Below are 57,192 nucleotides of genomic sequence, written 5' to 3'. Positions count from 1 at the left end.
GTCGATGTAGTGCCGGCCGTTGTCGGCCGAGACCCGGTAGTAGCTGGAGTTGTCGAGTCCCTTGTGGCAGAACGTCGGGCCGAGCTGGTTGCCTTCGCACGTGTGGTTGTAGACGACGTCGAGGATCACCTCGATGCCCTCGGCGTGCATCGCTTTCACGAGATGCTTGAACTCCTGGACCTGCTCACCGGCCGTTCCCCAGGCGGCATAGCCGTTGTGCGGCGCCAGGTACCCGATGCTCGCATAGCCCCAGTAGTTGGTGAGGCCGCGGTCGTGGAGGAACGATTCCGACAGGTGCTGGTGGACCGGAAGGAGCTCGATGGCCGTGACACCCAGGTCGAGCAGGTAGTCGATCACCGCCGGGTGAGCGAGCCCGGCGTAGGTGCCGCGCAACGCCTCGGGAATGAGGGGATGCAGCGCCGTCATGCCCTTCACGTGCATCTCGTAGAGGATCGACTCGCGACGGGGCCGGTTGGGTCGCTGATCGGTACCCCAGTCGAAGTAGGGCGATACCACCACCGATCGGGGTACGAAGGGGGCCGAGTCGGTCGAGTCGGGATGATCAGGCGCATCGGCCCGGTGATCGAAGAGCGCTCGATCGTGGACGACGTCGCCTTCGATGGCGTGGGCGTAGGGGTCGAGCAGCAGCTTGGCCGGATTGAATCGCTGGCCCTCGACGGGTGCCCAACGCCCGTGGGCTCGGAAGCCGTACCGCTGACCGGGGCCGACCCCCGGCACGTAGCCGTGGTGGCAGTAGGCGGTGATCTCGGGCAGCTCCAGCCGGGTCTCGACGCCGTTCTCGTCGAACAGGCACAGCTCGATCAGGTCGGCGTTCTCGGAGAACACCGAGAAGTTGGTTCCCGACCCGTCCCACGTTGCCCCCAACGGGTTGGCGGCTCCGGGCCAGATTTCGAAGCGGACCGAGTTCGTCATCAGTGTGCGCTCTGCGAGGTGATGATCGGTCGGTACAACTGGTCGCGATAGTCGGCGACCATCCGACCGGCCGTGACCTTCGGGCCGAGGATGGTCCAACCCGCCCGGATCCGGTCGAGCCACTCGGCGCTCGGTCGACGCTCACCGTCGGCGTAGAACGATGGCACGACCTCGGTGGCGAGGAGGTCGTGCAATGCCGTGGCCTCGGCATCGTCACGCGCCTCGGGATCGTCGAGGTCACTGGTCGGAATCGCCCAGCCGTTGGCGGCGTCGTACCACTCGGCCCACCAACCATCGAGGATCGAGCAGTTGAGCCCGCCGTTGAGCGCGGACTTCTCACCGCTGGTGCCACAGGCTTCCTGGGGTCGAACCGGGTTGTTGAGCCAGACGTCGCAGCCGCCGTAGAGAAGTCCGGCGAGCGCCATGTCGTAGCCCGGGGCGAAGGCGAATCGGCCGTTGGCTTCTGGCGTGTTGCCGTAGTCGAGCACCGACCGCAGTACGGCTTGACCGGGAAGGTCGGCCGGGTGCGCCTTTCCGGCGAACACGAACTGCACGGGATGCTCGTCGTCGCCGAGCAGGGCAGCGAGGCGCTCGGGGTGGCGCAGCAGCAGCGCAGCCCGCTTGTAGGTGGCAAAGCGCCGGGCAAAACCGATCGTGAGGATGTTCGGATCGAGCGTCAGCCCATAGTTGGCGTTGAGATGCTCGATGAGCTGTCGGCGGAGCGCAGCTCGCAGCGAGATGATCTCGTCGTCGCCGATGGTGGTCGCCGCACGCCAGGCATCGGCATGCCCGAGATCCCAGCCGCTGTCGTGGCCAAGCGCGTCGTCGAGGAACGCTTGTGTTGCGGGCGTGGTCCAGGTGCGGGCGTGGACGCCGTTGGTCACCGAGGTGATCGCCGCACCTTCGGGACGGGAGCCGAACAGTTCCTGGCTCACCTCGCCGTGCAGGGCCGAGACTCCGTTCGTGCGAGCGGCATGGCCGAGGCAGAATGCCGCCATGTTGAACTCGTCGGGTGCGTGATCGCTGGGGAGGTCGCCTTCGGCCCAGATCGTGTCGAGCGCAACACCCGTGCGTCGGCACCACGTCTCGAGATACGGGGCGAGCAGGGAGCGAGGGAACCGGTCGATACCAGCGGGCACGGGCGTGTGGGTGGTGAAGAGCGTGCGGGCCCGGACCGCTGCTTGGGCGTCGGGAAACGTGCGGCCGGCTGCCATCTCATCGGCCAGCAATTCGAGCAGACCGAATCCGGCGTGGCCCTCGTTGAGGTGCACCATCTGCGGCACGAGTCCGACCGCCGCCAGGGCTCGCAGTCCCCCGATGCCGAGCAGCATCTCCTGGTCGATGCGCTTCTGCTGGTCGCCGCCGTACAGACGATCGGTGACCGCTGTCGCCCAGTCGGCGTTGCCGGCCACCCTGGTATCGAGAAGGTAGAGCCGAATGTTGCCGATACGGGCCAACCAGACCGATGCGTTGATCGGTCCACGCGGGGTGTCGACGGACACGCGGGCACCGGTGTCGGTGAGGCCGAGATCCTGGGGCTGGTAGGTCTGGTAGGCGACCACCTGCCCGGAGGCGTCGACCGACTGGTCGAAATAGCCGTTGGCGTAGAAGAGTCCGACGGCGACGAGGCCGACGCCCAGATCGCTGGCCGCCTTGAGGTGGTCGCCAGCGAGGATGCCCAGCCCACCCGAGTACTGGGGCAGGGTCTCGGACACGCCGAACTCGGCCGAGATGTAGGCCACCTCGACCGGCGTCGGCGCCGTGGCCGTTCCCGTCGACACGCTGGCGGCTTCCAGCCCCGCCACCACTGCGGCTGCGTCGGAGGCTCGCTCGACGAAGGCGGCATCGGCGGCCAGCGACGACAAGGCAGCGTCGTTGATGGCGTCGATGGCCTGCAGCGGATGGCCGTGTCCTGTCCAGTCGGCTCCGAGGGCGTCGTGGAGCACGCCCGCCAGCTGGACGTTCCACGTCCATGCGTAGTTCGACGCGACGGCGCGCAGCGACGCTCGAAGTGCCGAAGAATCTGTCGTGTTCATGAAGTTGCCTCAGCAAGGGGGTTGGGCATGCGGGCCATCAGCTCCAAGAATCGGCTGATGAACCGAGAACTGTAGGACCGCCGGGGGCGCGATCGGCGGGTGCGTCGACCCTCGATCGACGGCCGGCGCCGTCATGGGGCAGACTGCCGGGCATGGGAACCACCGGAGCCGACCACCTCATCGCCAACGCCGTCCACAATGGAGTCGAGGTGTGTTTCGCCAACCCCGGCACCACCGAGCTCCACATCGTCGAAGCGCTCGACAAACAGCCGGGGATGCGATCGGTGCTCAGCGCGTTCGAAGGCGTGTGCTCCGGTGCAGCCGACGGCTATGCCCGCATGGCCGGCAAGCCTGCGCTCGGCCTGTTCCACCTCGGTCCGGGGTTCGCCAACAGCCTCGCGAACCAGCACAACGCTCGCCGCCACCACACGCCGATGATCAACCTGATCGGCGATCAAACCACCAGCCACCTCCGCTTCGACGCTCCGCTCACGTCCGACATCGACGCCCTGGCTGGCTGGGCCGGTCATACCGTCCACACCGCCTCGGCGCAGGCGTGTGGTCAGCAAATGGCCGATGCCGTTGCGTTCACGCTCAGCGGCGACGAGCGCATCGTGAGCCTCGTGATGCCCGCCGATCACGCGTGGGGCGCGGCCGACGTCGTGCTGCACGACGCCGATGTCGCCCCCCGAGCACATCCGAGCGCCGATGCCATCGCCGAGGCGGCCGAAGCGCTTCGCACGCCGGGCGCCGTCATGATCGTCGGCGGGGCAGAGATCAGCGACCGTGCGGTCGTGCTGCTCGGCCGGATCCGTGTCGCGACCGGTGCCACCATCCACCTCACCCGCACGGCCAAGCTCGCCGTTGGTCGGCATCTGCCCGCCCTTCGGGAACTCCCCTACTTCCCCGCCCCGCTGTTCGCGGCGCTCGCCGACGTCACCACCGCGGTCATGGTCGGTCGGAGCGAGCCGGTCACGTTCTTTGGGTATCCCGATCATCCGTCGCAAGCCCTGCCCGCTTCGGCCCAAAAGATCGAACTCGCCGGCGTCGACGTCGACCTCGAGCGTCTGCTCACCGAGATCGCCGACCACCTCGGCGCCGACACCGACGACACCGTCGACCACGCTCCCCTGCCCGAGGCCGATCCCGGTCCCCTCGACACTCGCAACCTCGGCGCAGCGTTCGCAGCGGCGGTACCCGAGGGTGCCATCGTGTTGGGCGAGAGCATCTCGTCCGGCGGCACCTACCGATACCTCACGGCGCAAGCAGCGCCCCACACGCTCCTCGGCGTGCTGGGTGGCGCCATCGGTGGTGGACTGCCGAGCGCCATCGGCGCCGCTATCGCCTGTCCGGACCGGCCGGTGCTGGCGCTCCAAGCCGACGGTAGCTCGCTCTACACCGTGCAGTCGTTGTGGACCATGGCACGCGAAGCCCTCGATGTCACCACGGTCATCTGCGCCAATCGTCGCTATCAGATCCTCGACGTCGAGCTGGCAAACGCCGCCCTCGATGTCGGCGCTGCCGGTCGACGTCTCACCGATCTCGGGAGTCCCGACATCGACTTCGTGAAGCTCGGCGAGGGCTTCGGTGTGCCGGGTCGGCGAGCCACCACCGGTGCCGAGCTGATCGATGCACTTGACTGGGCAGCCCGGGAGCCGGGACCACACCTGATCGAGGCCGAGCTCTGAGCAGGTTTCCCTCGCTCCGAGGGGCGCAAGCTCAGAGCCGGCGGAGCTTGACCTGCGTCACGCGATGATCGTGGCCCTTGTGAAGGATGAGGTCGGCCCGTTCTCGTGTCGGCAGGATGTTCTCGATGAGGTTCTTCTCGTTGATCGCGGCCCAGATGCTGCTGGCCGTGGCCGTCGCCTGCTCGTCGGTCAGCTCCGCAAAGCGTCGGAAGAACGAGCGCTTGTCCTGGAAGGCCGTTTCGCGCAACGTGAAGAACCGTTCGACGTACCACTGCTCGATGTCGTCGGTGTCGGCATCGACGTAGATCGAGAAGTCGAAGAAGTCGGACACGAACAGCGGTGATTCGGCGGTGGCCGCCGAAGTCTGCAAGACATTCAGCCCTTCCACGATGACGATGTCGGGCTGACACACCGTGAGGTGGACGTCGTCGAGGATGTCGTAGGTGAGATGTGAGTACACCGGCGCCTCGACCTTGGGTTCGCCCGATTTGATGTCGGACATGAACTGCAGCAGGCGTCGCCGGTCGTAGCTCTCGGGGAACCCCTTGCGCTCCATCAGGCCCCGCTCGTTGAGCACGGCGTTGGGGTAGAGGAACCCATCGGTGGTGATGAGGTCGACCTTGGGGTGATCGGGCCAGCGGCCGAGCAGCGCCTGCAGGACGCGGGCGGTGGTCGACTTGCCGACAGCAACCGAACCGGCGATGCCGATCACGAACGGCACCTTCGCCGGCAGCTGGCCGAGGAACGTGTCGGACGCCCGGTAGAGCTCCTGTGACGCTCCGACGTAGAGGTTGAGCAGGCGAGAGAGCGGCAACATGATGCTCGCCACCTCATCGAGGCTGAGCTCGACGTTGATGCCTCGCAACCGCTCGAGATCGGTCTCGTCGAGACTGAGCGGCGTGGCGGCACGCAGATCGGCCCACTGCTCGGCCGTGAAGGTCATGTACGGGGAGGGGGCGCTGCCACCAGCGGGCGCGTTCACGATTGTTCCTCGGTCTCGTTGCCGGTCGATGACCGGTGCGCTGCGGCATGCTCGTCGAGCAGCAGGATCCCGGCCGCTTCGAGCTCGGCGATGCGTTCGGGCGATGCGCCGATCCATTCGCCCAGTACCTCGGCATGATGTTCGCCGCGGTGGGGCGCCGGACCGGCGACCCGCGAGCTGGCGTTGCTGAAGTGATATGGCGACTCGGTCACGCGACGGCGGCCGCCGGCTCGGTCGTCGACGGTGGTCGACAAACGTCGCTCGAGCGCGATGTCGGTGTCGAAGACCTCTCCAGGAGCGAGCACGTCGCCATACGCAACGTTGAGGGCGTCGAGCTCGGCGATGAGCGCCGACCGTTCGGTGAACGACTTGAACCAGTCGGTCATCAGTTGCTGCCGCTTCGCCGCTTTCACTTCGACCGCGGCATCAGGGCGGAGTCCGTCATCGAGTCGGTCGCCCTTGCGAAGCATGAACCACATGACCTTCGAGTTGGCAGCGATCAGCATGTGGCCGAAGCCGGTCTCCCAGACCTCGCCGCCGAGTCGGAACGGCTTGGCGGCATCGAGCGCGTTGTGGGCGTAGTCGTCGGTGACGGTCATGGCGTTCAACATGGCCATGTCGATGTGCTGACCGGTGCCGGTGGTCGAGCGCAGGTGCAGCGCTGCCAGGACGCCGACGAGGCCGTGCAGCGCCGCATTGGTGTCGGCGATCGACAGCACCGGGTCGACCGGCGGGACCTCGTCGAAGAAGGCCTGGCGAGCGAGCAGACCGGACTCGGCGTGCAGTACCGGCGCGAAGGCGGCCCGGCCGGCGTGGCTGCTGGTCTGGCCGAAACCCGACACCGACAGCATGATCACCCTCGGGTTGACCGCTCGGAGCGTCTCGTAGTCGAGTCCGTAGCGGGGCCATGATCCCGGGCCGAAAGTTCTCGACGACGATGTCGGCCGCTTCGACCAACGACAGCAGCAACTCGGTCGCACCATCGGCTCGCAGGTCGACACAGATGTTGCGTTTGCCGGCGTTCTGCTGCACGTAGAAGCCGGACTGGCCGCCTCGCTCCTCGCCCCAGATCCGAGTGATGTCACCGTCGGGCGGCTCGACCTTGACGACGTCGGCGCCAAGGTCGGCCATCATGCGGGTTGCGAACGGCCCGGCGACGACTCGGGTGAAGTCGAGCACTCTCACGCCCGCCAACGGGGACGGAGGCGAGTCGGACGGGTGGTCGTTTGGCGAGGTCGGCACGGTCGGACATGGTGACAGGTCACCGTGACGGTGTCGAGATCACGAGCCGTCGGTCACAGGTGCGATGGCAGTATGTCGGCGATCTGCTCGGGGGTGGTCGGTGGCGGGAAACGAGTGACGGTCTCGCCGTCTCGGCCGATCAGGAACTTCTCGAAGTTCCAGCTGATCGCGGTGTTGCCCTCGGCGTTCGGCGCCGTCGTGGTGAGCCACTGATAGAGCGGAGCCGCCGTGTCACCGTTGACGTCGATCTTGGAGAACATCGGGAAGTCGACGTCGAAGTTGGAGGTGACGAACTCGAGGATCTCGGCATCGGTGCCCGGCTCTTGCTGGCCGAACTGGTTGCAGGGGAAGCCCAGGACGACGAATCCCTGGTCGGCGAAGTCGTGATGCAGCGTACGCAGACCTGCGTACTGGGGCGTGAGCCCTCAACGACTGGCGACGTTGACCGCCAGCACCACCTTGCCCTGGTAGTCGGCGAAGTCGATCGCTTCGCCGGTGATCGAGGTCATCGTGAACTCGTGGAAGGTTCCCATGCGTCACTTGCCCTTTCTGGTGAATGGTCGGACGACCGTCGGTGTCAGCCGACGGCAGTATCTTGGCCCAGGATGACCACGAGCTGCGCACCGTCGATCGGTACACCCGGGTCGGCGGGCATGGGGGCGATGGCGGTCTCGCCCATGAGGGTCAACCGTGCCACCTGGGCGGCGTCGGCCTCGTAGCCCTCGATGTAGTAGACGACGCTGTTGGCGACCGTCGGCGCGTTCTTGGGGCTCAGCGCGATGTAGCCGGCCTGGGTGAGCAGATCGGTGCCGGCGCCGGCCACGCCGCCCTTGCGGGCACCGTTGCCGACACGGATCGTCACCTCGCCAGGGGGACGAACGGCCTGAGTGGTGGACGTCGTCTCGACCGGCTCGGCTTCGGTGGTATCGGTGGTGTCGGCATCGGTCGAGTCGGTGCCGTCTGCCGCAGCGTCGGCTGCGGCTTGCTCGGCCTGTTCGGCGGCGATCTTTGCGGGATCCTCGGTCTTGTCGACGAGCCCGCCGTTGATGGTGTTGAACAACGACCGTGCGCCAAACACCAGACCGAGCGCCATCGCCAGCAGGACGGCGGCGAGCCCAATCGCGTTGATGACATCATGTCGCTCGATGCGGTCCACGATCAGGCATCTTTCCACGTGAGGGTGATCGACGGGCGGACCCCTCGACGGCGTGCAGACTGGATGATTCGTGCAACCACGCCCGACAGACTACGAGACCAGGCGCAGTTCGCGGCAGCGCGCCGACGGGGAGTCAGCCGGTGTTGCGCATGCCGGCGGCCACGCCGTTCACGGTGAGCAGCAGTGCCCGACGCAGGCGACGGGTGTCGTCGTCGTCGGCGGCGCCCGTGGCTTCCATGGCCCTCGACCTCGCGAGCAGGTCGATCTGGAGCACATGGAGTGGGTCGAGATAGACCGCACGCACGCCCAACGTGCGGCGCAGGATCGGCAGGTCGCCGAGCAGTTCGCGGCCGGTCACGAGCGTCAGTTCGTCGACCGTCAGCGCGTGTTCGGCGGCGACGACCTCGAACAGGTGATGATGGGCCGGATCGACCAGCGCATCGACGTAGCGCCGGGCAATGCCGAGGTCGGTCTTGGCCATGGTCATCTCGACATTGGCCAGAAAGGTCTGGAAGAACGTCCACTCGGCGAACATCTCGGCAAGCGCGTCACCGCCGCCCTCCTCGCGCACCGCCCGAAGGCCTGAACCCACGCCGAACCAGCCGGGGATGATCTGGCGGCTCTGGGTCCAGCCGAAAACCCAGGGAATGGCCCGCAGGTCGGCGAGGCTCGGTCCACCGTCGCTCGAGCCGGCCGAGCGCCGTGCCGGCCGCGATCCGATGTTCATGCCGCCGAGCTCCTCGACCGGGGTCGAGGTGGCGAAGTAGATCGGTAGCGCGGGCTCTTCGACGAAGGAACGGTAGGTCCGATACGAGGCGTCGGAGAGCTGCTCCATCACCTCGGACCACCGAGCAATGTGCGACGGGTCGTGTCGGGGCGCCTGCTGGGCCACGGTGGCCTCGAGCACCGCACTCAGCGCCAGGTCCAGGTTGCGGTGAGCGATGTCGGGTCGCCCGTACTTGTCGGCGATCACCTCGCCCTGCTCGGTGATCTTCACCTCGCCGTCGATCACCCCCGAAGGTTGCGACAGGATCGACTCGTGCGTGGGACCGCCGCCCCGGCCGACGGTGCCGCCGCGGCCGTGGAACACCCGGATCCGTACGCCGGTCTCGGCGGACACGGTGCGGATCTCACGCAGCGCCTTGTGGATCTCCCACTGTGAGGTCGCGATGCCCCCGTCCTTGTTCGAGTCCGAGTAGCCGACCATGACCTCCTGCAGACCGCCCCGCAGCTCGACCATCCGCCGATAGGCGCTGATCCCGAGGAGCTGCCGCATCGTGTCGCCGATACTGCGCAGGTCGTCGATGGTTTCGAACAGCGGCACGAAGCCGAGACGGGACACCCCAGTCGCTGGGTCGAGCAAGCCAACTTCCCGGGCGAGGAGTACCGGAGCGAGGATGTCGTCGACGCCCTCGGTCATCGACACGATGTAGCTCTGCACGAGCTCGTCGCCGTGTTCGTCGAGCAGCGTGCGCAGCACCCTGAACAGCTGGAGCGGATCATCGTCGGCGGCATGCGATCCGGGCGGGGCCAGCGGGCGACGTGAGGTCAGCTCGCTCAGCAGCAGCGCCGTTCTTGCGCCCCGGTCGTCGGGATAGGTGATGCCGGTGGAGCGGAACAGCTCACCGAGTGAGGCATGGTGGCGCTTCGCATGCTCACGAATGTCGAGTGCCGCCAGGGTGAAGCCGATCGTGGCGAGGATGCTGCGGACTCGGGCGAGCCGGCCGTCGGCCATCAGACTGCCGTCGTGCGCCCGCAGGGAACGATCGATCATGTCGAGATCGGCCATGAGCTCCTGCGGGCGGGCGTAGGCCCGGCTGGCCGAAGGATCTCGTCGAGTCTCGTCGAGACGAAACAGCACGACGGCCAAGCGCAGTCGGTACCACTCGCCGTCGTTGATCCGACCGATCCGGCGGAACACCTCGGGGAAGCGAAGACGGTCGGCCTCGACGGCCGCCACCAGTTCGTCGGACGCCGGCCGGACGACCTCGGATGGGCTGAGCTCGGCACGAAGCCCCTCGACCTCGTCGCGCAGGATCCGGAGCGCTCGCGCCCGGTGGAGTTCGACGACGGCCTCGGTGGTGGCGGGCGTGACGTTGGGGTTCCCGTCGCGGTCGCCACCGACCCAGCTGCCGAACACGACCGGTGCGAGGTTGACCTGGCGGTCGATACCAATCCGCTCGAGCGCCAGCGCCATGTCGCTCCACAGCTGCGGGAGGCCGGCGCGCACGATCTGATCGAGGTAGTAGATCATCGTTCGGGACTCATCGAGCGGACTGGGCCGCTCCCGCCGGATCTCATCGGTCTGCCACATGGCGTCGAGCAGCTCATCGATCCGACGGTCGATCCGACGGCGCTCCGAGGTGGTCACTCGATCCGAGCCCCGACGCTCGATCAGGGTCGCGATCTCGGCGAGTTTGTCGAGCATCGACCGACGCGACGCCTCGGTGGGGTGAGCGGTGAAGACCGGGCGCAACGCGGTCTTCGCCAGCGCCGCCTGGATCTGCTCCGATGTGAAGCCACGACCGATCAAGTCGTCGACGGTCGCTTCGAATCGGCCGACACCCTCCTTCTTCGTATTGAGGTCGTCGATGCGATGCACCTGCTCGGCAACGTTCGCCAGGTGGAAGTAGGTCGTGAAGGCCCGAACCAGGCGGATCGCGTCGATGAGCGACGCGTTCGCCAGGACGTCGGAGAGTTCCGCACCGGCGTCGGCGTCGCCGTCACGACGCAGGCGACGAGCGAGCACGCGCACTTCCTCGACCAGATCCAGGAAGTCGCGACCTTCCTGACGAGCGACGGCGTGGCCGAGCTGTTCACCGAGACGCCGGATGTCGTTCCGCAGCTCGGTGTTCTGGCGATCGGTGCTTCGACGGTCCTCGGCAGCGCTCATGGCGCCAAACCTACCGGCGGCGTGTCGACCCGGTCGGCTCGAAACGGATCGTTCACGTTCCGGGCTCGCTGTCGAGTCAGACGATGCTCGAACCCTTCTTGCCCCAATACTCGTCGCGGAGCAGGCGCTTGTAGAGCTTGCCGGTCGGCAGGCGAGGCAGCTCATCATGGAAGTCGATCGAACGGGGCACCTTGTAGTGAGCGATCCGCTCCCGCACGTAGTCGAGCAACTCACGCTCGGTGTCGGGTCCCGCCGTCTGGCCCGGCCGAAGCTGCACGGCCGCCTTCACCGCCTCGCCCATGACGTCGTCGGGAATGCCGAACACGGCGACATCGGCGACTGCCGGGTGCACGATCAGGCAGTCCTCGACCTCCTGCGGGTAGATGTTGACCCCGCCGGAGATGATCATGAAGGCCTTCCGGTCGGTGAGGAAGAGGTAGCCGTCCTCGTCGACGTAGCCGACGTCGCCGAGGGTGACCCGCCCGCCGTCGAGGCGTGACTCCTGGGTCTTCTCCGGTGCCTTGTGGTACTCGAATTCGGCGTTGCCGCTGAAGTAGACCCCGCCGGTCTCCCCCGCCGGCAGGTCGTTGCCCTCGGGGTCGACGATGTGGAGCACGCCCTGCCGACACCGACCAACCGAGCCCGGTTTGGTCAACCACTCCTCGGAGTCGATGAAGGTCGAGCCGATGCCCTCGGTTCCGGCGTAGTACTCGTAGAGCACCGGGCCCCACCACTCGATCATCTGGTGCTTGACCGGCACCGGGCAGGGAGCGGCAGCGTGGATGGCGATCTCCAGGGTCGACAGGTCGTAGGCCGCTCGCTCGTCGTCGCTCAACTTCAGCATGCGGACGAACATCGTCGGCACCCACTGGCTGTGGGTGACCCCGTAGGTATCGATCGCGGCCAACGCGTTGCGCTCGTCGAACTTCTCCATGATGACGAGCGTGCCCCCGGCACGGTGCACCGCCAGGGAGAAGGCGAGCGGCGCGGCGTGGTACATCGGCGCCGGGGACAGATAGACCATGTCGGGGCGATACCGATAGGTGACGGGAATGGCCGCCGAGCGGGGATCGCCCTCTTCGACGGGCACGGTCGGCAGCGGGCGCAGGATGCCCTTCGGACGGCCGGTGGTTCCGGAGCTGTACAACATGATCGTGCCGTTGGATTCGTCGGCGATCTTGTCGGCCGGGCGTGACGCGATCGTGTCGTCATAGTCGTCGAAACCTTCCGGCGGCGCTTTTCCGTCGCCGGTGGCCATCAGCCACGCTCGCACCTTCGGGGGGCGATCGTCACCGGCCAGCACCTCGCTGGCCACCGCCGCCTTCGCTCGGGACGTGATGACGGCCTCGGCGTCGCAGTCGTCGATGACGTAGGCAACCTCGGGCGCCGACAGGTAGGAGTTGATCGCAGTGACGTAGATCCCAGACCGCAGAGCGGCCCAGCACACCTCCATGAATCGGATCTGGTTCTCCATGAAGATCGCAATGTGCCCGCCACGCTCGATCCCGAGCTCGCGGAACACGTGCGCCAGCTGATTCGAGCGGGCGTCGAGTTCGGCATAGGTCTGGGTCTGGCCCGACCCCGCCATCACCACGGCTGGATGCTCGGGTCGTTCACTTGCCCAACGGCCTGGATACATGCTGGTCCCTTTCGTCTGTCGACGCATCGCCACCGACCGGTCCCGGGTCGGCGCAACGCGATTGCGTCAACCTAGACCCATCCCGTCCCCCCGGCGAAAACGCAGTCCTGTCACTGCGAAAACGCAGTCACCCCGGTCAGAGACGACCGGGGTGACTGGACTTCTGCCCCCGCCGGCCCCGAGAGGGCCGGGCGGCTGTATCGATCGTGTCGTGCACGATCGTGACCACTGACGCATCGGCACTGCGGCGTCGTTGGTGAGAACTCGCCCCGAACTCTAGCGAAGGGTGCGCCCGAATAACACTATGCGTGGTCTGCTTGGACGCTCGGTGGGCCGGCGGTCGGGGCCAACAACCGAGCCCGGGTGAGAAACGCCGTGTGCGCCACCATGCGGTGATCGGGCCGGACCGCCTGGCCCTCGATGTGCCAGCCTCGATTCAGGACCTCGAGCGTCTTCATCTCGGTGAAGCGCGTGTGGGCCAACGCCTCCCGCAGCCGTGACGCCTGCGTGATGGAAGGGGTGTACGCCATGAACACCCCACCCGGCTTCAACGCCATCTCGGCGTGCGGCACGACCTGCCACGGTTCGGGCAGATCGAGCATGACTCGATCGAAATCGTTGCCGTCGATCGACTCGTAGGCCGACCGGATCTCGATCTGATATCGATCGAGCACCTCGGGCCCGAGAAACGTCTCGACGTTCTTCTTGGCTCGGGCGGCGAAGTCCTCACGCAGCTCGTAGCCGACGATGTCGGCACCGGCCCGCAACAGGGTCATCGACAGCGCACCGGAACCGATACCCGACTCGAAGACCTTCATGCCGGGTGCGATGTCGGCAAGCATCATCATCGGCCCGAGATCCTTCGGATAGATCACCTGAGCGCCGCGAGGCATCGACAGGATGAACTCCTCGAGCGTCGGCCGAAACACCCGGAACTTCTGCCCCTTGGTGGTCGCGACCTCGCAGCCCTCGGGCTGACCGAGCATCTTCGAGTGGTCGAGCACGCCCGCGTGGGAGTGGAAGGCGCCATCAGCCGCAAGGGTGATGAGGTGCCGGCGATCTCGATTGTCGATGATCAACACCAGTTCACCGACCGACAGTTCGTTCGATCGTGCGGTCATGTCGGGACTCCATCGCTGGCTGTTGGATCGCTGAGTACGGGATCGCTCGGTGTGGGGTCGATTGTCGCTGCCGGGACACCGGCCGCCTTGACCTTCGGCATGTCGACGGGAACGGGCGCCGCACCTTCGGTGCGCTCCACGAGACGGCAGAACGAACACACCTCGGAGCTGGCAGGCGAGCCACACCGCTCGCAGGTGCCGAGGCTGTGATCGGCTGGATCGTCGTCGAACCGGTCGACGGCGTCGCGGAGGAACCCGAAGTAGAACGCCGCCTTGGAGCCCGGGGATGCGGCTTCTTGGGTGTTCAGGATCTCTTTGTAGTGGAGGTGCTTGTTGCCCGCCGCCATCGGGCATTCCTCGACCTGATAGTCGATCCCCCGAATGACGCAGTACGCCGCCATTTCACGCTCGCCCAGCCGGACCAAGGGTTTGATCTTGCGAGGGAAACCCTTCCGGGCGGCAAGGACCGGTCGTTGCCGGGCGAGATAGGGGGTCTGCCATCGCATCACGTTGCCGTAGAGCACCGCCGCCTCGTCGTCGAGGTTGTGCCCGGTGACGACGGCGTCGTAGCCGCCGTCGACCGCCGCAGCGTCGAAGAGGTGTCGCTTGGACAACCCACAGGCCGAGCACGGCACCCGCTTGGTGACGGCGGCCGCCGTGGGCACGTCGTAGCCATAGGCGTCGCGCAGGTCGATCTCGATGAGCCGAAGCTGGCGCTCCTCGGCAAACTGGCGGACGTAGTGGCCGGACACATCGGAGTACTCGCCAATCCCGAGTCCGATGTAGAGGCCGTCGGCTTCGTAGCCCATGGCGGTCAGCATGTCCCAGACCGCGAGGGAGTCCTTGCCGCCCGATACGGCGACCAGCAGGCGGTCGTCGGGCTCACACATCGAGAAGTCCTTGATCGCCTTGGCGACCTGGTCATGGCAGAACTTGATGAAGTGCTCACCGCAGAAGTTCGCATTGTGACGACGGAGGTCGATGATCGCCGGGCCGCGGCAGACCCGGCATTTCATACGCTGCCGCCGGAGATGACGGGGCGAATCTCGACGGTGTCGGTATCGGCCAAGACGGCATCACCCGGCACCAGGGTGCCCTCGCGGATGACGAGCACCGACTCGCGCTGCACTTCGAGTTGACGGAGCAGCTTGACGACCGACATGGGTCCGTCGAGCTCGATCTCACGGCTTGGATTGCGCAGCAGAATTCTCACGGCTGCCGATCCTAGAGACCTCGCGACGCCCTCAACCCTTTCGGGCGAGTCGTTTCGCGTCTTTGGCGGCGCGCTTCTCGGCCTTCTTCGCCGCCTTGATCTGTTTGATCTGCTGAGCGTGGGTGATGTCGAGATGCTCGATCACGATCTTGTCGCCAGGCTTGGAGTTCGACAGGTCGATCACCTCGGCCTTGGTCGACACCGACTTGAACATGCGCATCGCCATGAAGGCGCCGGACGAGACCAGCCACGGCTTGCCCGGACCGGCGAATGACCGACGGACGCCCCACACGAGAAGCTTGCGGAACATGATCAGAGCCGCCGAATCTCGACGACGGTGCTCTGACGCTTGCCGTTGCGCTTTCCGAGAATGTAGATCAACAGCATCAGGAGCACGGCGAAGACGGTGCCAGCAACGGCTGCCTTCTTCTTCGAGTCGTTCGCCACCGTGTCGACCTGGTCGGCGATGTCGCGGAACTTCGCCTCGATGTCGGCGGGTGAGATCTTGGTCGAGTCGGTCATGAGAGCACTCGTTTCTTCGAACGGCTGAAGAGGCTGAAGATGATGCCAATGGCGGCGAGCAATACCACCACGGTGACGACGTAGGGCAGCAGTGAGGCGAAGCTTCCTCCCTCGAAGACCTGCTGCAGGAGACGCAGCATGCCCATGCTCAAGAAGAACACGCCCAGGAACACGAACACCCCGCCGGCAAGACCCAGCCCGATGAACTTGCCGAGCGTCTTGAGCGGATCGACCGTCTCCTGCTTGGCGTAGCCAACCAGCATTGCCTGTATTTCCTTCGCCCCATCGAGCGGGTTTGCCTTGGCCACGAACGGCCTCGCTTTCTGTCCCACACCGTTTGCAGGCAGGAGTGTAGGCGCGTTCGGCCTGAGTGCCGGGGGATCGCGGCGGCCTTTGTCGCTCCGGTCAGGAGCTCAGACGGAACTCGAGCGTGGCGGCGCTTGCTTCGAGTTGCTCGCCGAGGAGTGCAACTCGCTCGCTCGCCGAGCGGACCCGGAGGAGGTTGTAGCGGTCGAGTTCGCCGAGCGGCGACAGTGCGGCAACTTCGAACGACGCCACGGCGGGGTCAGGGTCGAACGAGGGCGCCGGCCCGGTGTTGATGCCGTGACGTTCGAAAACGGACCGGCACAGATGGAAGTTCTCGTACATCGTGGCGACGGCATCGTCGCTGCACGGCGCACCCTCGAGATCGGGAAGCCACTCGATCTCGGCGATCGGATACGGATCGTCGTCGAGCCACGTGGTCACGCGGAACCGGTCGGTGCCAACGCACAGCATCGTCGAACGACCGTCGGCGAGCGTCTCCCGACGCAGGATCTTCGCAACGACACCGATCGAGGCGCGAACGTTCTCGCCACCGACGCCGACCTCGCTCCCCCGCTCGATCAGGACCACCCCGAACTGGCCGTCATCGCCCACATCGGCGACGAGCCGACGGTATCGGGGCTCGAACACGTGCAGCGGAAGGAGCATGGTGGGCAGCAGGACGGACCCCAGGGGGAACTGTGGGAGTCGGCTGCTCATCACCAGCTCAGCCGGTCGTGTCGTCGGACGAGTCGCCCGCTGCCGCTTCGGGCAGTGGATTGACCACTGGGGCGAGCGGGGAGAGCTGATCTCGACTCGGTCCCGCTGGATAGGTGGCGAGCTGCTCGACGAACGGTTCCTGGAGTCCACGAATGCGCTCGTCCTGACCCGCGAGTTCACCATTGACCACATAGGCGAAGGTGAGCGTCGTACCGGCCTCGACCGGCGAATACACATATCCGGAGAGTGCCGTGACGTCGTTGAGTGTGCCGGTCTTGGCAAACACCTGCCCGGTCGCAGCGGTGGCAACGTGGCGCCCGATCAAACTGCCTCGGACCCCACCGATCGACATGCTCTGCGCGAAGGGCGAGCTCGGTCCGGCGGCGAGCAGTACATCGGTGAGGAGCTGACACGTGAGGGTGGTCTCCTCGCTCAAGCCCGAGCCGTCGAGCAGATTGACCCCGTTCATGTCGAAGCCCTGCTCGGTGAGGAAGGTCATCATGGCCGCAGCCCCGTTGGCGGTGCTGCCGATCCCACGCTGATCGCGCCCGATGTGTTTGAGCAGGATCTCCGCCCCAAAGTTGTTGCTGTAACTGTTGATGTGCGTGATGAGCTCGCTCAGTGGCGGCGACACGACCTGGGCGAGTGGGCTGGCCTCGGCCGGAGCGGTGGCTGCGCCGCCGGAGCTGACAGTGACGCCGCGCTCGCCGAGCAACTGGGCGAAGACGGCGGCGGCATGCGACGGTGGATCATCGGTGGGCACTCGCGGGCGGAAGCTTCCCGTGTACTGCTCAGGCCAGCTGATGAAGCCTTCGTTGACGGCGAGTGCCGACAGGGGGCCCGATTGACGCGTATCGATCAGGCGAGTCGCCCACGGTCCGTAGCGCTCTTGGTCGAACAGCGTGTCGTCACCGAACAACGACCCGGTGACGCTGGTGATCCCGCTGGCGGCGACGGCGTCGGCCAGCGTTTCGAGACGTGTGTGGGCCCGACCGTCCTGGGTGTCGAACTGGGTCCACCAGTTGTCGGTGGCGAGGAAAGGGTCACCCCCACCGACAAGGAAGAGATCGCCGGTGAGCACGCCGTCGACCACCGTGCCGCTCGCCCGCACCTCGGTCACAAAGGTGTGATCGGGTCCGAGAATCGCCATGGCGGTGAAGGTGGTCAGCACCTTCTCGTTCGATGCGGGCACCACCGGAAGCTCGGCGTTCTGTGAGGTGATGACCCGGCCGTCGACGGTGACGACGAGGCAGGTGGCGGGGGTCGATCCGGCCACGACCGCACCGATCGCCGGTTGGATCGCGTCGTCGGCCACCGGCGCCTGCAGGGTCTTGGGAATCCGACGAGCCGACAGGACAGGCGTGGCGAGGTCACGCTCGTAGAGAATCGGCGTCAGCCGCTCGTCGTCGGTGTCGGCCGCGTCGGCAGCGCGCCACGCCAGACCGGCGACGAGCACCAGCAGGACCAGCGGGAGATAGCGACGTACGAGGCGGGCCGACAACATGTCCGCCCGAACTTACCAGGGCGCTGTCGTTCTTGAATGACTGGGGTTCTCGAAGGACGGGCGTTCTCGAATGACGGGGCGAACGCTCCGGGTCAACGCTGCTGGAACAGGGAGTAGCGATACAGGTGCTCGAGGGCAGTGACCGCCCGGTTCGCGGTTGCGTAGCAGAGTCGCCCGCTGGCCCGCACCGCCGCTGGCCCCGGATTGTCGGGGTCGGCGATGGCCAGTTCGGTGGCGGTCAGAATCGGCTTGCCCGTTGCTCGCGAGATCTCGTCGGCCGCTTCGGCGAATCGGGCGTCCTGGCGTTCGTGGTAGGCGACGATCCGCTCCAGCCCGTGGTCGGGGTAGAACGGCCCCTCCTTCATCATCCGGGCCTGGTTCGACTGGATGCCGAGACCCAGGTAGATGATGGCGTCGACATCGGGGTGGTTGGCGATGATCGACATGACCTCGGGGATGGTGTCTCGGGTTTCGCCACCGGCAAGGTCGACGGGGTTGTTCCGGCTCCAGCGCGGTGGGAGGTGCTGGTCGATCTCGGCCAGGAGGTCGTCGGGCAGGGTCATCAGTTCGAGGCTGCTGGAATGGATGGCGTCGGCGGTGACCACGCCCCAGCCGCCGGCCGTGGTCATGACCACGACTCGGTTTCCCTTGGGCAGTGGCTGCGTCGCGAACGTGGCGGCAGCCTCGAATGCCTCCTCGACCGTGGCGGCGCGGATGACGCCGGCCTGGCGCATTGCGCCGTCGAATACTCGATCGTCGGTGGCGAGGCTGCCGGTATGGCTCGCTGCGGCTCGTGCGCCGCCGGCGGTGGCGCCACCTTTCACCAGCACCATGGGCTTCTTGGCCGCGATTTCCTTGATGCGGTCGTAGAACGCTCGTCCGTCTTCGATTCCCTCGACGTAGGCGAGGCCGACGGCGGTGTGATCGTCGGCTGCGTAGAAGTCGAGGTAGTCGGCGACGTTCACCGCTGCGGCGTTGCCGGCGCTGACGGCTCGAGAGATGCCGACACCGGTGGCTCGGGACCAGTTGAGGAACGACGACACGAAGTTGCCGGACTGTGACGCCACCCCGATACGGCCGGCCGGCGGGTGCGGGGCGACGATCTGGGCACACAGGTTGGCGGGCGTGGAGACCACACCCTGGCCGTTCGGACCGGCGAGGAGCATGTCGAGTTCCTCGGCCAGCTCCACCAGATCGGCCTGGGCCGCGATGCCGGCCTCACCGGCCTCGCCATAACCAGCCGAGGTGACGAAGGCGGCCTTGATGCCTTTGGTCGCGCAGGAACGGAGGAGCTCAGGATTTGCCGCCGCCGGGGTGCAGACGAACACGAGGTCGATCTCGCCGTCAGGCAGGTCGGCGACGTCGGCCACCGACGTGATCCCGAGCACCTCGGCGCCGTCGCGGTTGGTGGCGAAGACCTGGCCTGCGTAGCCGTTGGCGAGAATGTTGTGGAGGCTGACGAAGCCGAACTTGCCGGGATGCGTGGAGGCGCCGGCAACGAGGACACCGCGGGGCTCGAACAGCGCAGCGAAGTGCGCGGGGGTCAACGTGGTGGACATGTCAGCCTTCCTCGGCGAGCTCGACCAGCGCATCGACTGCGACGGGTCCACCGTTGTTGATGAGTACGGGATTCAAGTCGATCGATGCAATCGATGGCGACTGCTCGGCCGCCTGCGACAGCGACACCAGGACCGACGCCAATGCGCGGCGGTCGACTTCGGCCTCGCCCCGGAAGGCCCCCAGGAGGTCTTGGGTGGCGAGTTCGTCGACCATCTCGTTTGCGTCGGCTTCGGTGATGGGCACCAGACGGAGGGTCACATCGGCGATGGCTTCGGCCAGGATGCCGCCGACGCCGAGGAGCACGGTGCGACCGAACTGCTGGTCGGTCGACACGCCACAGATGAACTCGCGGTTGGACTTCACCATCGGAGCGACGAGGAGCGACACCGGACCGTCTTCGGGGGTTGCCGCAGCGAGCAGTTCGGCACCGGCGGTGCGTACCGCTGCGGCGTCGCCCAGTGAGAGCCGCACGAGTCCACGCTCGGTCTTGTGGGCGATGGCATCACCGTTCAGCTTGACCACGACCGGGTACCCGACCTGATCGGCGGCGCTCACCGCCGCCTCGGCAGTGTCGACCACATGCTCGGGAAGGAAGGGAATACCGAACGGCGTGAGCAGTTCCTTGGATTGCTGTTCTGACAGCGTGCGACTCATGGCGGCGACTGTATTCCACCGATCGCTGGAGGCCCACTTGGCGCCCGTGGTGCATCACCCGCCACGAGCGCGAGCGTCAGGTTGGCAGTACCGCGGTCTGATGCCAGTGGGCGTGGATCCGTCCGACCAGCTCGACGAGCTCGTCTGGAGTGTCAGGTTTGACGAAGTACGCGTTGGCGCCGTTGCGGTAGGCGGTATCGATCAGGCGCTGGTCGCTGCTCCCCGAGAGCACGAGCACCGGGATCGAGGTGGTGCGGGCGTTCTCGCGAATCTCGGCGAGCACGTCGGTGCCGGCGATGTCGGGAAGGTTGAGATCGAGCATGATCAGCGACGGCAGCATCGTGGCGTCATCGAGATGCCGCAGCGACGACCGGCCGTCCTCCACGATCACGAGGTCGACCTCGGCCCGGGCCTGGACGACCGCCCGCTCCAGCATCTGCTGATCGGCGGGTTCGTCTTCGACGACGAGCCAGGTTGGACGCGGCCCTGCAGGTGGTGAAGTGGTCAATGCTCCCTCTCGAACTCGCACGATGTGACGATGGGGCGAGGCACATCGAGCATGTTAGGGACTCGAAGCATGCACTGCGTGACTCTCGTTCGATCCCGACGTCGAACGATCGAGGTCGAGGTCGGGCGTTGCCGGTTCAGTCGACCTTGGCCGGCGGCTCGAGGGCCGAACGGATGAAGGCTCTCATGTGGGCAAACCGCCGTTGGAGCTCGTCTGGCCCGTACGGATCGACGTCGATCAGGCCACGAAGGAGCGCGTGGTCGGAAAAGTACGTCAACAGGGCCCCGTAGCCGGTCAGGACGAGGTGCTCGGCGTCGTGTTCGCGGAAAACGCCGCGGTCCATCTCTCGCCGGAAGAAGTCGACGGCCCGCTCGTAGTACGGGCGCAGCGCTGCGCCGAGATCGAAGCCGAGATGGCTCTCCTCGGTCAGCGCCTCACGCCGTACGATCACGACGATTTCGGGGTTCGTGACGAAGAAGTCGAAGCTGACCTTCAACACGTCGTCGACTCGCTCCCACCCCGACGTGGCGTCGTCGGGAAGGGGGCGATCGAGTCGTCGACCCCAGTCGAGCAGGGCCTCGGTGAGGACCTCGCGGTAGATCGCTTCCTTCGATGGGAAGTAGTGCAGGAGGCTCGGTCGTCGGATTCCGACGCCGGCGGCGATGTCGTTGAGCGACGTGCCTTCGAACCCCTGGCGAGCGAAGCAGGCACGTGCTTCACGAAGAATCACGTCGCGGGTTGAGGCTTCACTCATCCTCTCCGACACTATCGGTGCATGGAGATCATCGCCGCTCTGTTCATGGACGACATCGCACTGCGACAAGAGCCCGGTCCGACGACCCGGATCGACCTCTCGGGTGTGCAGTTCTCGGGCCCGGCACCGGCGCCGGTTCCCTGCACGGTCGCCCCGCATCTCGTGGTTCTGGTGTGGAACCCACCGAACGGTGGGGAGTTCGCTGCACTCGAGACCGTGTTCCACATGGCCGACGAAGCGGGCGACGTCGATCGTTCGAGCGAGCCGATGGCTCGCAACATGCAACCGCTGCAGATCGAGCCGGGGAAGTTCAACTACCGGCTGATTCGGGCCGAGCTCCCCTTCGACCGCTACGGCACGGTGATCGCTTCGCTGCGGATCGACACCGGCGAGTACCGGATGGTGCCGTACACGCTGCTGCCACCGGTGAGCTGAGGTCCGCGACGTCCGGCGGGGTCGATGACCGCCATCGGGAGGTCAACTCCGGAACATCACGCTGATGCGGGGTGCTGCCATCGCCACCTTTGGGACACCGTGTTCGTAGTACTGCTGTGTGGTCCCGCCCATCACGAGGAGGTCGCCTCGCCCGAGTTGGAATCGGTGGGTGGATCCACCGCCGAGTGGGCGGACGGCAAACGTGCGAGCAGCTCCGAGTGAGACGATCGCGACGAGTGCGTCGCTCGGGCAATCGACGGAGTCAGGGTGCCAGGCGACCGAATCATCACCGTCTCGGTAGAAGTTGGCATGGAGCCGCGGCAGGGGACGCCGGTAGTGGTCGGCGAGCTTCGAGGCGACAGCACGCAGGTGCTCGACGACCTGGAGTTCGGTTGGCCCAAGGTCGGGTTGATCGTGTGACCAGATCAGTCGCGGCACGTCGACGACTCGGTCGTACATCGGGCGCCGTGCATGCTGCCAGGTGAGGCCGGACACCAGGCGATCGAACCAGGCGTCGGCGCCCGGCAGCCATCCCGGCGCGTGATCGATCCAAGCGCCGTGATCGAGGTCGATCCGACGGAGCGGACCGACGGAAACGGGGACACCGGGCTCGCCCATCGTGAGGAGCGACCCCTGGATCGGGCACCGCTCGGTGGTTGCCGTCGTGCGAACGAACATGTGTTCGATCATAGTGCAAGACCGAATCGAGACCTCGACGACTCGATCTTGGTCTCGTTCACATTCGAGCAAGTTGTGATTTGCAACCGACTCGTCTACGTTGCCGCCGATGGCTACATCCGGCACTCACGAGGCATGCTCGATCGAAGCGACGCTCGATGTGATCGGTGACCGCTGGACGCTCCTGGTGCTCCGTGACCTGTTCCGTGGCGTGCGCCGCTTCTCCGACCTGGTCGACGATCTCGGGATCGCGAAGAACCTTCTGTCGGACCGGCTCAAACGTCTCGTCGAACACGGTGTCGTCGAGAAAGTGGCCTACCAGGAACGGCCGGCTCGCTACGACTACCGGCTCACGGCCAAGGGAGCCGATCTCTCGCCGGCCCTGATCGCGCTCATGAAGTGGGGTGACGAGTGGTACGCCGACGGCAACCCACCCGTCGTGCTCGTGCATGAGGCGTGTGGCACGCCGCTCGAACAGCACGTGTCGTGCCCGACCTGCAATGAAGCCGTCACGCCCGGGAAAGTTCGGAGCCAGGCCGGCTCCCTCGCCCATCCGCCCATCGAGGCAGGAAGTGTTTCACCTTGAATCCTCAGTCCAACGCCACCAGCGTGATCGACGCCCCCGCCACCCCGGCAGCAGCTCACGCACTCACCGAGCTCAGCACCGACGAACTGCTCGCTCGTGCCCGATCGCGCCGCGATCGCGCCTTTGGCAATCGGATCACCTATTCGCCGAAGGTGTTCATTCCCCTCACCATGCTGTGTCGTGACCAGTGCGGGTACTGCACGTTCGCCCAGCCGCCGGCCCGACTCGACGCTCCGTTCCTCGAGCCGGCCGAGGTCGTGCGGATCGCCAAGCAGGGCGCTCGCGCCGGTTGCCACGAGGCCCTCTTCACCCTCGGCGAGCGACCCGAGTTGCGCTACCCACAAGCCGCGGCCTGGCTGGCCGAACGAGGCTTCGACTCGACCGTCGACTACCTGGCGGCCATGGCCCGCCTCGTCATCGACGAAACCGGACTCCTGCCCCACGCCAACGCCGGCGCCCTCCACCCCGAGGAACTGGCGGTGCTCCGGCCAGTCGCCCCCAGTCAGGGGATGATGCTGGAAACGCTCCGCACCGATCTCGCGGCGCACGCCAACGCCCCCGACAAGGTGCCCGACCGACGCCTGGCCACGCTTGAGGCGGCCGGCGAACTCGGCATCGCGTTCACCACCGGGATCCTTGTCGGCATCGGCGAGAACGAGGCCGACCGCATCGACGCCTTGCTTGCCATCGCCGACAGTCACGCCCGGCATGGTCACGTGCAAGAGGTCATCGTGCAGAACTTCCTGCCCAAGGCGGGGACGGCGATGTGGAAGCACGCGCCAGCACCCGATGAGCCGTACCGGCGGGCGATCGCACTGGCCCGACTCATCCTTCCCATCGATGTGCACCTGCAGGCGCCGCCGAACCTGAGTGACGACTTCGCCCCGTTGCTCGCTGCCGGCATCGACGACTGGGGCGGCGTCTCACCCGTCACGGCCGATCACGTCAACCCCGAGCGCCCATGGCCTGCGCTCGATCGTCTGCGCGAGGTCACCGAGGGTGCGGGCTTCACACTGGCGCCACGCCTCACGATCTATCCCGAGTTCGCACTGGCCGAACTCAGCCCGACCGCCGACTCGCCGGCGGAAGGACGTTGGCTCGACCCGTCGCTACGTTTCACCGTGCTCGACCGCTCCGACGCCGAAGGAATGGCGCGGGATGATCCCGGTGCGGTGTTCCCGGAGCGAGCCGAGTTCGTGACCACGGGCGACGACGGTGCCGACGTCATCCTGATCGGCGACCGATCGACCCAGTGGTACTCCGGTGCGCCGGTCACGCCACCCACCATGGTCACCGGCCGCGGCGCGGGTCCGAGATTCGACGGTCCGGTCGCCGACGTACTCGACGGCGTGCGCAACGGTGACGAGGTCGGCGAGGACGAACTGCTCACCCTCTTCCGAGCCCGCGGTCCCGAGGTCGCGGCGATCGCGGAGGTGGCCGACGAGCTGCGGCAGACGATCGTTGGCGACGACGTCACGTTCGTGAAGAACCGCAACATCAACTACACGAACGTCTGCACCTTCAAGTGCCGATTCTGCGGGTTCTCCAAGGGTCCGCTGAGCCTGAACCTTCGAGGCAAGCCGTACCTGCTCACGCTCGAGGAGCTGCAACGGCGAGTTGTCGAGGCCCACGAGGTCGGCGCCACCGAGGTGTGTCTCCAGGGCGGCATCCACCCCGACTTCGACGGCGACTACTACATCGACGTCGCCCGCGCCGTGCACGAAGCCTGTCCCGACATGCACATCCACGGGTTCACCGCACTCGAGGTGACTGAAGGGGCCAAGCGGTTGGGTGAGCCGCTCGACCAGTACCTCCAACGCTTGATGGACGCCGGCTTGAAGACGCTGCCGGGCACGGCGGCCGAGATCCTCGACGACCCGGTGCGGCAGTTGCTGTGTCCTGACAAGATCGACACCGAGGAATGGCTCGACGCCCATCGCACGGCCCACGGCGTGGGGCTGCGCTCCAACGTGACCATCATGTTCGGAGCGGTCGAGCAACCCGAGAGCTGGGTGCGACACCTCCTCGCCACGCGCGCGTTGCAGCGCGAGACGGGTGGCTTCACCGAGTTCGTCGGTCTCCCGTTCGTCCACATGGCGGCGCCGATCTACCTGCAGAAGAAGGCTCGGCGAGGACCGACGTTCCGCGAGAACCTGCTCGTCCACGCCGTTGCCCGTATCGCCTATCGCAACGACATCCCCAACATCCAGTCCGGCTGGGTGAAGATCGGCTTCGACGCTGTCCGCCAGCTACTCCAGGCCGGCTGCAACGATGTCGGCGGCACGTTGATGGACGAGAACATCTCGCGAGCTGCGGGAGCGTCGCACGGCACCGACGTGGGGGTCGACGACTTCCGGGCGCTGGTCGAACCGATCGGCCGACGCCTGGTGCAGCGCACGACGCTGTACGAACGAGTCGGTGACATCGTGCACACCTGAACGCTCCGAGTGTGTCACCCTGGAGCGACCACACCATCTAGCGTGACCCGCCCTCACCGGCGAGGCACTCGGAGGCCACCAGGATGAGCGCACCACGAGCTCGGAGTATGTACGGCGAAGGACAGGTCGACCGCCTGCTGAGCGAGCTCACGGCGGCGGTCGGTCGTGACAACAACGACGATCTGGTCCGCCGGATGATCGTGACCGCGCTCGACATGGACGCGGCCGAGGTCGATCGTCTCGAACTCAAGATTGCCTCGCAGTCGATGGTCGAGATGCTCAACGCCTGGCGGGTGTTCTCCCCCTATCGGGGCCGAGCGAAGTGCACGATCTTCGGGTCGGCCCGCACCTCACCCGATCACCCCGACTACGAGCTGGCCCGCAGTTTCGGAGCCAAGATCGCCGAACGCGACTGGATGATCATCAGCGGTGCCGGGCCCGGCATCATGACCGCCTGCATCGAAGGTGCCGGCGTCGAGAACAGCTTCGGCGTCAACATCGTGCTGCCGTTCGAACAGCGGGCCTCCGAGATCATCGATCGAGATCCCAAGCTCGCGACCTTCCGCTACTTCTTCACCCGCAAGCTGTTCTTCATGAAGGAGAGCGACGGGTTCGTCTTGTTGCCCGGTGGGTTCGGCACGCTCGACGAGACCTTCGAGTTGATCACGCTGATCCAGACCGGCAAGGCCTACCCCGCGCCGATCGTGATGCTCGACCATCCAGGTTCGAACTACTGGTCATCGCTGCTGCGGTTCGTCGAGGAAGGCCTGCTCGCCAACGGGATGATCGGCGACGTCGACACGTCGCTGGTGTTCCACACGCACGACCCCGAAGCGGCCGCCGACTACATCGCCGACTACTACTCGTGCTTCCATTCCATGCGCTACGTCGGTCGCCGCCTCGTGATCCGGACCAACACGCCCGTGTCGTCGGAGGCGCTGGCACGGCTCAACGACGAGTTCGGCGACATCATCGTCGACGGCGCCATCGAGCCCATCGAGGTGACCAACGCCGAGGTCGAAACCGACGACCACGTGACCCTTCCCCGCATCGCCCTCGAGTTCAACGACCGCAGCTTCGCCCGGCTCAACCAACTCATCATGCGGATCAACGAACTCGCCGAGTCCAAGGCCCGCGTCACCACCGGCATGTTCCACGACCTCGAACCCGAGAACGCCGACATGCTCTCTGACTAGGGACTGCTCCGCAGTCCCGGGCTTCGCCCATCCGAGCCCCGCGCTCGGCGCTGCTTCGTCCCTCCGCAGCCACACCACTCCGCAGTCCCGGGCTTCGCCCATCCGAGCCCCACGCTCGGAGCTGCTCCGTCCCTCCGCAGCCACACCACTCCGCAGTCCCGGGCTTCGCCCATCCGAGCCCCACGCTGGACAGGCGGGCGCTCATGCTGCAAGGATGTCGAAGCAGTCGAATCGACGCCCACGGACGGGCCCACTACCCGTGAAAGTGAGCGACGATGAGCGAACCTGTTCGCCGAGTTCCAAGAACCCGGGGCGCGCTCGAACCGCGCCAACGCATGGTGATCATCGGCGCCACTGGAGCCGACACGACGTGGCGCTCGATTGTCGGTCCGCTCGTCGCCGCAGGGGCGAAGAGCGGACCGAGCACCACGTTTCACTTCGCCATGCTCGACGCCCCAAGGGATGCCCCCGACGCAGTGGTCAGCGCCGACGTCGAGCGACTCGTCCACTCCTACGGCGCCACCGGCGTGGTGGTCTCGCCGGCAATCGCTTCTGGTGCCGATGTCCTGTGGCGCTGCACGACGCGCCGCTTTCTGGACGTTCTGCTGCTCCGCCCATCCATCCGATTCGGAGCCGACGAGGAGCAGGTGCGGAGGTCCGACCCCCCGGATGGTCGGCGCTCGTCGGTGGGCCGAGATCAGGTTTCCGGCCGTCCCAGAACGGGAGCGAACGGCAGAAGTGATCGACCAGATCGCTCACTGGGTCCGACACGTACCGAGAACGTCGTGGTCCGACGAGAAGGCACCGACCCCGAGGAGCGAGCCGCTCCCCATCGCCGCAGGCTTCCAGGCTGCGTTCTGGGTGTGGGATCTGCACCGCACACTGTCGGCAGAGGGCTTCGACGTCGATCGCGACGAACAGATCGGCCTGCAGCATCAGCTTGCGAGCACGGCGAAGCACCTCGAGAAGCTGGCCTTCGACGGTGACCATGATGGCGTTCGCTCGGCGATCAATTCGCTGTTCGGTGCGAACGAGGTACTCGGTGACGAGCACCTCGTTGGCCGAGCGCGCAAGCTGCACGTGTACGCGAACCTGTGCGATCTGGCAGAACTGGCCAGCGGGCTCTGAGAGCGCAGTGCCGCTCCTGCTACGCAGTGCCGCTCCTGCTACGCAGTGCCGCTCCTGCTACGCAGTGCCGCTCCTGCTACGCAGTGCCGCTCCTGCTACGCAGTGCCGCTCCTGCTACGCAGTGTCGAGGGAGCGGATGGCCTTCTCCACGGCCCGGCGGGCGGCGGCGATCGGTTTCTCGACCGGCGGACGCTCGGTCGCCCCGTTGGCGACGGCCTCACGCAGCGCACCGAGTCCGAGCTCACTCAGTTCTTCGCTGATCGAGCGCAACCGCTCGGCGATGTCTGCGAATCGCTCGTCGTACTCACCCGGCATGGCAGGCACGGTACCCTCCCACGGTGGTTCCCCCCAATGACCCCTCGATGCCAGCGACCGCCGGCGACGGCCTGCCACCCGCCGATGCTCACCGTTGGATCTCCCTCCACGACGACCAGGGCGACACCTGGATGTTCGATGTCACCTTCCTGCTGTCGAACTTCCACTGCATCTACGGCCAGGGGTGCCCATCGATCGCCGACGAGCCTGGCGCCCTGCCGGCTGGACGAGCCGAGGCGCTCGGCTGTTGCGTCCACGGTGCGCACTTCTCCGACGATGCCGATCTCGAGAGCACTGCGGCCTACGCGGCGCTGCTGACCGACGATGACTGGCAGTACCGACGCCGCTCGATCCGCAAGGGTGGCGCCTTCAAGCAGAACAAAGAAGGTGCATGGGTCACGCGTAAGGTCGACGGCGCCTGCATCTTCCTCAATCGGGAAGACCATCCCGGCGGACCTGGCTGTGCCTTGCACGCCAAGGCACTCCAGCTCGGTCAGCGGCCGCTCGACTGGAAACCCGACGTGTGCTGGCAGGTGCCGATCCGGCTCGACATCCACACCGACGACTACGGCCACGACACCGTCTTCGTCCGAGCGTGGGAACGTCGGGACTGGGGTGAGGGTGGTTTCGACTTCCACTGGTGGTGCAGCGAGGAGCCCGCTGCGTATCACAACGTCGAGCCGCTGTACGTCACGGCGCAGGACGAGCTGACCGAATTGGTTGGGGCCGCGATCTACGAACGGCTCGCCGTCGAGCTCGATGCGCTGATGCGCGAGACCCCGGTCCGCCTCGGCCGCTAGCGGGGGATTGGTGTCGTCCCGGACGGTCGGTCTGACGACTTCTTGACGCGAATTTTGCGAGAGCCACCTCTTGGCAGTTCCGGTGCGGCATCCTGCGAAGCGTGCTTTCCTTTGTGCAGTCACTGGCGCCCGAGGCCAAGCATTCGCGCCTTCTCGGCGCTTCCGTACTGCTCGGCGTCACTGTGGGCGTCGTCGTCTCACTCTTCGAGTACATCACGGTCGCCGGTGTGCTCGAGCGCATCACGCACCAGGGTCTGCTGGTCCAGACGCTCGCTCCCCTGGTCGGCCTGGCGCTGACGGCGATCATCCTCGCCAAGCTCGGCAACAACGCCACCAACTCCACGTCCGACGAGTACATCGCCGCCTACCACATGCGGCATCCCACCCTCCCTCCGGCGAAGCTGCCCGCCCGGTTGCTGGCCGGCGTCACCACCATCGGGTTCGGTGGCGCACTCGGGCTCGAAGGCCCCTCGATCTACACCGGCTCGGTCTTCGGTCTCGAGACGGCGAAGCGCCTCGACCGATGGCTTGGGCGAGGTTCGGCCAAGCTGCTGCTGACCGCCGGCGCTGCGGCCGGTGTCGCCGCTGTGTTCCAGGCCCCTGCCACCGGGGTGCTCTTCGCGCTCGAGGCGCCCTATCGCGACGACCTCGCTCACCGCGCCCTGCTGCCGTCGCTGGTCGCCTCGGCGTCGGCGTACCTGACGTTCATCTCGATGCCGCTCAACCATCCCGAGCCCCTCCTCGGTCAGGTCTTCGGGCGGCCGCTCCAGGCCAGTGACCTCGTCGCTGCGCTGGCGATCGGGCTCGGCGCCGGGCTGGGCGGTCGGATGTACGCAGCGCTGGTGCGGCGCACCAAGCAGCTGTCGAAGCAGACCTCGCCGGCTGTCCGGGTCGTGGTGGGTGGTACCGCACTCAGCTTGCTGGCGCTGCTGTCCGTGCAACTCTTCGACCAGCCGCTCACGCTCGGCCCGGGTGTCAGCGTGGTCGAATGGCTCGCCGAGGACCAGACGCTGCAGGCGGTGGCGATCATCTTCGTGCTCCGCATCGCGGCGACCATGACCACGATCCTCGGTGGCGGTACCGGCGGCCTCTTCATCCCATTGGCCGTGCAGGGCGTCTTGCTCGGCAAGCTCGTCGGACTCGGGCTCTCCGACCTCGGTGTCGACCCCAACGGGTCGGCGCTGTTGCCGGTACTCGGTCTCGCCGCCTTCCTCGCCGCCGGCTATCGCACCCCGATCGCTGCGGTGATGTTCGTCGCCGAGTCGACGGCCAACTCGGGTTCGGCCGTCGTGCCGGCGCTGATCGCCGCCGCAGTCTCGCAGCTCGTCGCCGGTCCGCATTCGGTGAGCGCCGGTCAGCGAGTCGAACGTCTCGGACACCTCGAGGAACGGCTGACCATGCCGCTCGCCGCGGCGCTCACGACCGACGTGCTGACCGTGCCACCCGACGCCACGGTGTCGGAGTTCGTCTGGATCCACGCGCTCGGTCGGCGCGAGCGAGTGGTGCCCGTCGTCGATGGCAACACCTACCTCGGGTTGTGCTCGGTCGAGAGCTGCGCCCAGATCGAGCGTGACGACTGGGAGACCACCACCGTCGCCGAAGTACTCGAAGCCACCGACCACACCGCCAACCCTGGCTGGTCACTCCGTGACGTCGTGACCGCCATGGAGGCCAACCATTCCACCGTGATGGCTGTCACCGACGGTGAGCGCAACTTCATCGGTGTTGTTCTCGAATCCGAGATCGTGAAGCTCGGCGAAATCCTCGACGAGACCGGCAACCTCTGACCAACCCACCCCACCGCACTCGATCCCACCCACAGCAACTTTGGAGAGTTGATGCCGCTCACAGGTGTCAATCCCCCAAAGTTGCGGCGAATGCGGGGTCAGGCGGCGGGAGATTGCCGGCGAGCGGTCACGAGCGCTCGGATCTCGGCGGCAACGGCGGCCGGTCGTTGCTTGAGCTCGTGCCAGGTGAAGCGCAGGACGATCCAGCCGTGCTGTTGGGCAAGGCGATCCCGCCGTCGATCCTCGGCCATTGCCTGGGTGGTGGCGTGCCACCGCCGCGAGTCGGCTTCGAGGATGATGCGAGCTTCGAGGTGGGCGAAGTCGACCACGCCGCGGACGCCGTCGTACCACGGTGGCTGGAACTGCTGGATGAATCCCCGAATCGCGAAACGCTCGAGCACACCCTGCAGCAACTTCTCGAGCGCGGAGGCATCGGGGCCATCTTCTTCGAGGAGCGCATCGACGAACACGTTCAGCGAGGCGCTTCCACCTCGACCACGGCGAACGAAGGCGGATCGGCAGGCGGCGAGATCCTCGACGGTACAGGTGCCATCGAGGATCGCCCGCTCGGCGACGAAGCGAAAGTGCGCTGGCCGCAGGACGGCGGCCAAGTCGCAGAGCGTTCGCTCCGCCGTGGTCACCCGAAGTCCGTTGACGTCGGCGACGTCGACCGCCGGCAGGTGGCCGGTGCGGTGGATCTTGACGGCGGCAATCGTTGGACGGTGTGCGCCGAGTGGTGCCGCAAGGTCGATCTGCGGCGACCGAGGGAGGGCGAGCGAGTGCAGCTGTGCAGCGGTCCGCCGACTGAGTGCGCTGCCACGAACGAGCAGCGTTGGGAGGGCGAGCTCGGTCAGCGGTCCAGCAAGCGCAGGGACGAGGTAGATGCCTCGTTGCACGACCGCCAGCGACCTCCGTTCGACTCGTCGCTGGATGGCACTGGAGCGGAGGCCGATGGTGATCAGGTCGCTTCTCGTACACAGCCCGTGTTGGCGTGAGGCGATCTCCAACAGAAGGTCATCTACTCTTGCTTGCATTCGTATACGTTTACACGCGTTCGAGCGACAGGCAACCCCTCACGCAACTTTGGAGAGTTGACACCCCTGAGCGGCATCAACTCTCCAAAGTTGCGATGGGTTTTGGCTGGGGGCTGGGAGGGTCAGTGGGTCAGTCGAGTTCGGACGTGAGTTTCGTGTTGGCGGAGTCGACGACCGACTGGGTCATCTCGAGGTGGAGCCGTCCGCCGCTCGAGTAGGGATGGGCGAGCACGGTGTCGAGGTCCAACTCCACCCCGAGGCCCGGTGCTGTTGGGGCGAGCAGGTAGCCGGCGTCCCACTTGAGCGGCCGACGGACAACGGCGTCGTGGAACGAGGTCTGGATCGTCTCGAGGATCAAGAAGTTGGGGCTGGCGAAGGCCACGTGGGCAGCAGCGGCATGAGCGATGGGTCCACAGTAGATATGCGGTGCGAGTTGGGCGTTGAACAGTTCGGCCAGGATGGCGATCTTGCGCATCTCCCAGATGCCCCCGGCTCGACCCACGTTGGGCTGGACGATCGAGACTCCCTGCTGGAGCAGCTGATGGAACTCGGTCCGCGTGGTGAGCCGCTCCCCGCGGCGACAGGGATGGAGGTCGCTGCCGCCACGCGCCCCATTGCTGCCATCTGATCGGGCGGACACGGTTCTTCGAACCACAGCGGGTCGAACCGTTCGAGCCGGCGGGCGAGGCGGATGGCCGACGACGTGGTCATCTGCCCGTGAGTTCCGAAGAGCAGATCGGCCCGGTCGCCGACCGCCTCCCGAAGCGCCGCAACGTTCGCCTCGCTCCGCGCCAACTCGGTGAGTGAAAGTTCTCGGCCGCCCTGGAAGCTGTACGGACCGGTGGGATCCTGCTTGATGGCGGTGAAGCCGAGCTCGAGGTAGTCGAGGGCACGGGCAGCTGCGGCGTCGGGGTCGTGGTACACGTCGGCGCCGTCGGGACCGGGATAGAGGTAGGTGTAGGTCCGGAGCCGATCGTGGAAACGCCCACCGATCAATTGGTGCACGGGCTCTCCGGCAGCCTTGCCGAGGATGTCCCAGACGGCCATCTCGATGCCCGAGAAGACCGCCATCATCGTGGGGTCCGGCCGCTGGGTGAACCCGGCGGAATACACCCGACGGAACATCGTCTCGACCCGATGGGGATCCTCGCCGGCGATGAACCGGTCGAAGGTGTCGACCACCATCGCCGCAGCGATGTCCCCGGAGACCGGGATGCCATAGCACTCGCCGACGCCCGTCAGACCATCATCGGTCTGCAGCTCGAGCAGGACCCAGTAGGACCCACCAATGCCCGTCGGTGGCACGGTGACGTACGTGGTGATCGATTCGAGCTTCATCGGGCAACCTCGGCGTGGCGGTGCGGTGGGTGGATGATCAAAGCGGATGGTCAAAACGCCGACTGCCCGGCGCCGAGGCACCGGGCAGTCGTTCGGTCGGGCGACGATGGCTCAGTCGTCGTAGTAGTCGTCGTCATCGTCCTCTTCGCCGACTCGGCTGGCTGCCGAGGTGACGGGGAGGTCCCAGGGATCGTCTTCGAGCCGATCCATCAAGGATTCAATGTCGTCAGCGGGGTTCGAGCGCTTCAGGGCCCGAGCCTCTTCGTATCTGCGATGACGCCCTTTTTTCACGGGCCACGCTCCTGAATCGCGATGCAGTAGTGCCACCTGGTCCGGCGGCAGGTCAAAGCTGAAGTGTAGGGGCAATGACCTCACATGAGCGAGTCATACCAAGAACTCGCCCCAGTTCGCCTCTGCAACCTCAATCGCGCTGGTTTCGCACCGCCGCCACGTCGCCTCTAGTGGAGCGGCTGGTGGCTCCTCGCCTCGAGGGTGAGTCGCCCGTCACCGATGAAGGCGAGTGCGGCATCACCCCGTGCCAATTGTCGGATCGGCTCGCCGACCATGGCGGCACGCCAGCCTTCGTGGAGCCGGCTGGCCGGATTGTCGGCCAACAAGCCCTCGACATCGGACCGGGTGGCCAAGAGCGCCGGATCGAGTTGGTGGTCTCGAGCCAGCTGCGAGATCCAGGCCGTGACCAGCGTGACGACGGGACGAAGGTCTTTCGACAAGCTGGGCTCGCGGACCTTGGGAGCGTCGTCGGTGGCCCGGAGACCTTCGCCGACCGCCGCCAGGAGCTCGTCGGCGGCGCCGGCTCGGAGGTGACGACCGTCGAGGCCCCGAATCCGTTCGAGGTCGCGCACCGACTTGGGAGTCTGCTGGGCGATGCCGACGACGGCGATGTCAGGAAGGATTTGGCGCACCGGTACGTTCGCCTCGGCTGCCCGGTTCTCACGCCACGCAGCGATCGCCTTGGCGACCCGGGCGGTCTTGCCCTTGAGCGAACGGGCCTCTTTGATGCGATGCACGGCGTCCTCGGGTGCCCGGCGGCCCCGAGGCTTGGTGCGGACCAGCTCACACTCCGATAGCGCCCATTCGAGCCGCCCGAGATCGGCGAGCCGGCCCTCCAGCAGTCCGGCGAGGTCGAGCAGGTTATCGACATCGCCCGCGGCGTAGGCGAGCTGGTCGTTGGTGAGGGGTCGCTGGAGCCAGTCGGTGAGGCGGTCGCCCTTCGCGAGCTGCACGCCGAGGTAGATGTCGAGCAGCGACGCGAGCGAGCCCGTGGCGATCCCGAGGAAGCCGGCGGCGACCTGGGTGTCGAACAACGTGGTCGGAACGGTCCCGCAGGCCAGGTCGAGCACTTCGAGGTCCTGGGTGCCGGCATGCATCACACAGACGCTGTCGGAGTCGAGGAGTTCGGCCATCGGGCCGAGATCGACGGCGAGCGGGTCGATGAGTGCGACCTGATCGGCCCAAGCCAACTGCACCAGCGCCACCTGCGGGAAGTAGGTCTTCTCGCGGTGGAACTCGGTGTCGATGGCGTACCGGTCGTGGGCGGCCGCCTGCTCGAGGACGGCGTGGAAGGCGACTTCGTCGGTGATCAGTTCCGGCACGAAGAGTGATCTTAATCGGGCGGAGCGCCCGAACCCCGGTGCAGGTCGGCACGGGTGTCGGCATCGACCACGGCCTCCGGGCGTAGCTCGACGCCTCGCCACGACACCACGTCGAGCGCGTGGCGCAAGGCTCGCTCCCCCTTCTCGACCGACTGCCAGAGCGCCCGACCGGCCGAACCAGGCCAGATACCTACCGAGTGGTGGGGCCGGCCGTCGACCGTGGCCACGATGGCGACATCTGGTGCAATCCCCGGCTCGGCGGCTGCGTCGAGCAACGTGGCGAGGTCGTCGGAGCGAAGATTCGGCAGGTCGCAGGGAACGACCAGCACCCGCTCGGGCCCGGCCCACAACAGCGCCGTCGCCAGCCCGGCGAGCGGTCCCTCACCAGGGCGCCGGTCAGGAATGGTGATGAGCCCGAGCGCCGGTCCCGCTGTGCCGCCGACCAGCACGACCGGGTCGCAGTCGGCCGACCGGAGTGCGTCGCGCACCGAGGGGCCGATCACGAGGGCCTTGTCCGCTCCGAACCGAGTACTGGCGCCCCCGGCCAGGATGGCGGCGATCACCGGGTCAGCCGAGGAAGGAGTCGGACCAGGTGGGGTCGAGTTGGCGAAGGAAGATTTCGCAGCGCTCGAACTCGTCGTGCTCACCGATGCGTCCGGCAACGCGGGCCAGCCCCGCAAGGGCACGGAGGAAACCACGATTGGTGGGGTGTTCCCAGCGGACGAACCCCGAGCCCCGCCAACCGTTCTGCCGCAAGGTGTCGAGGCCCCGGTGGTAGCCCACTCGGAAGGCGGCGTATTGCTCGATGTCGTCGCGCCCCAGTTCACCGAGGTGGGCCCACCCGAGCAGCGATCGTGGAGCCGAGGCGACGATGTCGGCGAGCGCAGCTCGCTGCTCGTCGTCGGGGAGCCGCAGGGCAGCTTCGATCGCCGACACGATGGCCGGATCCTCGGCGGGCAGGATCGTCTCTGGAGGTCCGGTACCGGACAGGCGGATGTCGCTCATGGCGGCGAACCTATCCGAGCGTGAGCCCGTCGGAGCCATCAGGCTCGCGTTCGTCGTCGTCACGGCCCCGCCCGCTCCACAACTCGACCGGCTCGACCGTCTCGCCGGTCCGTAGGAAGTGCAAACTCGCGTCGTACGACAACGACATCAGCTCACGTCCCTTGGAGAAGTCGTCGAATCGGAGCCGGGGCTTCACACCGGTGGGGAGCACGATGAGCTCGCATTCACCTGCCACTTCGTCGAGATCGTCGAGCATCCGGCGATAGCGAAGCGTCCAATAGGCATGGATGGCCGCATCGAACGGTCGCTTGGCCTCGAACCGCCGCCCGCCGAGGTGCCCCGGGTGGAAGAAGTAGATATCGGTGGCGCCCATCTCGAGCGCCTTCGCAACTGGTGCCTCGCGCACCACACCGCCGTCGATGTAGCGCCGTCCATCGATCTCGACCGGCGGGAACACCGCCGGGAGCGCGGAGGAGGCGAGCAGCGCGGGGATCAGCGGTCCCGCTTCGAACCAGTGCTCGTCGGAGGTCTCGAGATCGGTGGCGACACAGGCGAACGGCATCTGCAGCTCTTCGACCGTGTCGCACAACAATTCCTCATTGAGCAGCTGATGCAGTGGCGCCGGGTCGTGCAGTGCCTGTCCCTTGCGCGCCATCTCGACGGCGACCGGGAGGAACGAGTGGGGCATGATCTCGGGCCGGCCATCGGCCATGCGGCCCCACATTCGCTCCAACCGCTTGAGCCCGTGCCTGCCGGGTTCGGCCGCCAAGGCTGCTGCATTGATGGCACCGACAGAACTCCCGACCACGAGATCGGGCTCGATGCCTTCGTCGAGGAGGGCCTTGACCATGCCGACCTGCACGGCACCCAGGTTGCCGCCACCGGAGAAGACGAAGGCAACTCGCCGGCGGCGCAAGCCGCGCATCGAGTTGCGCAGCGCCAGCGCTTCCTCGCGCAACGATCGGGCCTCGTCCTTCACCGACATGTCACGATTCAACCACGTCGTGGCCCCATGAGGAGAGCAGAAGGGTCAGGGGCAGCGCACCATGCGCAGCGTGTCGGTGGCGCCGATGGTGGCGGTGCTCCCGCCGAGAACGGCGACGATGTCGCCGGTCCGCACATGGCCCAACTCCTTCGCCTTCGCCATTGCACTCAACACGGTGGAGTCGTTGTCATCGATGCGATCGATCAGGATCGGCTCGGCGCCCCAGCTCATCGACAGCTGTCGGAGCGTGCGCTCCTCGGGGCTGAAGCCAAGGATGCGGGCCTTCGGTCGGAATCGGGCGATCGCCCGGACCGTGAAGCCTGACCGGGAGATGCAGATGATGTTCTTGACGCCCATTTCCGACGCGGCGCGCCACGTGGCCATGGTCATGACATCGGTGACGGCGGCATCGAGACTCTGCGGTTCTGAGAGCCGGTCGCGGCGAATGGTGTGGGCCCAGCCGTCGTAGTTGAACTCCTGGTCGGCCCGAGTGGCAATGGCCGCCATCGTGGCCACCACGTGGGCCGGGTCGCTGCCGACGGCGGTTTCACCCGAGAGCATCACCGCCGACGTGCCGTCGAACACCGCATTGGCGACATCGGATGCCTCGGCGCGAGTGGGTGATGGTGCCGTGATCATCGATTCGAGCATCTGGGTGGCGGTGATGGCGGGACGGCCGAGTGCGATGCAGCGGGCGATGATGTCCTTCTGCAGATGCGGCAGTTCCTGGATGCTGCACTCGGAGCCGAGATCGCCACGAGCGACCATGACCGCACCCGAGGCGGTGATGATGCCGTCGAGGTTCTCGACCGCCGCACGAGTTTCGATCTTGGCGACGACAAGGGGGCCGCGCGGCGCCGGTTCGAGGCCGACACGTCGCACGTCGTGGGCCGAGCGCACGAAGGAGAGGGCAACCATGTCGGTGCCGACCTCGACGAAGGCGTCGAGCAGGCGCAGGTCTTCGTCGGTGGGGGTCGTGATCTTGAGGCGGTCGGATGGGATGTGCAGCCCGGGGCGGCCCTGGGTCCGTCCGCCGTAGAGCACCTTGGCTCGGAGTACGTCGTTGCCGTAGCCGATGATCTGCAGCACGATCGATCCATCGCCGATGGCGAGACGGTCACCGGTCTGTAGGTCGGAGAGCAGGGTGGCGTAGTCGACGGTGAACAGCTGCTTCGTGCTGACATCGTCGGCCGTGCCGGGCGTGAGGTCGATTTCGTCACCTTCGGCCAACTCGATCGGATCGGCGAGCTTGCCGATACGGACCTTCGGACCGGGGAGGTCAACGAGGATGCCGACATGTTTGCCGACGGTGGCCGACGCCGAACGGACCCGGTTGAACCGAGCGGTCGAGTCGTCGAGGGTGCCATGTGACAGGTTGAGACGGGCGACGTCCATGCCCGCCTCGATCATGTCGACCATGACCGCTTCGTCGTCGGAGGCCGGCCCGATGGTTGCGATGATCTTTGTACGTCGATGCACGTCGACGATGCTAGTCAGCGGATTTCCCGATGGGTTGCTCCTCGTCTAGGGTCCGCCGACTATGGAGTTGATCCTCATCCGCCACGCCCGACCCGAACGAGTCGAAGGTGCAGCTGGTGGGGCTGATCCGGGCCTCACCAAAGCCGGGGTGCACCAGGCGGAAGCGATGGCCGAATGGATGAGCATCGAGGTCCTGGACGCCCTCTACGTGAGTCCGATGGCGCGGGCACGCGAAACGTCACGTCCGCTCGAGTCGGTGCTCGGCATGGACGCAACGGTCGTGCCCGAGGTCCGCGAGTTCGATGCCGAGGACCCCTCCTACATCCCGCTCGAAGACCTCCGCGCCGACAAGGAACAGTGGAAGAGCTACGTCGCATCGGAGGGCGTCAGCGACCGCTCCGAGTTCTTCGATGCTGTCAACCGGTCGCTCACCGAGATCGTGGCCCGCCACCGGGGTGAGCGAGTGGTGGTCGTATGCCACGGCGGCGTCATCAACGCCTACGCCTCGTCGGTGCTCGGCCTGCCGCCCCGACTGTTCTTCAATCCCGACTACACCAGCATCAACCGCTTCATGATCGCCTCGAGCGGTGATCGATCGGTGCGCAGTCTCAACGACATCGGCCACCTCCGACCGCATCCACACCTGATCCTGCGGTGAGGCGGCCTCGGGGTCAGTGCCCCGAGACCGCTCACACGGTGCGTCAGCTACGTGGGACCTGGCTCCACGCCAGATCTTTGTCGACCCGGATGTCACCGGGAAGACCCAGCACCCGTTCGCCGAGGATGTTCTTCATGACCTCGGTCGTGCCGCCCTCGATCGAGTTCGCCCGGCTACGCAGGAACGCCTGCTGCGGCGAGCTGAACGCAGCCGAGGTGACCGGCTGCTCGTCGCCGTGGTCGTACTGGCCGAAGAGCATGCCGTCGGGGCCGAGCGCCTCGAGCGTGAACTCGTAGATGGCCTGGTTGAGGAGTGCCGCCTCGAGCTTGCCGACCGAACCCTCGGGACCCGGCGTTCCGGTCTTGCGGTTCGACGATGCACGGGCGTTGGTGAGGCGGTGGACTTCCGCTCGCACCCACAGCTCCATGAGACGAGCCCGCTTGTTCACGTGGTCGATCTCGGAGTAGCGGTCGCGGTTGTCCTTGTAGGCCCGGACGGCGACGCTGATGGTGCCGCTCCCCTTCTCGGGCACGGTGCCACCGATCGACACCCGCTCGTTCATGAGCGTGGTGATCGCCACTCGCCAGCCGTCGCCAACCTCGCCGAGTCGTTCGTTGTCGGGGATGCGAGCGTCCGTGAAGTAGACCTCGTTGAACTCGGCTTCGCCGGTGATCTGACGCAGGGGCCGCACCTCGACCTCGGGGGCGCTCATGTCGACCACGAAGTAGGTGAGGCCCTTGTGCTTGGGCTGATCGGGATCGGTTCGGGCGACCAGCATGCCCCAGCGAGCACGGTGGGCGAGCGAGGTCCAGACCTTCTGGCCATTGACGACCCACTCGTCGCCGTCCTTGACCGCCCGACTCGACAAGCCGGCGACATCGGATCCGGCATCGGGCTCGGAGAACAGCTGGCACCAGACCTCTTCACCGGTGAAGAGTGGGCGCAGGTAGCGGTCCTTCTGGTCATCGCTGCCGTGCGCAACGATGGTGGGTGCACCCATGCCGTACCCGATCGGGTTGCGGTAGTAGGGCGACGTGGCGCCCGCTGCGGCCAGCCGGTTGTTGATCGTGATCTGGAGCTTCGGACCGAGACCGAGGCCGCCCCGGCCTTCGGGGAAGTGTACCCAGGCCAGGCCGAGATCGAATTGGTGACCGAGGAACTCGGTGACGTCGGTGGTCTTCGGGTCTTTCTCGGCCAGCAGCTGATCGATGAGCGCATTCACGCGTGCTTCGTCGGCGCTGACCTCGGTGGGATTGTCGAGAGCAGTCATGGCGCGCATCGTAGATCGCGGCACCGATTCTTGACCATTCGGTCAAGCCGGGCTCGGCGCTGGTCGAGCGTTCGTTGCCGTCAGTCGTCGAGTTCGGCCACGCGTTCGAGCAGCTGGTCACGGATCGACACGCCCTTCTCCCGGGCGTTCTCACCGGTCGTCCGCCATCCATGCCGGGCCGAGTAGAGCAGCGGTGGCTCCGACAAGCGGCCCTCGACGGTCTTGACCACGTTGGCCAGGAACAGGTCGTGGTCGAAGCGCTCGATCCGGTCGAACACCTCGCAGGTGAGGTAGGCGATGGCGTCGGGCACGATCGGCAGGCCGTCGTCGTCGAGCGTGAGGAGTTCGTCGGCGACGTACTTGAACTTGCGACCGGGATACGAGAAGTACTGGCCGGCCATGACCTGATCGGCAGCGAGGATCGAGACGGTGAAGCGGCCCGACGCGACCATCAGCGGATAGGTGTCGTGCTTGGGACTGACCGAGGCCATCACGATCGGTTCTTCGAACGAGATCTGGCTGACCCAGTGTGAGGTGTAGGCCCGGTGGACGCCGTCGTGGCTCGCGCCGACGACTTGCACGCCCTTGATCATCTGGCCGAGGGAGCGCTTCGTGGTGGGGTCGATCATCGTGCACCTCCAGAAGTAGCGGTACGCCAGCTGCTGATGACGTCGATGACCTTGGCGATGTCGTCGTCGTCGACGTCGAGGTGGGTGACCATCCGCAGATTCCGGCCGTATGCCACGAGGAGCTTGATGCCGTGCTCGCCAGCGTGGCGGACCAGATCGTTCGGGTCGCCGTCGACGTCGACGAACACCATGTTGGTCTGTACAGCGTCGAGGTCGACTCGAATGCCGTCGATCGCTGCGAGTCCTTCGGCCAACCTGCGAGCCCGCCGATGGTCGTCGGCCATTCGCTCGACGTTGTGCTGCAGGGCGTAGAGACCGGCGCCGCCGATGACGCCGGCCTGACGCAAACCACCGCCCACCATCTTGCGAGTGCGTCGGGCTTTGGCGACCAACGCCTCGGAGCCGACGAGCAGCGAGCCCACAGGGCAACCGAGTCCCTTCGACAGACAGATCGACACCGAATCGTACGGTTCGGCGACCTCGGCCGGAGTGGAACCGAGTGCGACCACGGCGTGAAAGAAGCGGGCGCCGTCGAGGTGGAATCCGAGCCTGTGCTCGCGTGCCAGTTCCCCGGCACGCTGTTGGTAGTCGAGCGACAACACCCGTCCGTTCCAGGTGTTCTCGAGCGCCAGCAGCCGAGACATGGCGTAGTGCGGATTGGCGTGGGGCTTGATGTTGGCCCGCACCTCGTCGAGGTCGAGGGTGCCGTCGGGCTGGTTGGTGATGGGCTGGGGCTGGACGCTCCCGAGCACCGCCGCTCCCCCGCCCTCCATCCGATAGGTGTGTGCGTGTTGGCCGACGAGGTACTCGTCGCCCCGGCCACAGTGAGCGAGGATGCCGATGAGGTTCGACTGCGTGCCCGAGCTGGCGAAGACGGCGGCCTCCTTCCCGAGCAGGTCGGCGGCGAACGCCTCGAGTTCGTTGATCGTCGGGTCATCGCCCATCACGTCGTCTCCGAGCGGAGACGACCGCATGGCATCCCACATCGCGTCGGTGGGTTGGGTGACGGTGTCGGAGCGCAGATCGACGACGACCGCGCGGTCAGGACCGGAAAGCGATGGCATTCGCTCAGTCTGCCCCGAGAACCCCGAGCAACGATTGCAGCCCGGTGCCGACCGGCCCGTGCTCGTCGGACAAGATCGTCGTACACAAGCCGACACCGTCGGGTCCGATGCGGGTGGTCGACTGCAGGCGAATCCAGTCGCCGATGGGCTCGCGGTGGACCGCCACGGTGATGTCGGCGTTGATGAGACCCACACCGGCGCTGAAGTCGAAGATCGACGAGATGCCCGACCCGAAGTCGGCGACGGCCAGCAGTCGGCACAACGGCGAGGTGTGCTCGCCTTCGACGAGCGGACCACGGAGGCGGATCCACTGGTCAGCCGGGCCTGGAGCGCCGAAGCCCCCGCTGACCGGCCGGTGCTCCACCGCGTCCTTGTGGTAGCCAATCGTTTCGGCGCCAGTCGCCCAGTCGGGTGCCGGGACGGCGGCCTCGGGTCCGATCAGCGCCTCGGCCTCATCGGCCGCATAGCCGGGGTCCGGCATCGCTGTCGTTGCGAGCAACAGGCCACGTGCCGTCGCGACGACCTGGCCGTCGCGCTCGCCGCCGTCGGCCACTTCGATCCGGGCTTCGACGTGGGCGACACGGCGTGAAACGCCAACGCGCTCGGCCACTACGCGAAGCGGCACGAGCGGGACGGGACGCACCAACTCGATCGCCACCCGAGCGATCCGCTCACCTGGCTCCACGACGGCCTCGATCGAGCGGCCGAGGATGGCCGACGGCGGGCCGCCATGCTGGGCGTCCGCTCGCCACGGACCCCCCGTGTAGGGCGTGGGCAAGAGTCGGTCACCGTCGGGCACGAACAATGCAGTCACCGGCGCATGGTGACACTCGTTCCCGCACGTCACCACATTCGCTCCGCCCGAAGCCTCCCTGCTACCTTCCCGGCCATGTATCCCGGTGCCCATGCCCAGACCACCCCCGACAAGCCCGCCATCATCATGGCCGCCACGGGGGACACCATCACCTACGCCCAGCTCGACGCCGAAGCCAACCGCCTCGCCCAGCTGTTCCACTCCCTCGGCCTGAAGCCGGGCGACCACGTCGCCTTCTGCATGGAGAACCATCCTCGGTTCCTGCCGATCGCCTGGGGCGCGCACTATGCCGGGCTGATCTACACGGCGATGAGCTCGCGTCTCACCACCGAGGAGATGGTCTACATCATCAACAACTGCGAGGCGAAGGTCTTCATCACCTCGCTCTACAAGCAGGAGCAGGCCGCGGCGTTGATCGGGGCGACCCCGGGGGTCACCACTCGACTCATGCTCGACGGCACCATCGACGGCTATGACAGCTACGAAGACGCCGTTGCCACACAGCCCGCCGAGCCCCTCCCCGACCGAATCGCCGGCGCCGACATGCTCTACAGCTCGGGCACCACTGGTCAGCCGAAGGGTGTAGTGCCGGCGCGGACCACCGAACCGCTCGAGTCGGCGGCCCACAGCGTGGCCGGCATGCTCGGCTTGATCTTCGGCATGACCGCCGACTCGGTCTACCTGTCGCCTGCTCCGCTGTATCACGCCGCCCCATTGCGGTTCTGCATGGGCAGCCACGTCAACGGGGCCACCGTCGTGGTCATGGACCGCTTCGACCCCGAGCTCTACCTGGCGAACATCGAGAAGTACTCGATCACCCACACGCAGGTGGTCCCGACCATGTTCGTCCGCATGCTCAAGCTCGACGAGTCAGTCCGGGCCAAGTACGACGTGTCGAGCCTGCAGATGTGCGTGCACGCTGCGGCTCCGTGCCCCGTTGCGGTCAAGGAGCAGATGATCGAATGGTGGGGTCCCGTCATTCACGAGTACTACGCCGGCACCGAGGGGAACGGGTTCGTCTACTGCAACTCCGAGATGTGGCTCGGCCACAAGGGCACCGTCGGCACGCCCATCAACTGCACGGTGCACATTGTCGGCGAAGACGGTGAAGAGGTGCCTGTGGGCGAGGAAGGCACCATCTACTTCGAGGGTGGCGCCAGCTTCGAGTACCACGGCGACGAGGCGAAGACCCAGAGCTCGCGCAACGACAAGGGCTGGAGCACGCTCGGCGACGTCGGCAAGCTCGACGCCGACAACTTCTTGTACCTGACCGACCGCAAGGCCTACATGATCATCTCGGGCGGGGTGAACATCTATCCGCAGGAGGCCGAGAACATCCTCACCATGCATCCTGCGGTGTTCGACGTCGCCGTGATCGGCGTGCCCAACGCCGACTTCGGCGAAGAGGTGAAGGCGATCGTGCAGCCCGCCGAAGGTTTCGAGGGATCTCCCGAACTCGCCGCCGAACTCGTCGCCTACTGCCGCCAGCACCTCGCCGACGTCAAGTGCCCCCGCACCGTCGACTTCCGAGACGAGTTGCCTCGTCACCCGACCGGCAAGCTCTACAAGCGCATCCTCAAGGACGAGTACTGGGCCGGCCACGACAGCCGCATCATTTAGTCATGCCTGCGACTCGTGCCTGCGGCAGGCGTAGTGCCTTCGGCAGTCATCTTGCCTGCGGCAACCGTTGTGCCTGCGGCAGTCAAGGGCTTGGGCTCGGCTCCGCCGAGGCTCATCCTGGTTCCGTCAAAGCTCGTGCCTGCGGCAACCAAGGGCCAGGGCTCGGCTCCGCCGAGGCTCATCCTGGTTCCGTCAAAGCTCGTGCCTGCGGCAACCAGGGCTTGGGCTCGGCTCCGCCGAGGCTCATCCTGGTTCCGTCAAAGCTCGTGCCTGCGGCAACCAGGGGCTTGGGCTCGGCTCCGCCGAGGCTCATCCTGGTTCCGTCAAAGCTCGTGCCTGCGGCAACCAAGGGCTCGGCTCCGCCGGGCTCATCCTGGTTCCGTCAAAGCTCGTGCCTGCGGCAACCAAGGGCCAGGGCTCGGCTCCGCCGAGGCTCATCCTGGTTCCGTCAAAGCTCGTGCCTGCGGCAACCAAGGGCCAGGGCTCGGCTCCGCCGAGGCTCATCCTGGTTCCGTCAAAGCGTTCACCTCGCTTCGCTCGGGCTTCGACGGGCCTGCGGCGCCTGCCGCTCGGTTGCTCGACACCGCTCGGGCTTTGACGGGCCTGCGGCGCCTGCCGCTCGGTTGCTCGACACCGCTCGGGCTTTGACGGGCCTGCGGCGCCTGCCGCTCGAATAGTGGCACTGCGGCATCGCTCGGGCTTTGACGGGCCTGCGGCGCCTGCCGCTCGGTTGCTCGACACCGCTCGGGCTTTGACGGGGATGCGCGGCCTGCTGATGGGGCGTAGTCTGCTCGAGTGAGTGAGACCCTGGGTGAGTCTGAGCGGCACATCGTTGAAGTGTTGATGGAGGTGCTTCGGAAGCAACCGGGGATCTTGGTCGATGACCACTTCGAGCTGACACGTCAACGCCTGGGTCTGTCTGATTCCGACGAGCGAGACGACTTGCTCGAGCAGATCGTCGACGAGATGCTGACGACCTGGATGCACTGGCTGCCGGGCGATCTCACGATCCATGTGCCCGACACCGTCACCGGCGTGACCTTCACCCACCGACTGAGCGAAGCCGAAAAACGAACCAGCGCACTGGCGGTCGGTTTCGACCTCGGTGCGCTTTCGCGTCTGCATGAGGTCACGACTACCACCGGCGTCATGCTCGAACCGTTTTCGGTCGAGCGCGGCCACACTGCATGGCATGCGCCGGACGACTGGCTCGATCAATGGCCCGCCGGCACGCTCTTGGCCGTGAGACCCACCGAGATCACGGTCCTCGACCATGGTCTCGGACCGCTGCGCGGCACGGTCGAGATCACCCCGATCGACGACGAGCTGCCCGTCACCAACGAGATGATGGAAGCGGTCGCTGCCGCCTATGGCGACGAACATGCCGAGCCCGGACTCCCCGTCAGCGGTGAGCAGCTGGGACTCTGGCTGTCGTTCCATCGGCGACCCGTGCTCGACGGACCCATGGCGCCACTCCTGGAGGTGTGCGACGCCCTCGACCTCGACGTTGACGGCAGCGAGGTCGCCGACAGCGACGAAACCTGGCGAAATGCGCTCGTCTCTCACCGCGTCCGCACCGTGGTGAACATGTCGGATGATCCGACCGTCTACCGGCCGCTCCTTGCGGCAGTTCGTGTCCTCGACGATCCCGATGCGACGGTCGAACAGGTCCGAGAGAGCCTTGCGGCCTGCGCCGACTCCGAACTCGTCGACCTCCTCGCCGACGCGCTGATCGATCGCCCGTTGTCGAGGGACGACGAGCAGGAACGGCTCCGGCCCAGCAGCCCGGGGTACGTCTTCGACCTCGTGCATCGAGCGACGGCTGTGGCCAATCGGCCACGTGAAATCACAACCGCCGAATACCTGGCCGCTGTGCTCTACGAACGATGCTCCGAACCTGAGCTCGCCGAGTCACACCTTCGGCGAGCGCTCGACGCCCAGCCTCGACTCGGTCCAGCCATCGAACGGCTCGGGTGGTACCACTTTGACCGGGGTGACGCGCGAAGGGCGCTCCAGCACTGGCAACAACTCGTCGACCCGCCGGAGGCCATCGAAACCGCCGAGGAGTTCGCTCGGCTGGGGCGAGGAGGTGGCGAGCTGGGGCGCAACGATCCATGCTGGTGTGGCTCCGGCAAGAAGTACAAGAAGTGCCACCTTGGTGCCGCTGGCGAGCTTCCGCCGCTGCCAGATCGTGTCGGCTGGTTGGCCCGGAAGGCAACGCTCTGGATGGAGCACTCGGTTGGTGAGACACGGAATCTCGTGCCGAGCCTGATCGAGTGCTACGTGACGGGTTCCCCCCACCCGTCCCCGGAATGGCCGGATCTCATGGACGATCTCGCCGAGCGGGTCGACGCAGCGTTCGACGATCCGATCATCTTCGATGCCGCCCTCAACGAAGGCGGACTGTTCCGGCGCTTCTTGGTAGATCGTGGTGCGCTGCTGCCGCCGGACGAGTACCTCCTCGCATCCGCCTGGGTCACCGTCACTCGGAGCGTGCACGAGATTCTCAGCGTCGAACCCGGCACCGGGCTCGTCGTGCGTGACCTCGCGACAGGCGATCAGTATCAGGTACGGGAACGCATTTTCAGCCATGACGCCGTCGTCGGCGCCCGGATCTGCGCTCGGGTCGTTCCGGACGGCCAGGCGCACCAGCTCCTCGGGAGCGTGATCGGCGTACCAACGGGGCGCGAGGAACCGCTCCTCGATCTGTGCGCCGACGGCGATCCGTTCGAACTTTGTGCCTACATCGGGGCGTTGTTGGCTCCGCCGACGATCGTGCGTCGGCCCGGCATGCTCGACGAGATGCTCGACCACCAAGCTCTCGACCGGGTCATGTCGAGCGTCGACGGATCGAACGAAGACGCAGTCATGGCAGCGCTCAACGAGGAGTTGTCTCGCCAGTTCCGAGTGCGCTGGCTCGACGAACAGGTCCCGGCGCTGGGTGGAGTCACGCCGCGAGAGGCCGCCGCCGACCCGACGCGTCGAGAACAGCTCGAGCGGCTACTGGTCGAGTTCGAACAATCGACCGGGCCGCGCATGGCCGCAGCGATGCCGGGACCCACGCTCGACGTGGCCAACGACGTGGCTTGGTTCCGCGAGCAGCTCGGTCTGACGTGAGTCGTCACTCGCCGGTGAAGACCGGGGGGCGCTTTTCCAGGAAGGCGGCGACGCCCTCTGCGTAGTCCTGGCTGAGGAAGCAGCGGCGGATGGCTTGGTCGGTGTCGGCTGGGTCGCCGAGACCCAGGTGGGAGGCCACAGCCAGCTTCGCTGCGACCTGGCTGAGCGGTGCCCGTGAGGCGATCATGGCGCAGCGGTCCCGGACGAACGCTTCGAGTTCGCCCTTGGCGTGTACCGAGTTGGCAAGGCCCCAGCGCAACGCGGTTGCGGCGTCGTACGCGTCGGCGGTGTAGGCCATCTCCTTCGCAATCGACGGGCCGAGCAGGTCGACCACGGTGCCGATGCCCGACGCCGGGTAGCCGATGCTGAGCTTGGCGGGCGGGAGGCAGAAGGTGGCGTCGTCAGCGGCGTAGCGCAGGTCGGCCGACAGCGCGATCGCCAGTCCTCCGCCGAAACAGAACCCGTGGATCATGGCGATCGTCGGCTTCGCCAGGTGGGCGATCGCTCGGTAGGCGTTGCCCGTGGCGTCGTCATAGGTCCCCGAGGATTCACCCGAGCGGTTGTCGCTGAACTGGGAGATGTCGGCCCCGGCGATGAAGGCCACCTCGCCGGCACCGCGCAACACGACGACCCGAACGGCGGGATCGGCTTCGAGTTCGGCGCACAGTTGCGGGACCGTGTGCCACATGTCGAGCGTCATGGCATTGCGGCGAGCCTCGTGGTCGAAGATCAACCACCCGATGGAACCGTCGATCTCGATGCGTACCTCTGCAGTCATGCCCGGACGGTAGCGGCCGGTCGTCGACCCCGACCACCTGGGCATAGGGTGAGGCGATGGAACGCTTCGCCTTCCTCGCAGAAGCGACACCCTTCGGCCTTGCCCATCGCGGCGGCAACGAGGTGGCGGCCGAGAACACCGTCGCTGCGTTCGAACACGCCGTGTCACTCGGCTTCGACCACCTCGAGACCGACGTGCACTGCACGCTCGACGGCGTGTTGGTTGCCTTCCATGACGCCGGACTCGAACGGGTCGCCGGCCTGCCCGGCACGATCGCCGACCATACGTGGGCGACGCTGTCGCAGGTCGAGATCGGCGACGGCCAGCGGATCCCCACCATGGCGTCGCTGCTCGAGACCTTCCCCACCACACGGTTCAACATCGACCCCAAAGCCGATGCGGCGGTCGAGCCGCTCATCAAGCTGCTGCGGCTCCACGAGGCGATCGATCGGGTCTGTATCGGATCGTTCAGCGACGATCGGATTGGCCGCCTGTCGGCAGCCCTCGGTCCAGGACTCTGCACCTCGGCCGGCCCCCGCCACATCGCCGCACTGTGGGCCGCCGCCCATACCTCACGGGCCATCGGCGCCGTGGCGCGCTCGGGCCCGGTCCGTCGCATCGCCGAACAGCACGGATGCCTGCAGGTCCCCCCGATCATCAAGGGCGTCAGGCTGGCCGAGGCGCCACTCATCGATCTCGCCCACCAGCTTGGCCTCCAGGTACACGTGTGGACGATCAACGATGAGTCGACGATGCGGAGCCTGTTCGACGCCGGGGTCGATGCGCTGGTCTCCGACAAGCTGAGCGTGTTGCGCCGCGTGCTCGACGAGCGAGCGACATGAGCGGAGGGTGCTCGACGAGCGAGCGACGTAGGAACCACCAGGCGTGCTACAACGACCCCGATGTCGACTCCCTCATCTCCCCGCCCGTTCCACACCGAGACCACGCGCCGAGCGCCCAACGGCATGGTCTGCACGGTCGACCATCTCGCCAGTGGCGCCGGTCTGCGCATGCTCGCCGATGGCGGTAACGCCGTCGACGCAGCCATCGCCGCTTCGGCGGCGCTCGCCGTCACCACCCAACACATGTGCGGCATGGGTGGAGACTTGTGGGCCGTGGTACACGAACCGGGCGCAACGCCGACTGCACTGAACGCCTCGGGTCGAGCGGGATCGGGCAGCGACGCTGCGGCCATGCGGGCCGAGGGCCACACGTCAATGCCGTTCCGAGGTGACCTGCGCTCGGTCCCCGTGCCCGGCTGCGTCGATGGTTGGACTGCGTTGCACGAGCGCTATGGCACCCTGCCCCTCGACCAGATTCTGCAGCCGGCCATCGAGCTGGCCGAACTCGGGTTTCCGGCGAGCCCGCACCTCGGCGTGTCGGCCCGGCTCATCGCCGACGTCGACGGCAATCAGGACTACCTGATCGGCGGAAAGCCGGTCACCACCGGGCAGATGGTCCGCCGCCCGGGCATCGCCCGCTCGCTGCGAGCGATCGCGGCCGACGGCCGCAGCGCCTGGTACGAAGGCGAGTTCGGTGACGAACTCATCGAGTTGGGCCGAGGTCTGTACTCGGCCGCCGACCTCGCCCGCCTGCAGGCCGACTGGGTGGAGCCGACCGTCGCCGATGCGTGGGGGCACCACTTGTGGACGGCGCCGCCGAACTCCCAGGGCTATCTGTCACTCGCCGGAGCGGTGATCGCCAACGGGCTCGACCTTCCCGACGACCCCGACGACCCGCGGTGGGCACACCTCCTGATCGAAGCAGCGAAGCAGGCCGGCTACGACCGGGCGGCGTCGCTCTACGAGGGAGCAAACGGTCAGGCGCTCGTTGCCGAAGCTCGTCTGGCGCCGCGCCGTGCTGCCATCGACGTCGGGGCGGCCAGCCAGCTGACACCACCGGCCGCAGCGGGCGGGACCATCTACCTGTGCACCACCGACCGTGACCGGATGGGCGTCTCCTTGATCCAGTCCAACGCCGCCGGCTTCGGTTCGCACCTGGCCCTGCCGGGCATCGGGGTCTTCCTCCACAATCGGGGTCTCGGCTTCTCGCTCGAGGAAGGACATCCGGCCGAATTGGCGCCCGGTCGACGCCCGCCCAGCACACTCGCTCCGGCGCTCGTCACGAACGCCGACGGGACCCTGCGATCGGTCCTCGGCACGATGGGCGGTGACGGTCAACCCCAGGTCGTCTTGCAGATGCTGGCCCGCATGTTGCAGGCCGGTCAGGGACCGGGCACCAACCTCAGTTCACCTCGGTTCACCCTCACCGTGCCCGACGCGATCGGCTTTGACACGTGGTCGAATCCCGAGGGGTTGACGGTGTCCCTCGAAGCCGGGGCGCCGTGGACCGATGGCCTCGTTGGCCGGGGCCATCGGGTCGTCGAGACGGCGTACGGACTCGGACTGTACGGTCACGCCCATCTCATCGAGGTGGTCGGCAACGGTGATGGGTCCACGCATGTCGCAGGAATGGCCGACCCCCGCGCGCTGACAGGCGCGGCGATCGGCCACTGAGCCAGCGGCGATGATCGGCCACTGAGCCAGCGGCGACCATCGACCACTGAGCCAGCGGCGACCATCGACCACTGAGCCGGCGGCGACCATCGACCACTGAGCCAGCGGCGACCATCGACCACTGAGCCGGCGGTGAGCAGCCGCTGTTGCTCAGTCGGGGTTGGCGACGTTGGCGGTGCGCTTCTCGAAGAAGGCCATGATCGACTCCTTCTGATTCGGTGACCCGATCAAGGCGCCGATCTCCTGCCGTTCGGCCTGGAATCCCTCGGCCACCGACACCTTCGACGCATTGTTGAGCAGGCGCTTGCCGGCGCGGATGGCGTGGGGCGACTTCTGGGCGATCTCGCCGGCCATGGCCAGGGCGTCAGCTCTGGGGTCCTCGGACAGGTGGGTGCCGAGGCCCAACTCGACGGCTTCGGTGCCCGAGACCATGCGGCCGGTCCAGGTGAGTTCCTTGGCGACGTCGAGGCCGACGATGTCGATGAGCGACTGGGTGCCGGTCATGTCGGGCACCAGGCCCCACCGGACCTCCAACACGGACATCTTGGTCTCGGGGTGCACGAAGCGGATGTCGGTACCGAGCGCGAGCTGGATCCCGCCACCCAGGGCGTGCCCATGGATGGCGCCGATCACCGGGACCGGGAGGTTCGTCCACCCGTAGACCGCCTGCTGGCCCATGTGGGTGATCCGCCCTTCGTTGGCGGCGGTGATCTCTGGCTCCTTGGTGACCTCGTCGGTGTTCGCTTCTCGTGAGCCGTCGGCCATGCCCTGGAAGCTCGAGAAGTCGAGACCGGCGCAGAAGGCCCGACCTTCGCCCGAGAGCACCACGCACCGCACCGAGTTGTCGGCGGCCAGCATGTCGGATGCCTCGACCAGCGCCTTGAACATGACAGGGTCGAGCGCGTTCATCTTGTCCGGGCGATTGAGACGGACGTCGGCGACGCCGGCGTCGTCGATCGTGATGGCGATGCGGTCGAGAACGTTGGTGGTGGACATCGGTGGCTCCCCGGGTCGGTACGTGACGGCCCGACACTACGGGCGATGGCACCCTGGGAAGAAATCTCAGATGACGAACGGGCAGTGACGGCAGCCGTTCGAGCAGCAGGTCCCCCGGTTCGCCAAGCCGAGGGCGGTCATGACGAAGAGCCCGGTCGCCGGGTCGAGATAGCCACCGTGGCCTGCGGCGACCGCGGCGTCGTGAGCGGCCATCGCCGATTGATTGGCCGGGTCGGTGGCATCGAACCGGTCGGGGTGCGGCACCAGATGGTTGGCTCGAAGGACAGGTTCATCGGCCACGGCGAGCAGGCTAGCCATTGCCCTCACCTCGTGCGGTCGTATCTCACCCCTCGGGGTCATTGACACGGCGACCCAATGCTCGGTAATGTTCGGATCTACCGGCGATGTGCCGAGCGTCACGCTCGAAGCCGTCGGGGGTACAACGGGGGATTGGGTCAACCGGTGCTTGCCACCGGTTGACTCGCGTCTGGGCCCTCTCACTGCCGCGACCGGGCGTGTCCGACGAATGTGTGACGATTCGACACCTGCCGTCGAGCCCGCGTTTGCCAAACCGCCATTGTCCGGCAAGCTATGGCGATGAAGTGGGCCACCTGGGATGAAGCGGCGATTGCCTCGGTCTGCAGCGGAGCGGTCACCCTCACCTCCACCCGCTTGCCCGCCAACCGGATCACGGCGTTCATCCGAGAGGCGACCAAGGAGTTCGCCTTCGTGGCGGGTGTCTACTCGATCTGGCGAGTCGCTCGAGTGCTGCCGCTCAAACACAATGCTGGAGCGATCGAACGTGGTCGGCAGATCAACGACTGGCAACAAGCGCTGCACCTGCCGAGTGAGATCTCGATCCAGCACTTCGTGATCGATCACGACTGGCTGGCCCGCTTCGTCAACTACTACTACGCCGCCATCCACGTGCCATCGATCATCATCTTCTTGATCTGGCTCTTCGTCCTGCACCGCGACCATTACCTACGGTGGCGAACCGGCCTGGTGATTCTCACCGCGTTCTGTCTCGTGATCCGCTTCATCCGGGTCGCGCCGCCTCGCTTCATCCCGGAACTCGAGTTCGTCAGTCTGGCCAAACGCTACGGCCTCGACGTCTATGGACCAGTGGGTACCGGCGTTTCCGACCAGTTCGCTGCGATGCCTTCCATTCATGTCGGGTGGGCGGCGGTGGTCGGACTCGGCATGTACGCCGCCAGCAAGCATTGGCCGGTCCGCATCGTCGGTGTCGCCCACCTCCTGTTCACCATCTTCGTCGTGGCGGCCACCGGACATCACTGGTGGGCCGACGGCTTCGTCGCGCTGGCATTGCTCGGGGTGGGCATCGCAATGAACGACGTCGGCCGGGCCTGGGGCGAACGTCGACGGCTGGCGTCGGCCACTCCCCTGCTCGCCACCACCACTGACAACCACGGCGACGACGGCGACGAGGTCGACGCCGCCGATCCACCACCACAGTTCGAGCCTGTCTAGTTCCACCTGGTCACGAGGTTGTCCACAGGATCGCCTGTTGTAGGTCACACCGAAACCACAGGCAAGTCACAGGGTTATGGCCCTTCCTCCCCACAGGGCGGCCGTCGTAGGTTCGTTGCATGGCCACCTTTCACGTCACCCTCACCGACCAGACCACCATCGAGATCGACGACGCCGACGCCTACCAACAGGAAGGACCGCTGACCACGTTCTTCCGCCTCGACGACGGCCGTCGAGTGATCGACTCGTGGTCGATGCGATTGGCGAGCTTCCGCACCGCCGACATCGTGGCCGTGCGTCGCCATCAGGGCTGCCGGGCCCGCCTGCACGAACGGCGTGGTGCGGAGCATTCGGCCAACTCGCTCGTGGCGGCGTAGTGTCGGCCGGCATGAGCAACCCCGTCCTCCTCGTACACGGCTTCGCCACCTCGGCCCGACGCACCTGGCAGGAGCCTGGCTGGATCGATCTTCTGACCGACGCCGGTCGTGAGGTGATCGCCCCCGACCTGCTCGGCCACGGTGACAACGACAAACCCCACGACACCGAGGCCTACGCCGAGGTGGAGGAGCTCGTCCTCGCCGCCATTCCCGAGGGCGCCGTGGTCGATGCCGTCGGCTACTCGGCGGGCGCCCGCATCGTCCTCACCCTGGCCGCCAAGCATCCCGAGCGGTTCGGCAAACTCGTCATCGCCGGCATGGGGGCTCGCTTGTTCGAACCCAGGGAAGACAATCCGCTGCTCGATGCCATCGAGGGCCGCGCCGACCCCGACGACATGGTCGGTCTGCACTTCAAGCAGATGTCGGAATCCGACGGCAACGACCCGCTCGCACTCGCTGCGTTCCTCAAGCGCACCCCGCCGCCATTCACACGTGACGACGCGGCGGGCATCACCAATCCCACGCTGGTGATCATCGGCGACGCCGACTTCGCCGGCCCCGGCGAACCGCTCGCCGAGGCGCTCCCCAACGCCACGCTGGTGACCCTCCGCAACGTCGACCACTTCGGCCTACCAAAGGCGATGAACTTCCTGATGAAGTCCATGGACTTCCTCGACGTCTGACCTGCTTCCCGAACCCTCGGGCCTGCGTCCAATCTCAGCAAACCTCCGGGGTTCCGCGCCGCTGAGCGTACGGAGCCCCGGAGGTTGCCTGAAAATGGACGGTGGCCCGGAGGTTTGGTCAGTCGCCCTTGGGTGGGCCGGCCGAGGTGTGGCGAGTGCCTTCGGGCTCGGTGGCCCACGGCGCAGCGCCACCCCAGGTGTCGTCGTAGACCAGTTCGCTGATCGGGCGGCGACGAACTGGGCCGTGGTTGCCTTGCGGTTTGCCGAGCGGAATGGTGGCCGCGATCAGGTGGTCATCGGGGATCCCGACCAAGGCGCGCAGTTCAGCCTCGACCATGCCGTGCCAGCCGGTGAGCACCCCGCCGTAGCCGAGCGCTCGGGCGGCGAGCAGAAGGTTCTGGCAGGCCGGGTAGACCGAGGCGCCGTCCATCAGCCCGCCGTGACGCTTCCGGATACACGGGAGCACGACGACCGGGGTCTCCTCGAAGTGGTCGACGAAGTAGTCCATCGCCCGGGCCTGGCGTGCCTTTGGGCTGTTGTCGATTGCGCCGCTTCCCTCGTCATAGCCGTCGCCGGTCCGCTTGGACGCCCAACCCGCCCGGAACGCCTCGCCGAGCAGCGACTTCGCCTGCGCGGCGATCGGGCCGTCCCGGAGCACGACGAACCGGAAGTTCTGTCGGTTCGAGCCGGTGGGCGCCCGGGTGGCCGAGAACAGGATCGTGGCCAGATCGTCGTCGGGGATCGGATCGCCCGTGTAGCGACGAATGGCTCGGGTGGTCGCCAGACCTTCGAGCAGGGTCGGTTCGTCCATCGCCAGTCGCTCCCTCTCGTGTGAAGACATCAGGTGTTCTGGGCGGTCATGCCGCCGTCGACGACCATCACGGTGCCGTTGATGTACGACGCCGCCGGGAGCACCAACGACAGCACCGCATGTGCCACTTCCTCGGGCTCGCCGTAGCGGCCGACCGGCACCCGGCGTTGAGCGAACGTGGCCCGGTCACGGTCGTCGATCGATGAGGTCATGCCGGTGCGGATCGGCCCGGGGGCGATGCAGTTCACGGTCACCCCACGCCGACCCAGCTCGACCGCCAAGCCGCGGGTCAAGCCGATCACGCCGTGCTTGGACGCGGTGTAAGGCGTCAAGAACGGGGTGGCACCCAGCCCTTCGGTCGATGCCACGTTGACGATACGACCGGCGCCATCGCGCAGCAGGTCATCGAGGCAGGCGCGGATGAGCACCGTGTGGGCTTCGAGGTTGACCCCGAACGTGGTGTCCCATGCCTGTTCGTAGTCGGCGCTGTCGATCGGGGCAGGCAAGCTCACCCCGGCGTTGTTGACCAGGATGTCGACGGGGCCCAACTCGGCCCGGATATCGGCGATCGCTGCCTGGACCTGCTCGTGATCGGCGACGTCGGCGGTGCGACCACACACGACACCACCGGCGTCCGCCAGCTCGTCGGTGACGACGCCGATCCCGCCCGCGGTGCGGTCGATCAGTCCGACCTTCGCCCCTTCATCGACGAAGAGTTGGGCGATCGCCCGTCCGATGCCGGAGGCGGCGCCGGTGATGACCGCCACTCGACCGTCGATGGAGCGGCTGAGTCTGGTTAAACGCGGAGCAGCGTCGGGCCGGGTTGACGAGGGGACTGCGTGATGGTCACTCATTGGGCGGCGAGCCTACTGGCCCCGCCGCACCACTCACGAAGTCAGCTGCGCTAGACCCCGGCCTGGGCCCTCGCCATCGCCATGGCGTGGCGCACCAGCGTGATGAGCGTGTCGCGCACGGCCGCCTTGTGGCGAGCGTCGGTGACAATGACCGGGATGTGGGCCGGAACGTCGAGCGCTTCCCGCACGTCCTCGGGGTGGTGACGGAGCACACCGTCGAAGGCATTCACCGCCACGACGAACGGCACGTTCTGACGCTCCATGTAGTCCACTGCCGGGAAGCACGCCTCGAGGCGACCGGTGTCGACGAGCACGACGGAGCCGACAGCGCCACGAACCAGCTCATCCCACATGAAGTGGAAACGGTCCTGGCCGGGTGTGCCGAACAGGTAGAGCATCAGTTCGTCGCCAAGGGCCACGCGACCGAAGTCCATGGCCACCGTGGTCGACTGCTTCGAGGTGGCGTCGCCCAGGTGGTCGACTTCCTCGGACGCCTTCGTCATTGCCGCTTCGGTTCGGAGCGGATCGATATCGGAGATCGAGTTGACGAACGTCGACTTGCCGACAGCGAAGCCTCCGGCGACGACGATCTTGACGGGAATGGGTGTTGCGTTGGTCATGGATCCCTCAGAGAGACTGGAGGCCGTTGAGGACACGTTCGAGCAACGCCACGTCGGGGCGAGCTGACGTCGGAGCGGTCGCCGCATGGCTTCCGACGAGTCCTTCGGTGATCAAGTCACCAACGAGGACCTTTGCCACCTGCAGATGCATGTGGAGATGGGCAGAGATCTCGGCGATCGACTGCGGTTGCATGCACAGCGACACGATGCTCTTGCGCTCGTGGTCGAGCGTGGCGAGGCGGTTCGCGCCATCAGGAGTACTGCGGACGATCGCCTCGAGGGGCAGGTCGACCGCGCTGCGAGTCCGGCCTCCGGTCAGGAGGTATGGCCGCACACGAAGTGCGGTGAACTGGTCACGGTCGTCGGAGGTCATCGTGGCAGACTCGCCTGGAGTTCGGCCCGCAACTCGGGCGTGAGGACGGCGCCGGCCTTCTCGACCAGCACCGCCATCTCGTAGCCGACGAGCCCGACGTCGCAGGTCGCTTCGGCGAAGGTGGCGAGCAGTGAGCCGTCGGAGATACCGGTGACGAACAGGAAGGCGTTCTGCATCTCGACGATCACCTCGGTGACGGCCCCGCCGCCGAAGCGACTGGAGGCACCGTAGGCGAGGCCGATGAGACCGGACGACACGGCCGAGAACCGGTCGACC

The 57,192-nt window shown here is 66.6% G+C and carries 56 protein-coding genes and 1 pseudogene (2 of these 57 cut by a window edge); 16 read left to right on the top strand and 41 right to left on the bottom strand.

What is annotated here, in order from left to right:
• Together glgX and glgP are read right to left on the bottom strand one after the other, a co-directional pair.
• On the bottom strand, positions 1-933 hold the 5' end (the start) of the coding sequence (glgX, locus tag R2733_23345; GenBank protein MEZ5379455.1) for a glycogen debranching protein GlgX. It extends 1,224 nt beyond the left edge of the window; the window shows 933 of its 2,157 coding nt (coding positions 1-933); it begins with the start codon at positions 931-933; its stop codon lies off the left edge, out of view.
• Positions 933-2,969, bottom strand: a complete 2,037-nt coding sequence (gene glgP, locus R2733_23340; GenBank protein ID MEZ5379454.1) for an alpha-glucan family phosphorylase — start codon at positions 2,967-2,969, stop codon at positions 933-935. Before glgP ends, glgX begins: the two co-directional genes overlap by 1 nt.
• A 152-nt stretch (positions 2,970-3,121) precedes the next feature.
• On the opposite strand from glgP, the gene R2733_23335 reads away from it, so the two are divergent.
• Positions 3,122-4,657 carry an acetolactate synthase large subunit gene (locus tag R2733_23335; protein ID MEZ5379453.1) on the top strand — a complete coding sequence of 512 codons (1,536 nt, stop codon included), beginning with the start codon at positions 3,122-3,124 and terminating at the stop codon, positions 4,655-4,657.
• 31 nt (positions 4,658-4,688) lie between these two features.
• On the opposite strand, the gene coaA is transcribed toward R2733_23335, so the two are convergent.
• The 18 genes from coaA to R2733_23245 all read right to left on the bottom strand — a co-directional run bounded on the left by coaA (position 4,689) and on the right by R2733_23245 (position 21,428).
• Positions 4,689-5,639: a type I pantothenate kinase gene (gene coaA, locus R2733_23330; protein MEZ5379452.1), complete on the bottom strand. Its 951-nt coding sequence runs from the start codon at positions 5,637-5,639 to the stop codon at positions 4,689-4,691.
• On the bottom strand, positions 5,636-6,622 hold the full coding sequence (locus R2733_23325) for a CoA transferase (GenBank protein ID MEZ5379451.1): 987 nt from the start codon (positions 6,620-6,622) through the stop codon (positions 5,636-5,638). The genes coaA and R2733_23325 overlap by 4 nt, the downstream gene beginning before the upstream one ends.
• 312 nt (positions 6,623-6,934) lie before the next feature.
• Positions 6,935-7,414 carry a glutathione peroxidase gene (locus tag R2733_23320; protein MEZ5379450.1) on the bottom strand — a complete coding sequence of 160 codons (480 nt, stop codon included), beginning with the start codon at positions 7,412-7,414 and terminating at the stop codon, positions 6,935-6,937.
• 44 nt (positions 7,415-7,458) lie between these two features.
• Positions 7,459-8,037, bottom strand: coding sequence for a LytR C-terminal domain-containing protein (locus tag R2733_23315; GenBank protein ID MEZ5379449.1), 579 nt, complete (start codon positions 8,035-8,037; stop codon positions 7,459-7,461).
• A 133-nt stretch (positions 8,038-8,170) separates the two neighbouring features.
• The gene (gene ppc / locus R2733_23310; protein ID MEZ5379448.1) at positions 8,171-10,930 is read right to left on the bottom strand and encodes a phosphoenolpyruvate carboxylase; all 2,760 of its coding nucleotides are present in this window, start codon (positions 10,928-10,930) and stop codon (positions 8,171-8,173) included.
• Between the two features lie 76 nt (positions 10,931-11,006).
• Entirely contained in the window at positions 11,007-12,569 is a 1,563-nt protein-coding gene (locus R2733_23305) for an AMP-binding protein (protein MEZ5379447.1), read from the bottom strand.
• Positions 12,570-12,871: 302 nt separating this feature from the next.
• Positions 12,872-13,690: a tRNA (adenine-N1)-methyltransferase gene (locus R2733_23300; protein ID MEZ5379446.1), complete on the bottom strand. Its 819-nt coding sequence runs from the start codon at positions 13,688-13,690 to the stop codon at positions 12,872-12,874.
• The gene (locus tag R2733_23295) at positions 13,687-14,706 is read right to left on the bottom strand and encodes a tRNA(Ile)-lysidine synthetase (protein MEZ5379445.1); all 1,020 of its coding nucleotides are present in this window, start codon (positions 14,704-14,706) and stop codon (positions 13,687-13,689) included. Before R2733_23295 ends, R2733_23300 begins: the two co-directional genes overlap by 4 nt.
• The gene (locus R2733_23290; GenBank protein ID MEZ5379444.1) at positions 14,703-14,903 is read right to left on the bottom strand and encodes a MoaD/ThiS family protein; all 201 of its coding nucleotides are present in this window, start codon (positions 14,901-14,903) and stop codon (positions 14,703-14,705) included. Before R2733_23290 ends, R2733_23295 begins: the two co-directional genes overlap by 4 nt.
• Before the next feature lie 31 nt (positions 14,904-14,934).
• Positions 14,935-15,213 carry a hypothetical protein gene (locus R2733_23285; protein ID MEZ5379443.1) on the bottom strand — a complete coding sequence of 93 codons (279 nt, stop codon included), beginning with the start codon at positions 15,211-15,213 and terminating at the stop codon, positions 14,935-14,937.
• Between the two features lie 2 nt (positions 15,214-15,215).
• Complete coding sequence (locus R2733_23280; protein ID MEZ5379442.1) at positions 15,216-15,425, bottom strand: hypothetical protein; 210 nt, start codon at positions 15,423-15,425, stop codon at positions 15,216-15,218.
• Entirely contained in the window at positions 15,422-15,733 is a 312-nt protein-coding gene (locus R2733_23275; protein MEZ5379441.1) for a hypothetical protein, read from the bottom strand. Before R2733_23275 ends, R2733_23280 begins: the two co-directional genes overlap by 4 nt.
• Before the next feature lie 97 nt (positions 15,734-15,830).
• Positions 15,831-16,448, bottom strand: a complete 618-nt coding sequence (locus R2733_23270) for an LON peptidase substrate-binding domain-containing protein (protein MEZ5379440.1) — start codon at positions 16,446-16,448, stop codon at positions 15,831-15,833.
• A 7-nt stretch (positions 16,449-16,455) separates the two neighbouring features.
• Entirely contained in the window at positions 16,456-17,952 is a 1,497-nt protein-coding gene (gene dacB / locus R2733_23265; GenBank protein ID MEZ5379439.1) for a D-alanyl-D-alanine carboxypeptidase/D-alanyl-D-alanine-endopeptidase, read from the bottom strand.
• Between the two features lie 92 nt (positions 17,953-18,044).
• Positions 18,045-19,511: a CoA-binding protein gene (locus R2733_23260; GenBank protein ID MEZ5379438.1), complete on the bottom strand. Its 1,467-nt coding sequence runs from the start codon at positions 19,509-19,511 to the stop codon at positions 18,045-18,047.
• Position 19,512: 1 nt separating this feature from the next.
• Positions 19,513-20,166 carry an acetate--CoA ligase family protein gene (locus R2733_23255; GenBank protein MEZ5379437.1) on the bottom strand — a complete coding sequence of 218 codons (654 nt, stop codon included), beginning with the start codon at positions 20,164-20,166 and terminating at the stop codon, positions 19,513-19,515.
• A gap of 76 nt (positions 20,167-20,242) precedes the next feature.
• Positions 20,243-20,674: a response regulator gene (locus tag R2733_23250; protein ID MEZ5379436.1), complete on the bottom strand. Its 432-nt coding sequence runs from the start codon at positions 20,672-20,674 to the stop codon at positions 20,243-20,245.
• 136 nt (positions 20,675-20,810) lie between these two features.
• Positions 20,811-21,428: a TetR/AcrR family transcriptional regulator gene (locus R2733_23245; GenBank protein MEZ5379435.1), complete on the bottom strand. Its 618-nt coding sequence runs from the start codon at positions 21,426-21,428 to the stop codon at positions 20,811-20,813.
• A 21-nt stretch (positions 21,429-21,449) separates the two neighbouring features.
• Between R2733_23245 and R2733_23240 the strand changes: the two genes are divergently transcribed.
• Positions 21,450-21,863, top strand: coding sequence for a hypothetical protein (locus R2733_23240; protein MEZ5379434.1), 414 nt, complete (start codon positions 21,450-21,452; stop codon positions 21,861-21,863).
• 42 nt (positions 21,864-21,905) lie between these two features.
• On the opposite strand, the gene R2733_23235 is transcribed toward R2733_23240, so the two are convergent.
• Complete coding sequence (locus R2733_23235; GenBank protein ID MEZ5379433.1) at positions 21,906-22,541, bottom strand: alpha-ketoglutarate-dependent dioxygenase AlkB; 636 nt, start codon at positions 22,539-22,541, stop codon at positions 21,906-21,908.
• A gap of 109 nt (positions 22,542-22,650) precedes the next feature.
• Between R2733_23235 and R2733_23230 the strand changes: the two genes are divergently transcribed.
• From R2733_23230 to R2733_23215, 4 genes are all read left to right on the top strand, one after another.
• A complete protein-coding gene (locus R2733_23230) occupies positions 22,651-23,127 on the top strand; it encodes a helix-turn-helix domain-containing protein (GenBank protein MEZ5379432.1) in 477 nt (158 codons plus the stop codon).
• Positions 23,124-25,565, top strand: a complete 2,442-nt coding sequence (gene cofH, locus R2733_23225; protein ID MEZ5379431.1) for a 5-amino-6-(D-ribitylamino)uracil--L-tyrosine 4-hydroxyphenyl transferase CofH — start codon at positions 23,124-23,126, stop codon at positions 25,563-25,565. Before R2733_23230 ends, cofH begins: the two co-directional genes overlap by 4 nt.
• An 83-nt stretch (positions 25,566-25,648) precedes the next feature.
• Positions 25,649-26,761: an LOG family protein gene (locus tag R2733_23220; GenBank protein MEZ5379430.1), complete on the top strand. Its 1,113-nt coding sequence runs from the start codon at positions 25,649-25,651 to the stop codon at positions 26,759-26,761.
• Positions 26,762-27,499: 738 nt separating this feature from the next.
• Positions 27,500-27,889: a hypothetical protein gene (locus R2733_23215; protein MEZ5379429.1), complete on the top strand. Its 390-nt coding sequence runs from the start codon at positions 27,500-27,502 to the stop codon at positions 27,887-27,889.
• Between the two features lie 114 nt (positions 27,890-28,003).
• Here R2733_23215 and R2733_23210 read toward each other — a convergent pair whose 3' ends face one another.
• The gene (locus R2733_23210) at positions 28,004-28,204 is read right to left on the bottom strand and encodes a hypothetical protein (protein ID MEZ5379428.1); all 201 of its coding nucleotides are present in this window, start codon (positions 28,202-28,204) and stop codon (positions 28,004-28,006) included.
• A gap of 23 nt (positions 28,205-28,227) precedes the next feature.
• On the opposite strand from R2733_23210, the gene R2733_23205 reads away from it, so the two are divergent.
• Both R2733_23205 and R2733_23200 read left to right on the top strand, forming a co-directional pair.
• Positions 28,228-29,004, top strand: coding sequence for a hypothetical protein (locus tag R2733_23205; protein MEZ5379427.1), 777 nt, complete (start codon positions 28,228-28,230; stop codon positions 29,002-29,004).
• A gap of 101 nt (positions 29,005-29,105) precedes the next feature.
• Positions 29,106-30,791, top strand: a complete 1,686-nt coding sequence (locus R2733_23200; GenBank protein MEZ5379426.1) for a chloride channel protein — start codon at positions 29,106-29,108, stop codon at positions 30,789-30,791.
• A 98-nt stretch (positions 30,792-30,889) separates the two neighbouring features.
• On the opposite strand, the gene R2733_23195 is transcribed toward R2733_23200, so the two are convergent.
• The 7 genes and pseudogenes from R2733_23195 to pyk form a co-directional block, all read right to left on the bottom strand.
• Positions 30,890-31,825, bottom strand: a complete 936-nt coding sequence (locus R2733_23195; protein ID MEZ5379425.1) for a DUF559 domain-containing protein — start codon at positions 31,823-31,825, stop codon at positions 30,890-30,892.
• Between the two features lie 130 nt (positions 31,826-31,955).
• Positions 31,956-33,163, bottom strand: a pseudogene (locus R2733_23190) (mandelate racemase/muconate lactonizing enzyme family protein).
• Between the two features lie 458 nt (positions 33,164-33,621).
• On the bottom strand, positions 33,622-34,776 hold the full coding sequence (locus tag R2733_23185) for an HRDC domain-containing protein (protein ID MEZ5379424.1): 1,155 nt from the start codon (positions 34,774-34,776) through the stop codon (positions 33,622-33,624).
• 11 nt (positions 34,777-34,787) lie between these two features.
• A complete protein-coding gene (locus R2733_23180) occupies positions 34,788-35,339 on the bottom strand; it encodes a molybdenum cofactor guanylyltransferase (protein MEZ5379423.1) in 552 nt (183 codons plus the stop codon).
• A 4-nt stretch (positions 35,340-35,343) separates the two neighbouring features.
• A complete protein-coding gene (locus tag R2733_23175) occupies positions 35,344-35,781 on the bottom strand; it encodes a DUF3151 domain-containing protein (GenBank protein ID MEZ5379422.1) in 438 nt (145 codons plus the stop codon).
• A gap of 10 nt (positions 35,782-35,791) precedes the next feature.
• The gene (locus tag R2733_23170) at positions 35,792-36,766 is read right to left on the bottom strand and encodes a patatin-like phospholipase family protein (GenBank protein ID MEZ5379421.1); all 975 of its coding nucleotides are present in this window, start codon (positions 36,764-36,766) and stop codon (positions 35,792-35,794) included.
• Positions 36,767-36,811: 45 nt separating this feature from the next.
• Complete coding sequence (gene pyk / locus R2733_23165; GenBank protein ID MEZ5379420.1) at positions 36,812-38,245, bottom strand: pyruvate kinase; 1,434 nt, start codon at positions 38,243-38,245, stop codon at positions 36,812-36,814.
• Positions 38,246-38,306: 61 nt separating this feature from the next.
• Between pyk and R2733_23160 the strand changes: the two genes are divergently transcribed.
• Complete coding sequence (locus R2733_23160; protein ID MEZ5379419.1) at positions 38,307-38,903, top strand: histidine phosphatase family protein; 597 nt, start codon at positions 38,307-38,309, stop codon at positions 38,901-38,903.
• A gap of 43 nt (positions 38,904-38,946) precedes the next feature.
• On the opposite strand, the gene R2733_23155 is transcribed toward R2733_23160, so the two are convergent.
• From R2733_23155 to R2733_23140, 4 genes are all read right to left on the bottom strand, one after another.
• Positions 38,947-40,173, bottom strand: coding sequence for an acyl-CoA dehydrogenase family protein (locus R2733_23155; GenBank protein MEZ5379418.1), 1,227 nt, complete (start codon positions 40,171-40,173; stop codon positions 38,947-38,949).
• Between the two features lie 80 nt (positions 40,174-40,253).
• The gene (locus R2733_23150) at positions 40,254-40,802 is read right to left on the bottom strand and encodes a flavin reductase family protein (protein ID MEZ5379417.1); all 549 of its coding nucleotides are present in this window, start codon (positions 40,800-40,802) and stop codon (positions 40,254-40,256) included.
• Positions 40,799-41,866 (bottom strand): low-specificity L-threonine aldolase, encoded by a 1,068-nt coding sequence (ltaE, locus tag R2733_23145; GenBank protein ID MEZ5379416.1) that lies wholly within the window; start codon positions 41,864-41,866, stop codon positions 40,799-40,801. The genes R2733_23150 and ltaE overlap by 4 nt, the downstream gene beginning before the upstream one ends.
• 4 nt (positions 41,867-41,870) lie before the next feature.
• Complete coding sequence (locus R2733_23140) at positions 41,871-42,680, bottom strand: thioesterase family protein (protein MEZ5379415.1); 810 nt, start codon at positions 42,678-42,680, stop codon at positions 41,871-41,873.
• Positions 42,681-42,755: 75 nt separating this feature from the next.
• Between R2733_23140 and R2733_23135 the strand changes: the two genes are divergently transcribed.
• A complete protein-coding gene (locus R2733_23135; GenBank protein MEZ5379414.1) occupies positions 42,756-44,300 on the top strand; it encodes an AMP-binding protein in 1,545 nt (514 codons plus the stop codon).
• Positions 44,301-45,095: 795 nt separating this feature from the next.
• On the top strand, positions 45,096-47,417 hold the full coding sequence (locus R2733_23130; protein MEZ5379413.1) for an SEC-C domain-containing protein: 2,322 nt from the start codon (positions 45,096-45,098) through the stop codon (positions 47,415-47,417).
• A 4-nt stretch (positions 47,418-47,421) separates the two neighbouring features.
• Here R2733_23130 and R2733_23125 read toward each other — a convergent pair whose 3' ends face one another.
• On the bottom strand, positions 47,422-48,195 hold the full coding sequence (locus tag R2733_23125) for an enoyl-CoA hydratase (GenBank protein MEZ5379412.1): 774 nt from the start codon (positions 48,193-48,195) through the stop codon (positions 47,422-47,424).
• 56 nt (positions 48,196-48,251) lie between these two features.
• On the opposite strand from R2733_23125, the gene R2733_23120 reads away from it, so the two are divergent.
• Both R2733_23120 and R2733_23115 read left to right on the top strand, forming a co-directional pair.
• Positions 48,252-49,037 (top strand): glycerophosphodiester phosphodiesterase family protein, encoded by a 786-nt coding sequence (locus R2733_23120; GenBank protein ID MEZ5379411.1) that lies wholly within the window; start codon positions 48,252-48,254, stop codon positions 49,035-49,037.
• Between the two features lie 60 nt (positions 49,038-49,097).
• Complete coding sequence (locus tag R2733_23115; GenBank protein MEZ5379410.1) at positions 49,098-50,711, top strand: gamma-glutamyltransferase; 1,614 nt, start codon at positions 49,098-49,100, stop codon at positions 50,709-50,711.
• A gap of 150 nt (positions 50,712-50,861) precedes the next feature.
• Here R2733_23115 and R2733_23110 read toward each other — a convergent pair whose 3' ends face one another.
• Together R2733_23110 and R2733_23105 are read right to left on the bottom strand one after the other, a co-directional pair.
• Complete coding sequence (locus R2733_23110) at positions 50,862-51,707, bottom strand: crotonase/enoyl-CoA hydratase family protein (protein ID MEZ5379409.1); 846 nt, start codon at positions 51,705-51,707, stop codon at positions 50,862-50,864.
• A gap of 66 nt (positions 51,708-51,773) precedes the next feature.
• Positions 51,774-52,007 carry a DUF5522 domain-containing protein gene (locus tag R2733_23105; protein ID MEZ5379408.1) on the bottom strand — a complete coding sequence of 78 codons (234 nt, stop codon included), beginning with the start codon at positions 52,005-52,007 and terminating at the stop codon, positions 51,774-51,776.
• A 297-nt stretch (positions 52,008-52,304) separates the two neighbouring features.
• On the opposite strand from R2733_23105, the gene R2733_23100 reads away from it, so the two are divergent.
• From R2733_23100 to R2733_23090, 3 genes are all read left to right on the top strand, one after another.
• A complete protein-coding gene (locus R2733_23100; GenBank protein ID MEZ5379407.1) occupies positions 52,305-53,198 on the top strand; it encodes a phosphatase PAP2 family protein in 894 nt (297 codons plus the stop codon).
• Between the two features lie 119 nt (positions 53,199-53,317).
• Positions 53,318-53,575 (top strand): hypothetical protein, encoded by a 258-nt coding sequence (locus R2733_23095; protein ID MEZ5379406.1) that lies wholly within the window; start codon positions 53,318-53,320, stop codon positions 53,573-53,575.
• An 11-nt stretch (positions 53,576-53,586) separates the two neighbouring features.
• The gene (locus tag R2733_23090; GenBank protein MEZ5379405.1) at positions 53,587-54,258 is read left to right on the top strand and encodes an alpha/beta fold hydrolase; all 672 of its coding nucleotides are present in this window, start codon (positions 53,587-53,589) and stop codon (positions 54,256-54,258) included.
• A gap of 118 nt (positions 54,259-54,376) precedes the next feature.
• Here R2733_23090 and R2733_23085 read toward each other — a convergent pair whose 3' ends face one another.
• The 5 genes in view from R2733_23085 to R2733_23065 are tightly spaced (at most 50 nt apart) and all read right to left on the bottom strand, a layout consistent with a single transcriptional unit that may run on beyond the window.
• Complete coding sequence (locus R2733_23085) at positions 54,377-55,069, bottom strand: nitroreductase family protein (GenBank protein ID MEZ5379404.1); 693 nt, start codon at positions 55,067-55,069, stop codon at positions 54,377-54,379.
• Positions 55,070-55,098: 29 nt separating this feature from the next.
• Entirely contained in the window at positions 55,099-55,923 is an 825-nt protein-coding gene (locus R2733_23080) for an SDR family NAD(P)-dependent oxidoreductase (protein MEZ5379403.1), read from the bottom strand.
• 50 nt (positions 55,924-55,973) lie between these two features.
• Positions 55,974-56,543, bottom strand: coding sequence for an ATP/GTP-binding protein (locus tag R2733_23075; protein MEZ5379402.1), 570 nt, complete (start codon positions 56,541-56,543; stop codon positions 55,974-55,976).
• A 7-nt stretch (positions 56,544-56,550) separates the two neighbouring features.
• The gene (locus tag R2733_23070) at positions 56,551-56,916 is read right to left on the bottom strand and encodes a DUF742 domain-containing protein (GenBank protein MEZ5379401.1); all 366 of its coding nucleotides are present in this window, start codon (positions 56,914-56,916) and stop codon (positions 56,551-56,553) included.
• Positions 56,913-57,192, bottom strand: partial view of a roadblock/LC7 domain-containing protein gene (locus R2733_23065; protein ID MEZ5379400.1) — the 3' portion only. The gene runs 143 nt beyond the window's last position; 280 of the gene's 423 nt are visible here — the last part of the coding sequence; its start codon lies beyond the right edge, outside the window; its stop codon occupies positions 56,913-56,915. Before R2733_23065 ends, R2733_23070 begins: the two co-directional genes overlap by 4 nt.

The organism is Acidimicrobiales bacterium (assembly GCA_041394265.1).
GTDB lineage: Bacteria > Actinomycetota > Acidimicrobiia > Acidimicrobiales > SZUA-35 > JBBQUN01.
Note: the sequence above shows the minus strand (reverse complement) of the source record. Positions and strands in the feature narration are given on the sequence as shown.

Excerpts from the sequence above, each read along its gene's own strand:
- dacB (MEZ5379439.1), bottom strand. The coding sequence starts at position 17,952 with ATGTTGTCGGCCCGCCTCGTACGTCGCTATCTCCCGCTGGTCCTGCTG.
- R2733_23285 (MEZ5379443.1), bottom strand. The coding sequence starts at position 15,213 with ATGTTCCGCAAGCTTCTCGTGTGGGGCGTCCGTCGGTCATTCGCCGGT.
- R2733_23085 (MEZ5379404.1), bottom strand. The coding sequence starts at position 55,069 with ATGGACGAACCGACCCTGCTCGAAGGTCTGGCGACCACCCGAGCCATT.
- R2733_23195 (MEZ5379425.1), bottom strand. The coding sequence starts at position 31,825 with ATGCAAGCAAGAGTAGATGACCTTCTGTTGGAGATCGCCTCACGCCAA.
- R2733_23100 (MEZ5379407.1), top strand. The coding sequence starts at position 52,305 with ATGAAGTGGGCCACCTGGGATGAAGCGGCGATTGCCTCGGTCTGCAGC.
- R2733_23090 (MEZ5379405.1), top strand. The coding sequence starts at position 53,587 with ATGAGCAACCCCGTCCTCCTCGTACACGGCTTCGCCACCTCGGCCCGA.
- glgP (MEZ5379454.1), bottom strand. The coding sequence starts at position 2,969 with ATGAACACGACAGATTCTTCGGCACTTCGAGCGTCGCTGCGCGCCGTC.
- R2733_23075 (MEZ5379402.1), bottom strand. The coding sequence starts at position 56,543 with ATGACCAACGCAACACCCATTCCCGTCAAGATCGTCGTCGCCGGAGGC.
- R2733_23325 (MEZ5379451.1), bottom strand. The coding sequence starts at position 6,622 with ATGGTGCGACCGAGTTGCTGCTGTCGTTGGTCGAAGCGGCCGACATCG.
- R2733_23080 (MEZ5379403.1), bottom strand. The coding sequence starts at position 55,923 with ATGAGTGACCATCACGCAGTCCCCTCGTCAACCCGGCCCGACGCTGCT.
- ltaE (MEZ5379416.1), bottom strand. The coding sequence starts at position 41,866 with ATGCCATCGCTTTCCGGTCCTGACCGCGCGGTCGTCGTCGATCTGCGC.
- R2733_23295 (MEZ5379445.1), bottom strand. The coding sequence starts at position 14,706 with ATGAAATGCCGGGTCTGCCGCGGCCCGGCGATCATCGACCTCCGTCGT.
- R2733_23230 (MEZ5379432.1), top strand. The coding sequence starts at position 22,651 with ATGGCTACATCCGGCACTCACGAGGCATGCTCGATCGAAGCGACGCTC.
- R2733_23155 (MEZ5379418.1), bottom strand. The coding sequence starts at position 40,173 with ATGACTGCTCTCGACAATCCCACCGAGGTCAGCGCCGACGAAGCACGC.
- R2733_23235 (MEZ5379433.1), bottom strand. The coding sequence starts at position 22,541 with ATGTTCGTTCGCACGACGGCAACCACCGAGCGGTGCCCGATCCAGGGG.
- R2733_23125 (MEZ5379412.1), bottom strand. The coding sequence starts at position 48,195 with ATGACTGCAGAGGTACGCATCGAGATCGACGGTTCCATCGGGTGGTTG.
- R2733_23270 (MEZ5379440.1), bottom strand. The coding sequence starts at position 16,448 with ATGAGCAGCCGACTCCCACAGTTCCCCCTGGGGTCCGTCCTGCTGCCC.
- R2733_23170 (MEZ5379421.1), bottom strand. The coding sequence starts at position 36,766 with ATGTCGGTGAAGGACGAGGCCCGATCGTTGCGCGAGGAAGCGCTGGCG.
- R2733_23305 (MEZ5379447.1), bottom strand. The coding sequence starts at position 12,569 with ATGTATCCAGGCCGTTGGGCAAGTGAACGACCCGAGCATCCAGCCGTG.
- R2733_23300 (MEZ5379446.1), bottom strand. The coding sequence starts at position 13,690 with ATGACCGCACGATCGAACGAACTGTCGGTCGGTGAACTGGTGTTGATC.
- R2733_23245 (MEZ5379435.1), bottom strand. The coding sequence starts at position 21,428 with ATGAGTGAAGCCTCAACCCGCGACGTGATTCTTCGTGAAGCACGTGCC.
- R2733_23150 (MEZ5379417.1), bottom strand. The coding sequence starts at position 40,802 with ATGATCGACCCCACCACGAAGCGCTCCCTCGGCCAGATGATCAAGGGC.
- R2733_23120 (MEZ5379411.1), top strand. The coding sequence starts at position 48,252 with ATGGAACGCTTCGCCTTCCTCGCAGAAGCGACACCCTTCGGCCTTGCC.
- R2733_23095 (MEZ5379406.1), top strand. The coding sequence starts at position 53,318 with ATGGCCACCTTTCACGTCACCCTCACCGACCAGACCACCATCGAGATC.
- R2733_23070 (MEZ5379401.1), bottom strand. The coding sequence starts at position 56,916 with ATGACCTCCGACGACCGTGACCAGTTCACCGCACTTCGTGTGCGGCCA.
- R2733_23135 (MEZ5379414.1), top strand. The coding sequence starts at position 42,756 with ATGTATCCCGGTGCCCATGCCCAGACCACCCCCGACAAGCCCGCCATC.
- R2733_23255 (MEZ5379437.1), bottom strand. The coding sequence starts at position 20,166 with ATGAGTCGCACGCTGTCAGAACAGCAATCCAAGGAACTGCTCACGCCG.
- R2733_23175 (MEZ5379422.1), bottom strand. The coding sequence starts at position 35,781 with ATGAGCGACATCCGCCTGTCCGGTACCGGACCTCCAGAGACGATCCTG.
- R2733_23335 (MEZ5379453.1), top strand. The coding sequence starts at position 3,122 with ATGGGAACCACCGGAGCCGACCACCTCATCGCCAACGCCGTCCACAAT.
- R2733_23240 (MEZ5379434.1), top strand. The coding sequence starts at position 21,450 with ATGGAGATCATCGCCGCTCTGTTCATGGACGACATCGCACTGCGACAA.
- ppc (MEZ5379448.1), bottom strand. The coding sequence starts at position 10,930 with ATGAGCGCTGCCGAGGACCGTCGAAGCACCGATCGCCAGAACACCGAG.
- R2733_23280 (MEZ5379442.1), bottom strand. The coding sequence starts at position 15,425 with ATGACCGACTCGACCAAGATCTCACCCGCCGACATCGAGGCGAAGTTC.
- R2733_23260 (MEZ5379438.1), bottom strand. The coding sequence starts at position 19,511 with ATGTCCACCACGTTGACCCCCGCGCACTTCGCTGCGCTGTTCGAGCCC.
- R2733_23210 (MEZ5379428.1), bottom strand. The coding sequence starts at position 28,204 with ATGCCGGGTGAGTACGACGAGCGATTCGCAGACATCGCCGAGCGGTTG.
- R2733_23110 (MEZ5379409.1), bottom strand. The coding sequence starts at position 51,707 with ATGTCCACCACCAACGTTCTCGACCGCATCGCCATCACGATCGACGAC.
- R2733_23160 (MEZ5379419.1), top strand. The coding sequence starts at position 38,307 with ATGGAGTTGATCCTCATCCGCCACGCCCGACCCGAACGAGTCGAAGGT.
- R2733_23115 (MEZ5379410.1), top strand. The coding sequence starts at position 49,098 with ATGTCGACTCCCTCATCTCCCCGCCCGTTCCACACCGAGACCACGCGC.
- R2733_23220 (MEZ5379430.1), top strand. The coding sequence starts at position 25,649 with ATGAGCGCACCACGAGCTCGGAGTATGTACGGCGAAGGACAGGTCGAC.